This window comes from Bacillus sp. RO2 (assembly GCF_012911845.1).
In the GTDB taxonomy this organism is placed as follows: Bacteria; Bacillota; Bacilli; order Bacillales; family Bacillaceae_I; genus Sutcliffiella_A.
Map to the genome: position 1 here is coordinate 57,672 of NZ_JAAXCU010000030.1, position 57,671 is coordinate 115,342.

Below are 57,671 nucleotides of genomic sequence, written 5' to 3' on the forward strand. Positions count from 1 at the left end.
AATGGGAACTGCAACGCTCGAGAGGCAAGAAGTGAAACAGGCCTCACCAAACAAAACGAAAAAGCCATTTGTGCTAGCAGCTATTATGCTTGCAATGTTCATGGCAGCCATCGAAGCGACCATTGTGTCCACAGCCATGCCTGCCATCGCTGCAGATCTTGGGGGATTCTCTTTATACAGTTGGGTATTCTCTTCCTATCTATTAATGAATGCAGTAACCGTCTTGATATACGGTAAACTATCGGACTTGTTTGGTAGAAAGCCAATACTTACATTTGGAATCATCGTCTTTTTAGTTGGGTCTTTATTGTGTGGAATGGCTACTTCCATTGAAATGTTAATCATTTTCCGATTTATTCAAGGTTTCGGAGCAGGAGCCGTTATGCCGATTGCATCGACTATTGTGGGGGATATGTACACAAAAGAGGAAAGGGCAAAAATTCAAGGGTATTTATCGAGTGTATGGGGTATATCAGCAATCTTAGGACCTGCTATTGGCGGGTTGCTTGTTCAGTATGTTAGCTGGAGATTTGTATTTTGGGTAAATATCCCTTTAGGAATTTTAGCCATTATCGGTCTTTATCTCTTTCTTCATGAAGGAGTGGAAAAGAAGAAACACTCGATTGATTATGCAGGAGCAGGATTGTTATTTGTATCTGTGAGTTCATTCATGCTTGTCATGGTGGAAGGTGGTGTAAGATGGGAGTGGATGTCGGCTCCTGTATTTAGTCTTATAGCCGTCTCAGCAATAGCCTTTATATTCTTTATTCTTCAAGAAAAGAGAGCGAAGGATCCGATGATGCCGTTTGATATTTGGCAGGAACGGTCCATCCTAATAGCCAATACTACATCGTTGACCACTGGAGTCATGTTAATAGGTATTTCTAGCTTTTTACCAGCCTTTGTTCAAGGTGTTATGGAGAGGCCGCCGATTGTTGCTGGTTTCACCTTGACTACCATGTCCATTGGATGGCCGATTGCAGCAATGATAGCTGGAAGGCTTTTGTTGAAAATTGGATTTCGGACCACTTCCATTATTGGTGGAGTTGCCTTGATACTGGGGAGCATCATTTTCATGACATTAAGCCCTGATGATGGACCAGTCTGGGCCGCTTTTGGTTCCTTCATGATCGGTGTGGGGATGGGCTTTTCGACAACTGCCTTCATTGTCTCTATCCAAAGCACAGTTCCTTGGCAAAAACGAGGAGTAGCAACCGCATCCAATATGTTTATGAGAACACTTGGAAGTACTATTGGAGCTGCACTGTTAGGTGGAGTATTGAATTCCAGAATACAGGAGCATTTAAAGAAAAATGGAGCTTTGAGTGAGTTTTCTTTAGATTCTACGACACTACTTCTAAATGAGGATCAGCGCAATCAACTTTCAGAATCCATGAGAGCGTTGCTTCAGGATGGATTAACATCCGCACTTCAGACAGTTTATCTTGTTGTTGCAGGATTTGCTGTCATCAGCTTCATCTTAATATTGCTATTACCAAAGAAAAGTTAAGAAAAGCGCCAGCTCTTAAGTAAATATATTTTAGAGCTGGCGCTTTTTCGTTGCTAATATATAATTTTCAAGAATAAATAGACGATGAGACAAATAGAAAAAGCGCTAAGTATCTTCTGCCACGGAAGAAAAGCCAGCCTGTTGGCCAGTTTTATTGCAGTTTGTGCACCTAAAAAAGAGCCTAATCCAAGCGACACCCCAACCTTCCAATCAAAATACCCCATGGAGAAGTATACAATAAATGACACAAAACAGCTGGCGAAAGTTTGTAGCCTTGTGAGTCCAATACTGGTTAGGAAAGAATGTCCTGCAGTTAAAAAAGAATGCATAAGCAGCGTGGCTTGACCTGGACCGAATAGTCCGTCGAAGGCACCAATACCTATATAAGTTGGATAAAACAGCGGGGACGGCGTGCCATTGTTATCATTTCGCTTTATTTTGGATTTTACGATATTAAGGATGGTGGCAATGACCAACAAACCCAAAGCTACCTTAAGTAAAATTTCCTCTGTAAGAAAGGATGCTAATAGTGCACCAGCAATGCCTCCAGTGATGGTAAATGGAACAATGGATAATCCTAGTTTCAAATTTACTTGTTTCTTTTTCCAAATCGTATAAAAGCTGGTAAACGAACTGAAAGAATTAGAAAATTTATTGGATGCGATAGCAGTGTGAATAGGCACTCCCAATAGCAGCATAGAAGGCAAATTGATCAAGCCTCCTCCACCACCGAGGGTGCCTATGAATGTGGCGATAAAGCCGATTAATGTAAGATAGTAGTATGGTGTTTCCATGTTGTCACCTTCTTTCAACAATACTTTGTCTTTCTACTTCATTTTATGCGCTTAAAAGTCATAATGAAATGACATTAAAATTAAGATATACTATAAGAAAAACTTATATTGAGGGTAGTGTATGAATACATCAGAATTTCAAATTTTATCGGTAATGGCAAAAGAAAAAAATATGAGAAAAGCTTCTGAACGATTGTTTGTTTCCCAGCCGGCTTTGTCCCAGCGCTTACAATCCATTGAAAAAAATTGGAATACCAAAATATTTATCAGAACGCAAAAAGGGTTACTGATTACACCTGCTGGTGAAAAAATTGTGGAATTTGCTGAAGAGGTATTGGCAAAAGAAGCAAAAGTAAGAGAAGAAATTACTTCACTCGATAAAGAAATCTACGGTACTTTAAAGATTGCTGTGGCTACCATTATCGGTCAATATTGGCTTCCAAAAGTATTAAAAAGGTTTATTCAAAAATATCCTAATGCCAAAGTCTCTCTTGTGACAGGGTGGAGCAGTGATATTGTAAAAAGTTTGTATGAAGATGAAGTGCACTTGGGGATTATCCGTGGAAACCCGGAATGGAAAGGGGTAAAGAAACACCTGCTTAGAGACAAGCTTTACCTAGTGGATACAGAAATAAAAGAGCTTTCTGAACTGGAACTTACGGAACGACCTTTTATTCAATTTAAGAGCGATTCCACCTATTATCAAGAAATTCAAGTTTGGTGGCACAAAAAATTTCAGGCTCCACCAAAGCGGACCATTGTGGTAGATCAAATTGAGACATGTAAACAAATGGCGCTGAATGGAATTGGTTATGCCATCCTGCCTTCCATCACATTACAGGATGATTATGATAACATCAAAAAAATTCCGCTAGAAGAGGATGAAGTATCCAACCTACACCGAGATACATGGTTAATTGGTTATGAGTCCTCCTTTAATTTAAAGCAGGTGGAAGCATTTCTAGAAGTATTAGAGGAATATCATCACGGAGGAAATTAAAAAACTTGTTGAGATAATATTGGATTATATATAAAAGAAATAGTAATATAAAACTTTGAGATACTAGACTTAATAATAAGGTGGAGCACTTTTATGGAATGGAAAAATATTTTTCGCGGAATGTTAATGGGCATCAGTGATGTTATACCTGGTGTAAGCGGTGGAACGATTGCTTTTATTCTGGGGATTTATGACCGTCTTATTGAATCGATAAGCGGAATTTTCAGCAGAGAATGGTTAAAACACCTTAAGTTTCTTATTCCGCTAGGTATCGGTATTGTGGGTGCATTACTTATTTTCAGTCATCTACTCGATTACTTGTTACATACCTACCCACAACCGACTATGTTTTTATTTTTAGGATTAATCATTGGAGTTCTTCCATTACTAGCCAAAGAATCTAACATGTTTCATACATTTACGAAACGTCACTATCTGGCTCTGATTCTCTCATTCGCATTAGTTGGTTCCATGGCATTTTTGCAGGAATCTACAAGACCTGTGATTGAGACACTTACTGTAGGTTCAGCAATCAGTCTATTTTTTGCTGGTTGGATTGCTAGTATGACGATGCTGCTGCCTGGTATCAGCGGCTCAATGGTTTTATTGATTCTGGGCTTCTATACTACAGCTATTGCGGCACTGAAAGATATCAACATCCCGATTATTCTCACTATCGGTGCAGGAGTTGCTGTTGGTTTTATCATTTCCAGTAAACTAATCAAATACGTGTTAGAGCATTTTCCGAAAATAACATTTGCCGCGATCATTGGCCTTGTGATGGGGTCGACTTTAATTGTCTTCCCGGGATTTTCACAAAGCATGCTTACAAACGTGATTAGCATCATCACCTTCATCATTGGATTAATAGTTGTTCAATTCATCGCACGAACAAACGATAAAATGGTTGCCAAAAGAGAGACTGAATAGGTCTCTTTTTTTCATAAGGATTAGAGTATATATAGTACTGTTGATTTCCGTTCCAGGCGCTTCGCTTGCCTGCGGGCGGTCCGTGAGCCTACTCGGAGCGGCGTTAAACTAATGACTAAAGTTTTCTTTTTTATTGAGCCGGGCTGTTTTGTCCGGATATTCTTTATTTATCAAAAATGTATAATTTTTTTACTTGTCACACTTTTCGTTGTTTGATAGAGTAAAGGGATAAAGACTTATTGTTTTAGGAGGAATTACATAATGAAAATGATGGACGCAAACGAGATTATTTCTTTTATTCAAAACAGTACAAAATCCACACCTGTAAAGGTTTATGTGAAAGGTGATGTAGAAGGTATCAACTTTGGTGCTTCTTCAAAAACTTTCTTAAATGGCAATAGCGGAGTCGTATTCGGCGAGTGGGCTGAAATTGAAGTGGCTCTTAAAGAAAACGAAGCAAAAATTGAAGACTATGTGGTAGAAAACGATCGACGCAACTCTGCCATTCCTCTTCTTGATATGAAGGGTGTCAAAGCACGTATTGAGCCAGGAGCAATCATCCGTGACCAAGTGGAAATCGGAGACAATGCTGTTATCATGATGGGTGCTTCCATCAATATCGGTTCCGTAATTGGGGAAGGTACAATGATTGATATGAACGTAGTACTTGGTGGACGAGCAACAGTCGGGAAGAACTGCCACATTGGTGCGGGAACTGTTCTTGCTGGTGTGATTGAGCCACCATCTGCTAAGCCTGTTGTCATTGAAGACGATGTTGTAATTGGAGCAAATGCAGTAGTATTAGAAGGTGTAACAGTAGGAAAAGGTGCAGTTGTAGCTGCGGGAGCCATTGTAATTGATGACGTGGCACCATATACAGTGGTTGCTGGAACACCTGCAAGAAAAATTAAAGATATTGATGAAAAAACGAAGTCTAAAACGGAAATTAAACAAGAACTTCGTCAGTTATAATATAGAAGAAATGAAAAAGGCGTGGGTGCTTAACTCCACGTCTTTTTCTTAGAAAGAGAGGAATCGTCGTGTCGAATCTAATCAATCCCTTTATACAAATAAGAAGAGACCTACATCAAATTCCAGAAAAGGGATTCCAAGAAACAAAAACACAAGGATATTTGCTTCATTATATACAAAACCTCCCACAGGGCCATATAGAAGTAAAAACATGGGAAACTGGAATATTTGTAAGAGTACAAGGAACTAATCCCTCTAAAACAATTGGTTACAGAGCGGACATTGATGGCTTGCCAATCGAAGAAGAAACAGATTTATCCTTTCCTTCTCTTCATGAGGGAATGATGCATGCATGCGGTCATGATATGCATATGAGTATTGCCCTTGGAATCCTGACTCATTTTTCTCAAAATCCTGCATCTGATAACCTCCTGTTTATGTTTCAACCAGCAGAAGAGGGACCCGGTGGTGCTTTGCCAATGATACAATCGGAAATCTTCAAGGCTTGGAAACCGGATATGATTGTAGCTCTCCATATCGCACCAGAATATCCAGTCGGTACTATTGCTACGAAGCAGGGACTTCTTTTTGCTAATACATCCGAACTTTTTGTTGACTTAAAGGGCAGGGGTGGACATGCAGCATATCCTCACCAAACAAACGACATGGTGGTTGCGGCGTGTTCACTTGTTACACAATTACAGACAGTCATTGCCCGGAATGTTGATCCACTCGACAGTGCGGTTATTACAGTTGGAAAAATAACTGGCGGAACGGTTCAAAACATCATTGCGGAGCGCGCCAGACTTGAAGGAACGATACGTACCCTGTCAGTTGAAAGTATGAAAAAAGTAAAAGAGCGGATTGAAGCTCTCGTTCACGGGGTCGAAGTGGGGTATAACTGCCAAACAACCATTGATTACGGAAGCATGTACCATCAGGTGGACAATGATCCGGCTCTTACAGAAGAGTTTATGCAGTACGTATCGGAAAACACCAATGTTCGCGTCGTGGAATGCAAAGAGGCGATGACCGGAGAAGACTATGGATACATGATTGAGAACATCCCTGGGTTCATGTTCTGGTTAGGAGCAGAATCCCCATATGGCCTTCATCATTCAAAATTGAATCCTAATGAAGATGCAATTGGTGTAGCTATTAGCACCATCATTTCATATTTCAATTTTAAAGGAAACTGACATTTTATTTTCCTCATTGTATAATTTGGCGTTTGCAAGCCAAATTAACAAAGAGGAGGTGGATTACATATGCCAAAAATCGGTGTAGAACAATCCTTAACAGATGTTCAACAAGCGTTGCAACAAAAAGGATACGATGTTGTTCAATTAACGAATGAAAACGACGCAAAAGGTTGTGACTGCTGCGTTGTAACGGGAATCGACAATAATGTAATGGGTATCTCCAATAGTGTCACTGCTGGTTCTGTAATTGAAGCAAGCGGACTGACAGCTGATCAGATTTGCCAACAGGTGGAAAGCAGAATAAACCACTAAAAAAGGAGCCGAGATGGCTCTTTTTTTAGTGGTGAGATGAGGTATGTGGCGACGGTCTAGTTAAGTGCCTACGGTGGATGTCTTGGAGTTTTAAGGGCTGAAAAGTGAAAAAAAGTTTATTTATGAAGGAAAATGACTTTATTTTCGTTGGGAAAATTTAGTTCGGACATTACCCAGCGGTCTTCGGACATTTAATGGGGGACGATTGATGGGCTTCGGTCAATATTTCATTAGAGTTCGGTCAACTTTTACATATGGTTCGGTCAAACAGTTTTGAGGTTCGGTCATTTTTGGCAAAACTTTGGACAAATTCGCAAAATCTTTGGTCAATTTTTGTTAAATCTTCGGTCAATTTCGCAATATCTTTGGACATATAGCATTACCACCCACACAAAAAGCAACCAAGCAACCAAGCAACAGACCAGACACAAACGTATCACAAATCCACCCATCACATTTCAACATCAGAACAAAAAGAAAGTCCAGAGTATCCACTCTAGACTTCCCAAAAAACTATTCCTTCTTTTCAATATAAACTTGATGTGGAAACGGAATTTCAATGCCATTTGCATCAAGTGCCTCTTTAAGTGTCTTGCGTAATTTACGCTCGACTGCCCATTGTTGCATGTTTTCCGTTTTTGCGATGATTCGGATGACAACATCTGAAGCTCCTAGACCTTGCACACCCACTACATTAGGGCCCTCAATAATTGTTTCATCTTCAGAAGCAACCTGTTCACATACACGCTGCAACACTTCGATTGCTTGATCAATATTATCATCATAGGAGATGCCGATATCAACAAGTGCTCTCATATTTCCGCGAGAATGGTTAGTCAAATTAGAAATCTCACGGTTTGGTACATAATGCAAAGAACCATCAAAATCCCTAATTTTTGTTGTGCGTAGACCAACTTCTTCTACAATGCCTGAAAAACCAGCAGTTGTAACATAATCGTCTACATCCACTTGTTTTTCTAGTAAAAGGAAGAAGCCTGTTACAACGTCACTGACAATTCCTTGCGCCCCAAAACCAATAGCAAGACCTACAACTCCTGCCCCTGCTAAAATAGCGGTTGTTTCCACGGCAAATACATTTTCAAGTACCATTATGACAAGGAAAAAGATTAATGCATATGTAAAAATGTTAACTGTCAGCTTTTCCAGTGTTTTTGCCCTTCCAGGTGAAATACCCTGTTTTTCTGAAGCTCTAGCAAATGCACGTGTGATAATCTTTGTCCCAATTGATTTTACAATCGCATATACGATAAGGATAACAATTAGTTTCAAAACAAGAATTCCTAAAGCAGTTAATATTGCGTAGAAATCAATGTCAGATAAGTCAAATACCATTTGAATAATACTCCCTTCCTATTAATTATGTATGCCCTAATATCGCATTATAAAGTATTCGTTTGTGAAAACCAAATGATTTACAGAAAACGAATGGCATAAGCTTATTATTTTGTTCTTATAGGAAAGAATGGTAGTATAAGATGTGTGAAAAAATTCCCATTTATCAACACGGTTCATAAAGGGAATACCAACAAGGTGAATTTGGATCTCAATATTTACATCTAATTCCTTATTTAAATTAATTATCATTTAATATTGACTAAAAATAAAGAGTGTTTTATAATAGTTGATGTTGATTAAATATCTAAATGAGAATCTTTTATTAATATTCTCATTTGAAATTACAACTTGGAGGGATTTACAAATGGCAGAACGCATGGTAGGTAAACAAGCTCCACGTTTTGAAATGGACGCTGTATTACCAAACAAAGAATTTGGAAAAGTAAGCTTAGAAGAGAACATGAAAAACGATAAGTGGACAGTACTTTTCTTCTACCCAATGGATTTCACGTTCGTTTGCCCGACTGAAATCACTGCAATGTCTGATCGTTACGAAGAGTTCGAAGACTTAGATGCAGAAATCATTGGAGTATCCACTGATACTATCCACACTCACTTAGCATGGATCAACACAGATCGCAAAGATAACGGTCTTGGTGAATTAAGATATCCTTTAGCTGCTGACACAAACCACGTTGTATCTCGTGACTACGGCGTTCTTATTGAAGACGAAGGTATCGCGCTACGTGGATTATACATCATCAGCCCAGAAGGCGAACTTCAATACCAAACAGTATTCCATAACAACATCGGCCGTGATGTAGAAGAAACATTACGTGTTCTTCAAGCATTACAAACTGGTGGTCTTTGCCCAGCTAACTGGAAGCCTGGACAAGCTACATTATAATTTGATCCAACCTAGAATAAGGTCTAACGGTTTTCGTTAGGCCTTTTCTTTGCACTACATAGTAATCTAATAGGAGGTTTTTAGTATGAAATTACGATCCCCGATGCCTGAGTTGACAGGTGCGACGGAATGGTTGAACGGTCAAGTAACAAAAGAAGAGCTAATTGGTGAAAAGCCAACGCTTATCCATTTCTGGTCTGTTAGCTGCCATTTATGTAAAGAAGCAATGCCGCAAGTAAATGAGTTTCGCGATAACTACAAGGATAAGCTAAATGTAATTGCTGTACACATGCCACGCTCTGAGGACGACTTGAACTTAGATTCCATTAAAAAGACGGCAAGCGAGCATGATATTACGCAGCCGATTTTCGTGGACAGTGAACATAAATTGACGGATGCCTTTGAAAATCAATATGTTCCTGCTTATTATGTATTTGATGCAGAAGGCAATCTTCGTCATTTCCAAGCTGGAGGCAGCGGAATGAAGATGTTAGAAAAACGGGTAAACCGCGTTTTAGGTGAAATGGAAAAATAGGATATTGATACAAAAAGGATTACCATCATTGGTGGTCCTTTTTTTGTACAAAAATTCTACTCGAGGCTCCTCTTTCATATACTCTAAAGTTGTTCATTTTTCTCCGACTAAAGATGTAGAAAACATCCGTCTTCATGACTCTTACCATGTCTTAAGTAACCTAATAAAATAATAGTATAAATAATTTAAATTTTTCCAAAAAAGACTGGATAAATATTTCGAAACTCGATATATTAGATACTATCTTATATTTTCCAGCATGAGTTAACAAAGGGAGGGAATACATGTGGAGACTTTTAAGAAGCTTAAAGAGTTTTATTGGCCTTATCGCAAAAATTTCTATATTTCATTGATATTTTTGCTTTTAGTAACGGTCATCACTGTCATTTATCCTGTGATCTTACAGGTTACCATTGATGAAGTTATTGAAAAACAACAATTCGAATACGTACCATATATTGCACTGGGATTCATTGGACTCATGGCCTTAAAGGGGTTATTTACGTATTTCAATCAATTTTTAGGCGACCTATTTGGAATACGTTCCGTGTATCGCTTAAGAAATGAGCTGTATGAAAAACTGCAATTCTTACCGTTTCGTTATTATGATAATGCCAAGACAGGAGACTTAATGTCCAGGCTGACAGCGGATGTTGAGGGATTCAGGTTTTTCCTATCATTTGGTTTTGCCGAATTGATTAGGTTTGTCCTGCTAGTAACTATAAGTTTAGGTTTGATGTTTTATTACTCGGTGGCCTTAACTTTTGTCACGCTGTTGGCTATGCCTTTTCTCGCGTTTGTCACGTATCGCTTTGATAAAAGAGTTCACCCGGCATTCCGTGGAATTCGTAAATCATTCGGAAAATTGAATACGAATGTACAAGAGAATATCAGCGGTATCAACACGGTAAAATCTTTATCACGTGAAGATTATCAAATCAATAAGTTTAATAATTCCAATGTAGACTACAAAGAAAAATATATTACCACTTCTAATGTATGGGCTAAGTTTTTCCCGCTGATGGAGTTCATCGGGAATGCCTGTGTGGTAGGTCTTCTTGGATTCGGAGGTTATTTAGTAATTACAGGCCAATTATCAGAAGGAAAACTAGTGGCATTCTTCAGCTTGGTTTGGTACATTGTCTGGCCGATTGCCAACTTAGGCTTTGTAATCAATCAGTTTTCACAAGCAAAGGCTTCCGGGGAGCGATTATTGGAGATTTTAGAAGCAGAAGAAGATATCCAAGATGCACCGGATGCAAAAGATGCACCAAATCTAAATGGGCATGTGACGTTTGAAGATGTCACCTTCCGTTATCCAAACGAAGATAAAACGGCGCTTGAAAATGTATCCTTTGATGCGCTTCCTGGTAAGCAGATTGGGTTGATCGGTGCGACAGGTTCAGGAAAAACAAGTATCACTCAACTTATCACAAGGTTCTATGAGCCGCAGTCTGGCCGTATTTTAATTGATGGAGAAGAAGTCAATAAATACTCGTTGTATTCACTGAGAAATCAAATTGGATTTGTGTTGCAGGAGTCCTTTTTATTTTCTTCCACTATTAAGTCAAATATCGCTTACGGCCGACCGAATGCTTCCATGGAAGAAATCGTTCGCGCAGCAAAGATGGCACAGGCGCATGATTTTATCATGGAACTTCCTGACGGCTACGACACAATGCTTGGAGAGCGTGGAATGGGACTTTCTGGCGGTCAGAAACAACGTATCGCCATCGCTCGTGCATTGATTCTAGATCCTAGTATTTTAGTGTTGGATGACGCAACAAGTGCAGTGGATATGCAGACAGAGTTTAATATACAAAGAGAATTAAAGGCTGCATTGGCAGGCAGAACAACTTTTATCATCGCACACCGTATTTCCTCACTAAAACACGCCGATGAGATTCTCGTGTTAGAAGAAGGAAAAGTAGTGGAGCGCGGTACACATGACGAGCTTGTCCAAAAGAATGGGGCATATCGAAGAATATATGATATCCAGTACAAGGACCAAAAAACGGTTTTGGAAGCTCAGACTAACTGAAGGCAGGTGAAACAGAATGCGTAAAAAACTGAAAATAGAATTGAACGATAATGTGAAAAAGAGATTCTACTATTCTACTGATAATGCAATTGAAAAGCCCTTTAACTGGCAACAGATGTGGCGACTGTTTTCTTATATGAAACCATATTCGAAAACTTTGCTCCCATTAGCTGTTATTACGATGTTAATTGCAACAGCTGTAAGGTTAGCAATTCCAATCATCATTGGTAAATACTTATATGATGTTGCCATCAAGCAAAAAGATATGGATATGCTTATCCAACTAGCTCTGATTGTTTCCGTGTTATATGTCATATCCTATGGGGCGAATGCATTGAGGATACGTTGGATGAATATGCTCGGTCAAAACGTCATTTATGATTTAAGGAAACATTTGTTCACACATGTTCAAGGACTTTCCCATCGCTTTTTCGATAAACGTTCCGCTGGGTCCATCCTTGTTCGGATCATGAATGATATTAATTCCTTGCAAGAATTGTTCACTAACGGCGTAATCAATTTGCTTATGGACTTTATTTTACTAATTGGTATCGTGGTGATTCTATTTACACTAAGTCCTGAATTGGCAACAGCAATATTAATTATTTTGCCTATCATGTTCTTCATTTCCACAAGCTTGCGTAGGAAAATCAGGAGGGCGTGGCAGGATGTCCGTATCAAGCAAGCGATGCTTAACTCTCATTTAAATGAGAGTATACAAGGGGTCCGTGTTACACAATCCTTCACGCAAGAAAGAGAGAACATGGGCTTCTTTGACCGTATTAATACCGAAAACTTTGAGTCTTGGAAAAATGCAACGAAACAGAATGCCATTTTCCGTCCGTTCGTTGAAATGACAAATGCAGTTGGTACCGCCATCCTTATTTGGTACGGAGCCTACTTGATTCAACAAAGTTTAACAGGTGGCACAAGCACGTTAACTGTCGGTGTATTCATTTCCTTTGCTTTTTACTTAGGGATGTTCTGGGAGCCGATCTCACGATTAGGTCAGCTTTATAACATGTTGCTTGTCGGGATGGCTTCTTCTGAACGTATTTTTGAATTCCTCGATGAAAAACCAATTGTAGATGAGAAAGACAACGCAGTTCAGTTGGATTCCATTAACGGGGAGATAGAATTTAAGAATGTAGAATTTTCCTATGACAGTAAACGTACCGCTTTGAACCGCATTTCATTGAAAATGGAAGCAGGCCAAACGGTGGCATTGGTTGGTCATACCGGATCTGGGAAAACAACGATTGCCAACTTGATATCACGTTTCTATGATGCAACTGGTGGAGAAGTGAAGATTGACGGACATAATATCCGTGACATCTCTCTTCAAAGCCTGCGTTCTCAAATCAGTGTAGTATTGCAGGATACCTTTATTTTCTCTGGAACCATCAATGATAATATCCGCTTTGGCAGACCTACTGCAACTGACGCAGAAGTAAGAGCCGCTGCCGAGGCAGTTGGCGCGAATGAATTTATCGAGCGTCTGAAAAATGGGTATGAAACAGAAGTGGAGGAGAGAGGAAATGTCCTCTCAGTCGGGGAAAGACAATTGATCTCCTTTGCCCGCGCTTTGTTAGCAGATCCTAGCATCATTATTTTAGATGAAGCGACTGCTAGTATTGATACGGAAACGGAAGTGAAGATCCAGACGGCTCTTAAACAGCTTTTGAAAGGCCGTACCGCTATCATTATTGCTCACCGTCTCTCTACTATTCGGGAAGCGGATAACATCATCGTTCTTGATCATGGGAATATCATGGAGCAGGGGAATCATGATAAGCTGATGGAACACGGCGGCATCTATTATCACTTGGTTAAAGCGCAGTTTACGATGCAGGACGTGAGCTGAGAATAAAAAATTAGAAAAGACATCGGTTTTTGGACCGATGTCTTTTTTGTGGACGCAATTACTTAATGTTGAATGTCGGAATGCACATAGAGGGAATTAATCAAAAAACGAGGGAGATTATTCAAAAAAATGGTTGAATCAGTCAAAAAACCTCTCCAATTATTCAAAAAAACAGTTCAATTTATCAAGAATCCATATATTCCCATCGTTTAAACTTCGTTTGTGGAATAATATGTAAAAAATCTCAATAACTCCAACTAGTGCCCACTACCATACTATAATGTGATCACCGATACTCAAGTTTTTCAGTAATATAGCAGACAAACAGAAAAATTGGGGCAAGGACAGCAATCAAATCGATAATATTGACATCCATTCACTCATTCTCCTTTCTGTTGCGTTGATATTTCATTTAATCTCTCTAACGCATCCTCTTTTTCAAAAGAGCTGTACCACCGGAAATCCATTTCATCAAGAATTCTATAATGCTGACTGATGACGTTTTGCTGAAGACGAAACGCCCCTTGCATTTTTATTTCTTTCCACCATACTTTTCCGCCCATTGTCTTATCCTTTGGTGCCTCTATTTTCTCGTGTGCTATCGTTTCGATAACTTCTAATGGATCAGCACCTAGAACGGAGGATAATACTTGGCTTTCCCGGAATAAGGCACATGTAGCTGCGCAAACGGTCCAGCCTGCTGTGGTTCGGCCTTTTTCGATTTGTACTAAGGTCTTTTTGGAGATTCCCAACACTTCCGCCATCCTGTCTTGTGTATAGTTATGTTCCGTTCGTATAAGCTTAAGTTTATTTGATATTAAAGAGATAGCTTCGTCTTGATTCATCATTGGGTGCAAATGCTCCTTTTTTATAATATATGTGTAATTTTACACTTTATTAGGAGGGAGTTCAATAATTTTCTGAAAACTTTTCTTATAGAAAATCATATTCAACTTAAGAAAAGGTAGGATTATGGTACAATAGTATTTATATATACCAAAGTAAATGGGGGAAACAAGGTTGAAAAGAAAAGAGTTTGCCGTTATTGGTTTAGGTCGTTTTGGGGGAAGTATGGTTCAGGCATTGAGTGACGAAGGAGTAGAGGTCCTTGCGATTGATAATGACGAAGAGAAAGTGAACCAGTTTGCTAATATAGCTTCACATGCAGTGGTTGGCGATACAACGGATGAGGCAGTGCTCAAGAGTATCGGTATCCGTAATTTTGATCATGTAATCGTTGCCATTGGTGACAATATTCAAGCAAGTATCTTAACCACTCTGATCTTAAAGGAACTGGGAGTAAAGCATATTACGGTCAAAGCGACCAATGATTATCATGAAAAGGTATTAAGCCGTATAGGAGCAGATCAGGTTGTTCATCCGGAGCGTGATATGGGAAGACGTATTGCCCACAACATTGTATCAAATAACGTTCTAGATTATCTGGAGCTTTCTGATGAGCATAGTATCGTAGAGATCGTTGCTAGCAGACGTTTGGATGGAAACACGCTGATTGATTTGGATATTCGTGCTAAATACGGAATTAACATTGTTGCAATCAAGCGGGGGAGGGATATCATAGTCTCGCCTCAGGCCACTGATCCTATTAAACAAGGGGATATTTTGATTGTTATTGGAGCTGATACGGATATTACGCGTTTTGAGAAAAATGTGGTGGAAGATTAAAAGTAGTTTAGTGTGGACCAGTGAGGGGGAGACCTTGCTGGTTTTTTTTAATGGAGAATATATTTCGATTTCCGAAAAGTTACAATAACCTTTAAAAAAGTCACAATGATGCTCAAAAATGTCACAATCACCATGTGAAAAGTTACAATAAACCTCCGAAAAGTTACAATAATCTCATTTGTACCATAAAAGCCCGCCATCAGGGTGCAGAGAACACCGAACTGGGACCTCATACCTTCCCAAATTACCATATCAAACGAAAAAACTCCCCCAAACCAAAAGTCTGGGGGAGTTCCTTTAACTGTTTCACCGAAAAATCAAACTTCCATAATAATAGGAAGGATCATTGGACGGCGTTTCGTCTTCTCGTATAAGAACGGAGCAAGCGTATCCGTTATTTCATTCTTGATTTCAGACCATTGTGTTGTACGGCGTTCCATGATCTTATTCAGGTGCTTGGAAATCAAAGATTGCGCGTCATTGATTAAGTCACCGGACTCTCTCATGTATACAAATCCACGTGAGATGATGTCTGGACCGGAAGCTATGCGGAAATCCTTCATGTTAATGCTTACTACAACAACCACTAGACCTTCTTCAGAAAGGATGCGGCGGTCACGAAGAACGATGTTTCCGATATCACCAATACCATTACCATCAATGTAAACATTACCGGATGGTATTTTACCTGCTACAGAAGCTTCATCTTCGCTAAGTGCTAGAACTTCACCGTTGTCCATGATAAAGCAGTTCTCTTCAGGTACTCCACAATCAATTGCAAGCTGTTTATGCGTAATCTGCATGCGGTATTCACCGTGAATTGGCATGAAATATTTTGGCTTGATCAAGCGAAGCATTAGCTTTTGTTCTTGCTGTCCACCATGACCGGAAGTATGGATGTCACTTAATGAACCGTGGATGACATCAGCTCCTGCGCGGAATAACATGTTGATGGTACGGTTTACACTTAGTGTGTTTCCTGGGATTGGGGAAGAAGAAAATACAACCGTGTCACCAGGAATGATTTGAATCTGACGGTGGGTCCCGTTGGCAATTCTGGAAAGAGCGGCCATAGGTTCACCTTGGCTTCCGGTACAAAGGATAGTGACTTTGTTTGCCGGCATGCGGTTAATTTGATTGGTTTCGATAAATGTATCTTTAGGTGCTTGGATATATCCGAGCTCTTGACCGATATTAATTGCTGCTTCCATGCTGCGTCCGAAGACTGCGACTTTTCTGCCGTGAGCTACAGCAGCTTCCACAACTTGTTGCAGACGGTGAATGTTGGATGCGAATGTAGCGAAAATCACACGACCATCCACTTTGCGGAAGATGTCTTGGATGCTTTCTCCTACACGGCGTTCTGACATGGTGAAGTCAGGGATTTCACTGTTAGTGCTATCAGATAATAGGCAAAGGACGCCTTCTTTTCCGATTTCGGCCATTTTTGTTAAGTTTGCAGGCTCTCCAACTGGAGTAAAGTCAAACTTGAAGTCACCAGTGTGAACAATATTCCCTTGAGGTGTTTTGACAACAACACCGTAAGAATCTGGGATACTGTGAGTGGTACGGAAGAATGTCACGGAAGTTTTACGGAACTTGATGATATCATCTTCCTGGATTTCGATTAGTTTTGCTTTGCGCAGAAGACCATGTTCTTCTAGTTTGTTTTTGATCAGACCAAGTGCAAGCTTGCCGCCATATACCGGAATGTCTACTTCACGAAGAAGGTAAGGAATTCCGCCAATGTGGTCTTCGTGACCGTGAGTAACGAAAAGGCCTTTAATTTTTTCTTGGTTCTTTACTAAATACGTATAATCTGGAATAACATAATCGATTCCTAGTAGTTCGTCTTCAGGAAATTTGATTCCGGCATCAATTAAGATAATTTCATCTTGAAATTGGACAGCATAGGTGTTTTTCCCGATCTCACCCAGCCCGCCTAAAGCGAAGACTGCTGCTTGATTGTTTTTAACAAATTTCATTGTCTATCATATCTCCAATACTTTAAAGTTTTCTGATTGCTTTTCATACTCATAGAAATCCCCGGATACGGGCTGGATAAATTCTATGTTATATGGCTTGTCCTTTAATTTTCTGCGGACTTCAAATACTGCAGATGCTTCCACATAAAGAGATTCCGTTTTTTCTCTAACAGGTGCTTCAGCTACATCTTCTTGATAATACACTTTAAATAACATTGCTATCTCTCCTTAAAAAAATCTGTCTGGTCCTTCGCCTCTCCTTAGGCAGTAAGGGAAAGAGCCAGTATATATAGTTATTTTATGTAAGGGAAAAAGGCGGAAGTGTCCGTCGACCCACTATCTTGCGTCAAGCTCCAATGCTTTTTTCCTTTACAAAAAGACAACGCGAATTTTAATAATGCTTCCTAGTAATATCCTTATAGCATAACCGGTCATTGGCTAAAAAGCCATTATTACCCTATATTATATACGATACATCATGAAATTTCATGTTTTTCCCGAAAAGAAGTGCTTTTCTATTTTCTCCAATTGAAAGGGATTAGAAACAGAGGGAGAACAAATTCATGGATAAATAATATGTAAGAGTCCTCCAGTTAAAGAGGACTCATTAAAGGCAAGGACTAGGCGATTGTTTTTCGTTTAAGAATGTTGTTCATTCTACGCAGTATTTTTTTTCTAAGCCTTCTTAGCATAAGCGTTTCACTCCTTGTACTTTAGGTACGATCTGTTTGTTAATAGTTAATATGCGTCAAACAGAATAAATAGTTGCTGGTAAATATACGAAATTTCAGTACATGAGGAAATGGCTTTCACATCAAAACAATATACGTAGAATTTAGTATGGTTAACCTCAGAGTAACATATAAATGGTCTATTGGGAATAAGGCCTTTTGCTGACTGTCGTAACAACCGATGCAAAGGATAAATTTTCATTGACAGTAAACGTTTTCTTCGTGTAGGTTAAAATAAATATTTATTTCGTTACCCTAAAATTAAGGTGGTAAGTTGGATGAAGCGACTGTATGCAGCATTATTTACGTTAAGTTTGATTTGGGGCATGTCTTTTCTATTTATAAAATTACTTGTAGTGGATTTAGGGGTTTGGGGAGTTGTGTTTTGGAGGTGCATGTTTGGGGCGGGAACGCTTTTTATTTTACTTCTAATACAGAATAAATTAAAACTACTGCGTAACCTTCCAATACTGCCCATTATTTTTATTGCACTATTAAACAATGCTCTTCCTTGGGCACTTATTGCTGTTAGTGAAACATCTATAAGTAGCAGTCTGGCTTCGGTTGTAAATGCTACGACACCAATTTGGACGATTCTGATCGGCTTTTCCATCTTTTCTAGCAAAATGGAAAAAATGCAATGGATTGGTGTTAGCGTAGGTTTTATGGGAATTGTTGTTTTATTGGAGTTAAATATTCTTCAATTGTTTCATGATAATCTCCTAGGGGTAGGAACGATGTTGGGTGCTACCATTTGCTATGGTTTTGGTGCACACCTTAGTAAAAAACATTTGAAAAACACACCTATCACAATTATTTCATTTAGTACGCTAGCAGTCGCTGGGATCTTGTCGGGGATTATGATGGCATTGCTACAACCATCCGGTTTTATAGCAATAGGAAGCACGTCTATTATCGTATCTTTGATCGGTTTAGGGGTTTTCGGATCAGGTATAGCATATCTACTATATTATTACATGGTAAAGGAAGGCAGTGCAGAGTTTGCATCCCTTGTCACGTATATTGTGCCAATAACAGCCATGCTATGGGGTAGCCTATTATTAGGTGAAAAAATAACCCCTCATATGCTTTTTGGTTTGATTCTGATCTTTAGTGGTGTATATTTATCTTCGTATAAAACGAAAGCTAAAAAACAAAAAGTGATAAAAAATGTCACAGTCTAAAGAAGTAAGGTGATGAAAATGGAAAAGAAAATAGTGTTTTTTGATATAGACGGTACCCTGCTGAACCATCAAAAAGAATTACCTGCCTCTACTAAAAAGGCAATAAAAGAACTGAAGGAACAAGGAGTGTATGTGGCAATCGCAACAGGAAGGGCTCCATTTATGTTTGCGGACCTTCGCAAAGAATTGGATATTGATACTTTTGTCAGCTTTAACGGCCAATATGTGGTGTTTGAAGGAGAAGTTATTTATAAAAACCCTTTAAATATAGAGAAATTACATTTGTTACGTCAAAATTCCGAAAAAGTGTCACATCCACTAGTGTATTTAAATCATGAAATGATGAAGGCAAATGTAGAAAATCATCCGTTTATTAATGAAAGCATGGGAAGCTTAAAGTTTGTTCACCCGGAATATGGTCCAAGCTTCCTCGATGAAACGGAGATCTATCAGGCATTATTGTTCATTGAAGATGAGCATCAGCAAAGTTATGTGGATGCTTATAAGGATTTTGATTTCATCCGCTGGCATCAATTCTCCACTGACATCCTCCCAAAAGGCGGATCGAAAGCAATCGGGATCCAAAAGATGCTGGAGAGATTGCCGTTTAAGAAAGAAAATGTCTATGCTTTTGGAGATGGATTAAATGATGTCGAAATGATTGATTACGTAGGAACAGGGGTTGCAATGGGCAATGCGCATCCTGAATTAGTGAAAGTAGCAAACCATGTTACAAAAGATGTGGGGGAAGACGGAATTCTTCACGGTCTTGAGCTAGTTGGCTTACTCAAACAAAAAATACGTTAACAAAAAGAAGCAAGCCTGATCAACATACGATCAGGCTTGCTTTGTTATTAAAGAAAAAAATATAAAATATCTGTTGTAGGAATCGTTTTTTTTAAGTGATTTCCAGCTGTGGGTTGGAGCAAAAGGCGAAGACTCCTGAGGGAGATAGCGGTAGCTTGAGACCCCGCAGCAGAGCGAGGAGGCTCAAGCACCGCCCCTAGGAAAGTAAAGCCATTTGCGGAAATCCACAGCGGTGGTTTACCAAACTACTTACGTTTTTCTTTTCTAACAATTATCTTTCTACAGGAATGGCTCCTTCTGGAGGTTGGAAAGGATTCTCTTGGTTTATATGATCATAGAACATAACACCATTCAAATGATCTATTTCGTGTTGAAAAACAATCGCCACTAATCCCTTTAAGCGGAGTTTAAGCTCTTCGCCTTGCAGGTTGGTAGCCTTAACGGTTACTCGGGCATATCTCGGTACAAGCCCTGGTACGTCTCTATCTACAGAGAGACAACCTTCGCCTGATGTTAAGTAACTTTTTTCAATAGAATGGCTAACTATCCTTGGATTAAATAGTGCATAGCTATGTAATGTCCCACTTTCATCTCTGATATGAACGGCAATCATCTTTTTCGGAATATTGATTTGGGGAGCTGCCAATCCGACTCCAGGGCGCAAATTGTATTGTTGAGACATTTCTGGATTTTGACTGTTTTGAAGGTATTCCATCATGTTGTGTAGAATAGTGGAATCTTCCTGAGATGGGGGAAGGGTTACGTCACTAGCTACGGCGCGTAATGTAGGATGTCCTTCCTTTATGATGTCTTTCGCTGTAATCATGGTTTCACTCCTATCTTTTATAGTTATACTATACTCCATTTAATCGTATATATGGTAGCGACAAAGTATCTCATTATATATTATCAAAAGCAAGAAGCTACTTGAAACAATTCGTTTTGATTATTTAATTTTATGCTTATCGTATGAATTTAATATTGTAAAAATTAGCAATAAAATTTATAGTTAAATAGAAGATATGTTAGGGGGATTTAAATTGCGTTTTTGGAAAAGGACTTTATATACGGGAACTCTGGCTTTTTCCCTATTACTGACAGGATGTGTGAATGGAGAATCACCAGAACAGGAGATATTTCAGACATTAGAGGAAGTAGTGGAACTTGAAGCCAGCTTTGAAGAACAACAAGGACCATTATTGGAATTAGAAAAAAAAGAATCTGCTATTTATGAAGAAATCTTGACACTTGGGATGAAAGAGTTTGATCAGATAGTTAAACTTTCTCAAGAAGGGCTTGCTTTGGTCGAACAAAAGGAAGCGGCGATGGAAAATGAAAAAAAGAGCATAGTGGCAGCACGTGAACAATTTGAGGAAGTAAAAACTTCGATTGATACATTAGAAGATGAAGAACTAAAAAAAGAGGCACAATCGTTATACCAACTAATGGAACAACGTTATGAAGCTTACATGACATTATCTGATCATTACATGAAGTCTATGGAAGTAGAAAAAGAAATGTATGAGCTTTTCCAGACAGAGGATTTAACATTGGAGCAACTCCAAGTACAAATAAATGATCTAAATGAAAAGTACGAGAAAATCAATGAAGCTAACAAGTCTTTTAATGACTTTACAGACCAATATAATAAAGCAAAATTGGATTTTTATAAAAAAGCGGGACTTAACGTCACCTATGATAATTAAGTGAAATGACACGTTGGAGCTAGGCTCTACGTGTCTTTTTTGATGTTTAAAAGTGTTTTTTCTTATTTTGAAATAATCATTGTTTGGTTAATGATTAAGATTGAGACATATCGGGAATGGAATACATAGTGTTTTTTATTATTACGAGATAACATGAAGTTGTCCTGTTCTGCATTGTAATACAGATTATGTCGTTGTATTAGTACAGATGAGGATTCAGAATATACTTTTTACTTTTTTTGGTTTAAAAAGTCAATATAAGCAAAGAGATTGACGGGATTAAGTAGTGTGTTGTAAACTTGACCTTGGTGAAAAGTTGTATTAATATTTTCTTCGGAAAGATTAATACAGTATAAATTTATGTGTCTATCATGCATATTGCTGAAGACAGTTAAAGAGGAAAGATACGTTTTTGCATCACAAACAGAAAAATGTCTTTTAAAACCCGTTTTTGGGTAACCTAATTTTGTATGTAATCATGTATTAAATAGTTCTCTTAATAGAAAGGAAGAGGTGACGTAGATGGCTGCAAAAACTAAAAATGCTAAATTTGATCCAAAGCAGCAGAAAGCGAAAGTGGAAGAACAATTCCAAACGTTCCAAATCTTAAATGAAGAAGGCGAAGTAGTAAATGAAGCTGCAATGCCTGAGCTTAGTGATGACCAATTAAAAGAATTAATGCGCCGTATGGTATATACTCGCGTACTTGATCAACGTTCCATCAGCTTAAACAGACAAGGACGCTTAGGTTTCTACGCTCCAACAGCAGGTCAGGAAGCTTCCCAATTGGCTTCTCAATTTGCACTTGAAGCAGACGATTTCATTTTACCAGGATACCGTGATGTGCCACAGATGATCTGGCATGGTCTTCCTTTATATCAAGCATTCCTATTCTCTCGTGGTCACTTCCACGGCAACCAGATGCCAGAGGGTGTTAACTTATTGCCACCTCAAATCATCATTGGTGCACAAATCATCCAAACTGCAGGTGTTGCACTTGGATTGAAGAAAAAAGGGAAAAAGACAGTAGCAATTACATACACAGGAGACGGTGGAGCTTCTCAAGGTGATTTCTACGAAGGTATCAACTTCGCTGGGGCTTACCAAGCACCGGCAATATTTGTTGTCCAAAACAACCGTTTTGCAATTTCAACACCTGTTGAAAAGCAATCTGCAGCAGGTACAATTGCTCAAAAAGCAGTAGCAGCTGGTATTCCTGGTATTCAGGTAGACGGAATGGACGCGCTTGCAGTTTACGCTGCAACTCGTGATGCTCGTGAGCGTGCTGTAAATGGTGAAGGTCCTACTTTGATTGAGACATTAACTTACCGTTATGGTCCACATACAATGGCTGGAGATGACCCAACTCGTTACCGTACTTCTGAACTTGATGATGAGTGGGAAAAGAAAGATCCTTTAGTACGTTTCCGCAAATTCCTAGAAAACAAAGGAATCTGGAGCGAAGACGAAGAGAACAAAGTTATCGAAGAAGCGAAAGAAGATATCAAGGTTGCTATCAAGAAAGCAGATGACCAACCTAAACAGAAAGTCACAGACTTAATCTCTTTCATGTACGAAGAGCTTCCTAATAACCTAAAAGAGCAAAATGAAATCTACAAAGAGAAGGAGTCGAAGTAAGCCATGGCGCAAATGACAATGATTCAAGCAATCACTGATGCGTTACGCACAGAATTGAAAAATGACGAAAACGTCTTACTTTTCGGTGAAGACGTTGGTCAAAACGGTGGGGTTTTCCGTGCAACCGAAGGCCTTCAAGCTGAGTTCGGGGAAGACCGCGTGTTTGATACACCACTTGCAGAATCAGGAATCGGTGGACTTGCTGTCGGCTTCGGTGTAACCGGCTTCCGTCCTGTAATGGAAATCCAATTCTTCGGTTTCGTATACGAAGTAATGGACTCTGTTAGTGGACAACTTGCTCGTATGCGTTATCGTACTGGTGGGCGTTGGAACGCTCCTGTAACAATTCGTTCCCCGTTTGGTGGAGGAGTTCATACTCCAGAACTTCATGCAGATAGCCTTGAAGGTCTTGTAGCGCAACAACCAGGTCTAAAAGTAGTTATTCCTGCAACACCTTATGATGCAAAAGGACTTTTAATTTCTGCAATCCGTGATAACGACCCAGTTATCTTCTTGGAGCACATGAAATTATACCGTTCTTTCCGTCAAGAGGTACCTGAAGAAGAGTACACAATTGAGATCGGTAAAGCAGATGTTAAACGTGAAGGTTCTGACATCACGATGATAACTTACGGAGCAATGGTACATGAGTGCTTAAAAGCAGCTGACCAACTTGAAAAAGACGGTGTATCTGCTGAAGTAATCGACTTACGTACAATTAGTCCATTGGATATCGAAACAATCATTGCATCTGTTGAGAAAACAGGCCGTGCGATTGTTGTCCAAGAAGCACAAAAACAAGCTGGTATCGGCGCTAACATCGTAGCAGAAATCAACGACCGTGCAATTCTTAGCCTAGAAGCACCGGTATTGCGTGTAGCTGCACCTGATACGGTATTCCCATTCTCTCAAGCAGAGAGCGTATGGTTGCCAAATCATAAAGATGTTCTAGAAACAGCGAAAAAAGTTCTGAACTTCTAATATAAATAGTTCTTCAATAGAACTACCATACGGAAGTCCATTCTTCGCCTAGCCAAGAGTGGGCTCTCCATTTTATACAAAAGTAAGCAAAAGTAGGCTATCTCGTTTTACTTATCTCTCTGTAGATTGTAGTGCAAGGTGTGAGACTCCTGCGGGAAGTACCGGTAGGTTGAGACCCCTGAAGCGTTGTGAGGAGGCTCAAGCACCGACCAAGGATAAGCGAACACCTGGAACGGAAATCTACAGACGTAAACAGATTCCTTATAAAGCTATCTATCATAGGAGGTTGAATACTGTGGCATTCGAATTTAAACTGCCAGATATCGGTGAAGGTATCCATGAAGGTGAAATCGTAAAATGGTTCGTAAAACCAGGTGACGAAATCGAAGAAGATGACGTACTTTGTGAAGTACAAAACGATAAAGCAGTCGTAGAAATTCCATCTCCTGTTAAAGGGAAAGTTACGGAATTGAAAGTGGAAGAAGGTACTGTCTGTACTGTTGGACAAACCATCATCACACTAGACGCACCAGGTTATGAAGACCTTAAATTTAAAGGTGACGACCACGGAAGCGACGATGCAAAAGCAGAAGAAAAAACAGAAGGACAAGTTCAAGCAACAGCTGAAGCTGGTCTAGATGTTAAAAAAGAAGAAGCTCCAAAAGAAGAGCCAAAAGCTGAAACAGGCGCTGGCACACAAGAGCAAGCAGAAGTAGATCCAAACAGACGCGTAATTGCAATGCCTTCCGTACGTAAATATGCTCGTGAAAAAGGCGTTGAAATCCGTCAAGTTGCTGGATCCGGCGACAACGGACGTGTCCTTAAGAGCGATATCGATGCATTCTTAAGCGGAGGAAGCGCTAAAGCAGAACAAACTACTACTGAAGCAGCTCCGGCAGCTAAAGAAGAAACAAAAACAGAAACAAAACAAGAAAAACAAGCAATTCCTGCTGGTCAATACCCAGAGACTCGTGAGAAAATGAGTGGTATGCGCCGTGCGATCGCAAAAGCGATGGTTAACTCTAAGCATACTGCACCTCACGTAACATTGATGGATGAAATCGATGTGACAGAGCTTGTTGCACACCGTAAGAAATTCAAATCAGTTGCAGCAGACAAAGGTATTAAGTTAACATTCTTACCATACGTAGTTAAAGCACTTACATCTGCGTTACGTGAGTATCCTGTACTTAACACATCTCTTGATGATGCAACAGATGAGATTGTTCACAAGCATTATTACAATATCGGAATCGCTGCTGATACAGAAAAAGGCTTACTAGTTCCTGTTGTGAAAGATGCGGACAGAAAGTCTATCTTCTCCATTTCCAATGAGATCAACGAACTTGCTGGAAAAGCACGTGACGGTAAATTGGCTTCTGATGAAATGAAAGGTGCTTCTTGCACAATTACAAACATCGGATCTGCTGGTGGACAATGGTTCACACCGGTTATTAACCATCCAGAGGTTGCGATTCTAGGTATCGGCCGTATCGCAGAAAAACCTGTAGTGAAAGACGGAGAAATTGTAGTGGCTCCAGTTCTTGCATTATCACTAAGCTTTGACCATCGTATGATTGATGGCGCTACTGCTCAAAATGCGCTTAACCATATCAAGCGCCTATTGAACGATCCACAATTATTGTTAATGGAGGGTTAATAAATGGTAGTAGGAGATTTCGCAATTGATGTAGATACGCTTGTCATCGGTTCGGGCCCTGGCGGATATGTTGCTGCAATCCGCGCGGCTCAACTGGGACAAAAGGTAACAATCGTAGAAAAGAACACACTTGGTGGAGTATGTCTAAACGTTGGATGTATCCCTTCCAAAGCGTTAATTTCTGCAGGTCACCGCTATGAAACAGCACAACATTCTGAAGACATGGGAATCAAAGCTGAGAACGTAACAGTTGATTTCACTAAAGTTCAAGAATGGAAAGCTGGAGTAGTAAAAAAATTAACTGGCGGAGTGGAAGGTCTACTTAAGGGGAATAAAGTAGACATCGTTTCAGGGGAAGCATACTTCGTAGACGGCAACACAGTTCGTATCATGGACGATAACTCTGCGCAAACATACAAGTTCAATAACTGTATCATTGCAACAGGTTCTCGCCCAATTGAAATCCCGACTTTCAAGTATTCCAAGCGTGTTCTTGACTCTACAGGCGCATTGGCACTTAAAGAAATTCCAAAGAAATTAGTTGTTATCGGTGGAGGTTACATCGGTACGGAGCTAGGTACAGCATATGCTAACTTTGGAACAGAAGTTGTTATTGTGGAAGCTGCAGATGAGATCTTGGCTGGTTTCGAAAAGCAAATGAGCTCACTTGTTAAGCGTAACCTGAAGAAAAAAGGTAACGTAGAAATCTTCACAAAAGCAATGGCTAAAGGTGTAGAAGAAACGGAAGATGGCGTAAAAGTAACGATTGAAGTAAAGGGCGAAGAGCAAACTATCGACGCTGATTATGTACTAGTTACTGTAGGCCGCCGTCCTAACACAGATGAGCTTGGCCTTGAGCAGGTTGGCGTAGAAATGACAGACCGTGGCGTTGTCAAAATTGACAAGCAGTGCCGCACTAGCGTTTCTAACATCTATGCTATTGGTGATATCGTAGATGGACCACCACTTGCACATAAAGCTTCTTACGAAGGTAAGATCGCTGCAGAAGCAATTGCTGGTGAGCCTGCTGAGATTGACTACTTAGGTATTCCTGCGGTAGTATTCTCTGAGCCAGAACTTGCATCTGTAGGTTACACAGAAGCTCAAGCAAAAGAAGAAGGAATCGAAGTAACAGCTGCTAAGTTCCCATTTGCTGCAAACGGCCGTGCATTGGCATTGAACGCAACAGACGGATTCTTAAAGCTTGTAACTCGTAAAGAAGATGGATTAATTATCGGTGCTCAAATTGCCGGTTCTAGTGCATCCGACATGATTGCTGAACTTGGTCTTGCTATCGAAGCTGGTATGACAGCTGAAGATATCGCCATGACGATCCACGCGCACCCAACATTGGGAGAAATCACAATGGAAGCTGCGGAAGTGGCAATGGGAAGCCCGATTCATATCGTTAAGTAAAACTTTTGGCGAAGAGCCTCCAATGTATGTGGAGGCTCTTCTTTTTTTTGTACAAAAAAAGGGATTCTACCGTCTAATAGGTAGAATTCCCTGCTTGGTTTAACGCCTGTTCAATGGAAACGACGATATCTTTTTTAGGTTTAGAACCTTCTATTTGCGTAACTACTTCATTGTCATGAACGACAATTAATGAAGGGGTCTCCTTCACATTGAACTGCTTATATAGAATTTTTTCATCTTCAGAATGAACTACTTTTAAATTAGCTACTTCATCTGGAAATGAACTTTTCAAATCAATGATCGCATCATAATATGTACTCTCATCCTGTAAATTAGTTTCGTCCGTAAAGAATACGAGCGTGCGAGAATCATCAGGAAATTGAATGTGAGTTATCGATTGATTTTCTTGACAGGAAGATAAAATGAAAAAAGACAAAGTGAAAAAGATAACAGCGCCTCTAATCATGGCAATCCTCACTTTCTATTAACAACGTATATAAAAAATAGTTACTTTTGTTCTGCTATTTGGTGCTATTCTACCATTAAATTATATGTAATCAGGCCTTGTCATCTAAATGTTACATAATTGAAAAATAGATAGCTCCTTTCTGGCATATTAATTATTAAGGTTTTCGATCATGGAAAATCGGTTACATAAATAGAAATATGCAGTAAGGAGCTGCTTTTATGAAAAATTATGTGGTGTTTTTAATACAAAATATTTTCTGGGGGACATATAGTATCATAGAATGGTTTTCGGTCAGGGATAAAATGCAGGCCAAAATTATTCTATTAGGTATATTTATCTATCTCTGTTATACCCTCGCCATGTCAATCATTCATAAAAAGAAGCATGCCGCGATAACAACTGCCATAAGTTTTATATTTTATTTTAGTTTTCAGAGCCTATTTTACTATTTTGTTTTTGGAGGATAAATTGCCTTTCAAAGTTTAAATATCTGGAAAAACATTGCCTTCATATAGTAAATGCTAGTATGATTAAAGGTGAAACTTACGTATGGAGGAAAGAATATGAAAAAATGGATACTATCAGCATCATTATTGCTCCTCCTTGTAGCTTGCGGGCAAAATGGACAAGTTGAAAAAGAGCAAGACTCCTCTGCAACAGATGCTCATACGGAAGAAAATGATTCTGTAGTGAAAGAGGAAGAAAAAGATGTCCCTGTGTCAAAAACTGAAGATCCGATTGAAGAACCAGAACAAGAAACAGTGAGCTCCGATGAGGAAGAAGAAGAACAAGACTCAGGTAAAGAAGACCAAGTACAAGAAAATCAGCCTCAAGAACCCCAATATGTAGTAAACCCCATCACTTCTGCAATAGAATCTTTGGGTGGTGCAAACTCCGAAGTGGTTCTATTAACAATAGATGATGCTCCAGATAGGTACGCATTAGAAATGGCTACGATCCTGAAAGAGCTAGGAGTTAAAGCTATCTTCTTTGTTAATGGTCACTTCCTAGAAACGAAAGAAGAGCAAGAAGTATTAAAAACCATCTATGAGATGGGTTTCCCAATTGGAAATCATACAATGACGCATAAGTCCTTAAGACAGCTAACAGAAGAAGAGCAGTACGAAGAAATTGTAATGCTTAGCGACCGGATAGAAGAAATCACTGGTGAACGTCCCCGTTTCTTCCGAGCTCCATTTGGCACTAATACAGACTATGCGATAGATTTGGTAAAGCAAGAAGGAATGATTCCTATGAATTGGACGTATGGTTATGATTGGGAAGCAGATTACATGGATGCTGAGGCATTAGCAGATATTATGGTTAACACTGAATTTCTGAACAGCGGGGCCAATCTGTTAATGCATGACCGTGAATGGACGAAAGATGCGTTAGCGGAAATTGTAAAAGGGCTTCAAGCAAAAGAATACGAAATTCTTGACCCGGACTTGATAGGAACTGATAATGCAAATACAGAAACTGATTAAATAAAGAAATCCCGCTCATATGAGAGCGGGATTTTTTTATTCAACGCTTATAATAGTACATGATACTGCCTGTGAATAATTTAAGCTCAGCCTCTAGCTTTTTTGCAAGAAACTTACATAGCTCATTTGCCTTTGCTTTATCTCCGTGCGTACTCTGATCGTGCAAAGTAACTTGTATGTAGGACAAGGGCATGGTCTCTTCTGATTTGGCAATTTGTGTACCCACACCGATAAGGATCATCTTGTATCGGTCCTCTGTTCCTTTTAGATAAAACCACTGACCCTTACCGTCAGGCTTTTCTTTTAACTCATAGGGAAACGCTGCCTGGCTGTATTCCCATCCTAATTGTTTTCCAGTCTTGGAGGTGATTTCTCTATAGTAGTTTAATAACTCTTTTACATCTTCAACGGTAAGCGTTTTCTCTTTTGAATTGGGAACTAAATTAATGTAAGCGCTGCTGGCCATGGTATTCACTCCTAATCTGACAATTCCATTATTTCTATTCTAGCATTATCAGAAATCTGCTGACAATCACTAAGTGAAAATTCTTGCAAATCAGGCATTTTTTAAGTTATAATAAAATTCTGAATAACCAAAAAATAAAAAGGAGGTACCTTATGAACTTATTTGACAAGCTTTATGATAACAATGAGAATGTTCCTGTTCGCTTTGTTGGTTTTACGACTAAAGATGTTAGATATGATTTTGGTATCGTGTACACGAATATGTTTTTTGGTAAGCCCCTTGTCATCTGTATGCAAACCGGCCGTTCTACCCTCCTCGACCCTAAAGACATTACCGACCTTAACCACCTTCAACATGTATTCCGAATTGATTCACAAGAACAAGCAGAAGATCTTGCAGAGTTTTTTTCTGAGGCAATTCCTGCAAGTCCGTTTCAAGAACAATATGAATAAAAGATGATTTCTTTCGAGGCCAATGTCCTGTTAGTGGGGGTATTGGCCTTTTGGGTTGGGAAAATGGGTTTCTATATGCATGAACAGCGGAGAAGAACTAGGGACCTGTCTAAAAGGAGGGAAAAAGTGGATTCTCAACACCCGAACAAGCAGCAAATTGATAAGAACGGTCAAATAGAAGCGTTCTCTAGGCCCGAATAGCGGGGAAATTCGTGCGAACTGTCCAATAGGAGGTAATAAATGGAATATCAACACCCAAACAGACCATTAATTAGCCAAAACGGTCAAATAGAAGCGTTCTCTATGCCCGAACAGTGGAGAAATCCGCTTCAACTGTCCAATAGAAGGAAATAAGTGGAATATCAATACCCAAACAGACCGCTAATCAGCAAGAACGGTCTAATAGAAGCAATCTATACGCCCGAACGGAGATGAAATCCTTGATAATAGTCCAATAACCGGAAACAAAGCGAAACAACCTATAAACTCAATTTTTAAATGTGTTATACAATTTAGTTATTGACATAACACATTTTAGGCTTTATGATAGAAGTAACACATCATAAAGCGCTTTCATTAAAAGGCGACTTTGCAAAAAATTTCTTTTAGGAAAGAGGTTGAAGGGTATGGGTACAATCATTTGTCAAACTTGTAACAGCGCAGTAGATCACTTTGAGGATGAAAAAGTTACGACTTATTATGCAAAATGTGCAGATTGTCAGTGCTCTGAAAAAAGCGAAGACCTAGCCTAGAATCATATATTAATAGAAAGAGCAGGTCCCCGGTAAGTGAGGGGACCTGCTCTTTGTTCATTTTATCGAATTGCTTTATGTTCTTTTATAACTCTTAATGTTTTTAATTCATAATCTTCCGGACCTTGTACAGGGAGTCCTACTTCAAGTGTTTTTGTAATGTAGGATAGGTTTTCTTCCGTAATAATCTCACCAGGGGTAAAAATAGGAATACCTGGAGGATACACCATGATAAACTCTGCAATAATTCGACCGGCAGATTTTTCGAATGGAACAACTTCCGTCTCAGAGTAGAAGGCATCCCTTGGTGCAATAGCCAACACTGGGATGTCTGGAAGAAGTACCTTTACTTTTTCGCCGGATTCACCAGCCTGGTGCTTAAACTCTTCGGACAAGTCTTTAAGCGCTTCTAGCAGCATTCCTGTCTCTACCTCAGAGTCTCCAGGTGTGATAATACAAAGAATGTTATAGAGATCGGAAAGTTCCACTTCAATGTTATATTTTTGACGAAGCCATTTCTCAACATCATATCCTGTAAGGTTTAGGTTTTTCACAGAAATAATCAGCTTTGTCGGGTCATAGTCAAAGGTTGCTTTTCTGCCTAAAATTTCAGGCCCTACACAATGTAAATGCTCAATTTCATTAATGGCATCCCGTGTTTTATTAGCAAGTTGGATCGTCTTTTCTATTAGCAAGTGTCCTTCGGTGGCAAGGCGTTTTCTGGCAACATCCAATGAAGCTAATAACAGGTAAGAAGTGGATGTAGTGGTTAACATACTTAATATGCTTTGAATGCGATTTACATTCACCAATCCTTCTCGTACATTCAATATAGAACTTTGTGTCATAGAACCTCCAAGCTTATGGACACTCGTTGCAGCCATGTCAGCTCCGGCTTGCATAGCTGATAAAGGAAGTTCTTCATGGAAATGGATATGAACCCCGTGCGCTTCATCTACAAGTACAGGCACGTTAAATGAATGAGCAATTTCAACAATCTGACTTAAATCAGCTGAAACACCAAAATAAGTAGGGTTGATGACAAGTACACCTTTTGCATCAGGATGTTGCTGAAGCGCCTTTTCAACAGAGTCTGTCGTGATGCCGTGAGAGATTCCTAGGTCTTTGTCCACTTCTGGGTGAATAAAGATTGGTACAGCTCCTGAAAAAACAATGGCAGACATGACAGATTTATGAACATTCCTAGGTACGATGATTTTTTCTCCAGGCCCGCAAACCGCCATCACCATTGTCATGATGGCTCCACTTGTACCTTGTACAGAGAAAAACGTGTGGTCAGCTCCAAAAGCTTTTGCTGCAAGGTCTTGAGCTTCTTTAATCATTCCCTTTGGCTGATGAAGATCATCAAGGGGCCCAATGTTAATTAGATCTATGGAAAGAGCATTTTCGCCGATAAATTCTCGGAATTCAGGGTCAATGCCGGCTCCTTTTTTATGTCCGGGAATATGGAACTGAACCGGATTCCCTTTGGCGTGATTTAAAAGTCCAGTAAATAATGGCGTGTCGTTTTGAGAATATGTCAACTTACTTATGCACCTCTTTAATTTAGCTTAGTTTCGGTTTCGTTTATCTTAACGCATCTAATTACGCAGAACAAACATTCACATAAAACAAATGAAATTATAGCATTTATCCTACTCATTGCATAGCAGGAATTTGTCATATTTTAAAGAAACATATAAAGAGACATAGAAAGGAGAAGTTGATTATGAAATGGGAGACAAGAGTAACCAAACTTTTAGATATTAAATATCCAATAATACAAGGTGGACTTGCTTATTTAGCATACGCAGACTTGGCTGCCGCCGTTTCCAATGCAGGAGGTCTTGGGCAAATAACGGCCATGAGTTTGGAAAGTCCAGATTTATTAAGAGAAGAAATTAGAAAGGTTAGAAGGATGACAGATAAACCATTTGGTGTGAACTATGCAATAGGCCAACATGGAAGACCATTTGAACATATGTTGGATATTGCTTTAGAAGAAGAGGTCCCAGTCATCTCTATGACAGGAGGAAACCCTTCTCCGATCTTCAAAAGGCTGGAAGGCTCCAATTGCAAAAAATTAGTTCTCGTTGCAGCTCGAAGACAAGCAGAAAAAGCGGAAGAACTAGGCGCTGATGCGGTCATGGTCGTGGGACAAGAAGGAGGAGGCCACCTAGGCAAAAACGACTTAGGAACCATGGTATTAGTCCCGAAAGTAGTAGACGCCTTAAAGATACCTGTCATCGCTTCAGGAGGCATTGGTGACGGTCGCGGGTTGATGGCTGCTTTGGCACTTGGTGCGGATGGGATAGAAATGGGGACGAGATTTATCGCAACCAAGGAATGTATGCATGCTCATCCAATATACAAAGAAAGGCTAGTAAGCGGAACCGAGAACGATACGGTGGTCATTAAAAGAAGTCTTGGGGCACCTGCAAGAGCCATTCAAAATACTTGGACTGACCAGATTTTAAATATTGAACAGGAAGCAAAAGGCTATGAAGGGTTAAAAGACTTTATTAGTGGGACTGCAAACAAACGTTATATCTATGATGGCAAAACGGATTCGGGTTATGCTTGGGCTGGTCAGGTAATGGGATTGATAGAGGATGTGCCAAGTGTGGAACAACTTCTGTCGAGAATGGTGAAGGAAGCGGAAAATATTCGGGAGAAGTGGACAAACTAAAGAAGGAAGATGATATACTTTACTTTTCCACTATACATATAATGAGGTGAAGTTATGGATTTCTCTTATCCCATTTCTTATGACTGGTCTACAGATGAAATTGTAGACGTTATTGCACTATATGAAGCGGTCGAGCTTACTTACAGCAAAGGTGTGGAGCGTGATCAGCTTTTATCCTTATACCGCAGGTTCAAAGAAATCGTACCAGGCAAGGCGGAAGAACGAAATCTCGCAAATGAATATGAGGAATTGAGTGGTTTTTCTGTTTACCGTACGATAAAAAAAGCAAAAGACATGAACCCTGGTGAACAGGTGAAGATGTCAAAATGATTAATAAGAAAATCTCAGAACCGCAATGGTTCTGAGATCTTTTTGAGTCCAAACTATTTTAGGCTTCCACTGTCTGCTTCGTTAGGTTATATAACCCTTTGACTGTTTGGATAGCTTCCTCTATGCGCGCTATCGTTTCGTCTCCAGAAAGCTTGATTGCCTCTTCTTTTGGTATTTGAATGCCACAAAGTATTTCTGCTTTCTTCACGTTAATCAATCGCTCAAATAGCTCTTTATGGGCGTCTTCTGTCAAATCAGATTGACTGATAACTTCCGGCTTAGTGTGATCTTTGGACCAGACAAAATCCGAAGGGATCTGCTCACGGATAGTTGACAGATTTTCAACCAATATCTCGCCAAATGCTTCTTTCATTGGTGCTTCATAGATAACAGCAAACCAGACAAACACATGTGTTTCCCATAAGCCAATCTGGAAATGCGGCAACATCTTATATCCACGTGCATTATTTGCAAAGGCAACCCAGGAATCTTTTGGAGGGTTCTTGGTTCTCCTTGCATGCTTGGCAACATGATAGTGCATTTCATCACCAGTCATGGCAGTTAGAGAGGGAGAGAAATATTGGCCGAGTAACTCAAACTTCGGCTGTATTTGAGACTTTAAAACTTCCATTCTTTCTTCTAATCCATCTATAGTAAATACATTGAAATCTTTTTTCTTAAAACCGTTAAATTTTTTGTTTTTCATGTAGTCGCCCCATTTCTGAACATAGCTTTTTATATTTCTCATTTTAGCATAGCCATTTTTCTCTGCCAAAAGATTAGGTTTTCCCCCATTTTAGTTTCTTTTTAGGTAACTGCACATTTTAGTTACCATCTTTCATTCCCTTCATATGATATAGCAACCATTAGAAAATTGAATCCTTTGGAACCGAGAAACTTTATAGAGGGAGGGAATTATAATGAAACAAGTGGCGACACCTTGGAAAAAGAAAAAAGAGGAAAATCAGCGCGCGGTATTGCGGATGGAAATCGACTATGAACTGGCAGTTTTGTTTGAAGCAATACAAGAGAGTGATAAGGAAAAAATGAAGAAAACGAAATCTAAATTAGAGCAACTTAGAAAAGAAATGTTAAGTCTAGGGGTTTAGTGGCATCAGCTACTTAGACGAACCTGTATGAGGTTCGTTTTTCTGTGTGACCTATTACTTGATTTTACCCTTTTGTTTCAGTAAGCTAAAACATACATAATTTGATTATACATATTTTATCAGTTGCACTGAATTTCGTAGCAGAAGGGCAGGAGAATACATGAATTGGACAGAAATTGATGATAATGCAAAAAAATGGACGAGAGAAGCGGGAGAACGTATTCGAACTTCTTTCAGCAAGGAATTGATGATACATACTAAATCCTCTCCTGATGATCTTGTAACTAATATTGACCGGGAAACGGAACAATTTTTTATAGAACAAATTAGAAAAACCTATCCAGAACACCAAATCCTCGGAGAAGAGGGATTTGGAGATAATTTGGATAAACTCGATGGGACGGTGTGGATCATTGATCCTATTGATGGAACCATGAATTTTGTCCATCAGCAACGTAATTTTGCCATATCAGTTGCCGTCTATGAGGATGGTGTTGGGAAGATTGGTCTAATTTATGATGTGGTTCATGATGAGCTATACCATGCAAAAGCAGGGGAAGGTGCTTATTTGAACGATATTAAACTTCCACCATTGGAAGAGGTGGCAGTAGAGAGAGCTGTTATCGGTTTAAATGCCACATGGATTACGGAAAATAAACGAATTGATCCCACTATTTTGGCTCCTCTTGTGAAGAAAGTTAGAGGTACTAGATCTTACGGATCAGCAGCACTTGAAATGGCGTATGTAGCAACAGGCCGAATTGATGCATATATTACTTTGAGACTTTCCCCTTGGGATTTTGCAGCGGGACTAATACTTGTAAACGAGCTCGGTGGAAAAGTGACCACACTTCACGGTGAACCTCTAAACTTGCTTGGGCAGAACAGTGTCTTTGTATGTAAGCCAGGGTTGCATGAAGTGATTAGCAAGGATTACTTGTATAAATTGAAGAAATAAATGAAACCCACGACCGTGAATAAGGCCGTGGGTTTTCATTATTTTGAATAAGTTATTGTAGGAACATATTGTCAATTTTATAATTGGCCATTTTCACGCATTTTTCTTTTTGTTTTGAATCCAAGTCCCATCACCACACCAAACAATACAAACGCACCAACGATCCCAAGCGTGTTTCTTTCACCAATCGCGATGCCTACCATGCCTAAAGAAACCGCTGCCAAAACAGCGTAAAGCATAAAGATCCATTTAATATCCTTCATAAAATCAACTCCTTTGGATAACGCTAAATACATATAACATATATTTTACATAAGTCTCTTTCTCTTTTCTACCATGTTTGTGGTATAATACTAAAGTTATTAAGTTGTATAATTAGGGAGATGAAATAGTGAACATCCGCAATGATATTAGAAACATCGCAATTATCGCTCACGTAGACCATGGTAAAACAACGTTAGTGGACAAATTGCTACATCAAGCTGGTACGTTTAGAACGAACGAGCAGGTAGCAGAACGTGCCATGGATTCCAATGATTTAGAAAGAGAACGTGGGATTACTATATTAGCTAAAAATACGGCAATTAACTATAAAGATACGCGCATTAACATCATGGACACACCAGGACATGCCGACTTTGGTGGAGAAGTGGAACGTATTATGAAAATGGTTGATGGAGTACTTTTAGTAGTAGACGCTTATGAAGGCTGTATGCCTCAAACGCGCTTTGTTTTGAAAAAAGCGTTAGAGCAAAAATTAACACCTATCGTGGTTGTTAACAAAATTGACCGTGACTTTGCTCGTCCAACTGAAGTGGTCGATGAAGTAATCGATTTATTCATTGAATTAGGTGCCAACGAAGAACAACTAGAATTCCCAGTTGTTTATGCATCTGCGATCAACGGTACAGCAAGTATGGATCCTGAAAAACAAGATGAAAACATGGAAGCAATCTATGAGTCCATTCTTGAGCATATTCCAGCTCCAGTTGATAACAGCAACGAGCCGCTTCAATTCCAAGTAGCGCTACTTGACTACAATGACTATGTGGGACGTATCGGTGTTGGACGTATTTTCCGTGGAACGATGAAAGTTGGCCAACAAGTTGCACTAATGAAGCTTGACGGTTCTGTTAAACAATTCCGTGTAACGAAGTTATTTGGTTTCATCGGTCTTAAACGTGTGGAAATTGAAGAAGCAAAAGCTGGCGATCTTGTTGCCGTTTCCGGAATGGAAGACATTAACGTAGGGGAAACTGTTTGTCCTGTTGATCAACAAGATGCACTTCCTGTTCTTCGTATTGACGAGCCGACTCTACAAATGACTTTCTTGGTAAACAACAGTCCGTTTGCTGGTAAAGAAGGAAAGTTTGTAACTTCTCGTAAAATTGAAGAGCGTTTAGAAGCTCAGTTGGAGACAGATGTAAGTTTGCGTGTTGATCCTACTGATTCTCCGGATGCATGGGTTGTTTCAGGTCGTGGAGAGCTTCACCTTTCCATCCTGATTGAGAACATGCGTCGTGAAGGCTTTGAACTTCAAGTATCTAAACCTGAAGTTATCATCAAAAATATTGATGGTGTTAAATCTGAGCCAGTTGAACGTGTACAAATCGATGTACCGGAAGATTATACTGGTTCTATCATGGAATCCATTGGTGCCCGTAAAGGTGAAATGGTAGACATGATCAACAACGGTAACGGTCAAGTTCGTCTAATCTTCATGGTGCCTTCTCGTGGATTGATTGGGTATACGACGGAATTCCTTTCCCTAACTCGTGGTTACGGAATCATCAACCACACATTTGACAGCTACCAGCCTATGGCAGCAGGTCAAGTAGGTGGACGTCGACAAGGTGTTCTTGTTTCTATGGAAAGTGGTAAAGCATCTACTTATGGTATCATGGGTATTGAAGACCGCGGAGTGATCTTTGTTGAGCCTGGAACTGAGGTTTACGAAGGAATGATCGTGGGAGAGCATAACCGTGAAAATGACCTTGTCGTGAACGTTTGTAAGATGAAGCAAGCGACTAACGTTCGTTCTGCAACAAAAGATCAAACGGTAAGTATGAAAAAACCTCGTCTTATGACATTAGAGGAGTCTTTAGAATACTTGAACGATGATGAGTACTGTGAGATTACTCCACAATCCATCCGTTTACGTAAAAAACTTCTTGATAAAAACGAACGTGAAAGAGCAGCGAAAAAGAAAAAGTACGCTGAAGCATAAAAATTAGAAGCAGGGATGCAGGGGAGCTGAAAGAGGACCTTTGTCATCCCTTTTTCTAAATAATATCTATTCAATAAAGTTAGAAATGGGGAAAAGGCAATGGATGTAACACAAAGATTATCCTTTTTTGCTAGTCTATACCGTGTTGATGAAAACGCGGATTTAGGCATGTGGCTGTTGTATTTTACCATTTTAGGGTTGTCTATTTTAGTTTATAAGCTTGGATTCGCCTTGAAACTGCCAGTATTAAAGTCAGTAGTTATTTATTTGTTTCTGGCTTTAGGAAGTACAGTGCTTACGTTTCTAGGAATCTTTCTTCCTGTTGGAGAAGGTTTGGTAGTGGCAGCTTTAATATTGATCATCTATAAAATACGACTTCATCGTTCCAAGCAAACAGAAAGTTCGGAATCATAGGGGGCGGTATTAATGAGGTCTCTACAAGACACGCTCTATAATTGGCTGACCATTAAAGTGGTAGCAGATGCTAGGCCGGAGGATAAATCAGCACAAGATACCAAGGCACTGTTTGAAGGGATTCTCCTAGATGATCATAAGCTCACAAACATCATAGTCTCTAAAGAAGAGCCTATGTATTACGTGGAATACGATCAAGGTGAAGAACGGCATAAAGTAAGATTTCCAATCGAACTGATTGACGTGATGCTTGAGCAAATAGAAAATGAACCTGATAAGTACCATAATTATGAATAAAAAAGGATAGCTCCTTCCCTAGTGATTGTCACTTGTGAGGGATCTATCCTTTTTGGGTTGTAGTTTTATAAAAAATAGGAAGAAATACTGCAAACGCCAAATGTCCGATGGACCAAAGAAGTATTGAAACGGCATCTGTAGGTGCAGGGGTTTCTTTTATAGCCAATATCGTTAATGGAAAATACAGCAGGATGGTAGGAAAAGTAATAGCGATAGCGACAAGGTACTGCCTTCTTTTATCTACCAAATGGAAGTGTTCAATGATAAAAGCAAACATAATCCCAATAAGAACAGCAACAATCAGGTGAAGGGAGAATTCGGTCAGTTCCGAAAGATTTGCTTCTTTGAAACCGGGAATGAAATCTACGTTTAACAAAAGTACATATACCTTTTTTCCGGATAGAGCTTCAAGTGCTTTAATAAACACTCCCATCAGTATCCCGCTTATTAAACCTGTAAAAGCGCCTCTTCGTATCAAAGTCTACCACTCATCCTGATTTTGTTTTTGCTCATACAGTTTGAAATTACCTGTAGCTTTTCTCTCATTTGTTCTTTTTTCAATTCTTTCACTGCATTCATCGCACATATATGTATGTATTGGTCGATTGCGAAGTCTTTTCGCAACTAACGTTTCGTCATTGATACTTTCAATTTTATCACAAATCACACACTTGACTCTCATGGTTCACCTCTTTATTCAATCTTACTCTTTAGTATAGCATAAAGGGTGAAAATTAAGAATTAATAGCTAACAGGAGCATTATCGCGAGTATCGTCAACTTACTGATTCTTTCTATGGAAATGGCGATATGGTAAGATAAATAAAAATACACTGGGGGGTTGGACAATGCCTAACCTTGTAGAAAACGTTCTTGTGGAACCACTTAAAAAAGCACTGCAAAAAGAAACCTTGGTAACAATCAGTACTGTTGACCATGATACAGGGGGACCGAATGTCAGTGCAATTTCTTGGCTTTATGCTCCTGATGAAAAGTCTATTTTACTTGCTGTTAAATCGGAGTCACGTATCGTGAAGAATGTGTTACATAATAGCGAACTTGTAGTAAACCTGATGGCCAACGATTCCGTTTATGCCATTCATACGAAAGCAACAGTTAAAGTAGAGAGAATGGAAGATGTTCCATTAAAATTGGCTTTATTGTCTCTTGATGTAAAAACAGTAAGGGATGTTATGTTCTACGGCGCTAAAATAAGTGTGGAGCCCAAATTCGAGAAGACCTACGACGTGGAAGCAGCTAAGAAATTAGATCATCAGGTGATGTCAGCGTTACGAAAGTATGAATAAGTTTGGATGATTGGATTAACCAGGTGGAAGCCTGGTTTTTTATGTGGGGAGAAAGGGGTAGATTTTGTTGTTGTCGAATTATATGGGCCGGTGTCGGTTTCTTGATATATTCCGGTTTTTCTTGATATATCTTAAGAATTATTGATATATCTCAAAAATTATTGATAAATCCCAGAATATATTGATATATTGATTTTTTTCTTGATATCCCATGCAACCTGGAACTTGCAATGCATTTAAAAAACTGCCCCGAAGCGGATTTTAACCCCTTGGGACAGTTACCAAAGTAATTTTATTGCAAATGCATAGTCCTAGTCCTGCTTTACTTCCTTGTATCGTTCTTCGTCCTTTTGGTTATTGGATTGTTTTTGTTGTTTCTGTTCAAGCTGCTTTTCTTGATCTTTTGGAAGTTTGGAGTTATTTTGCTCCGTAGGATTTGGAGCTACTGGTTCTTTAAGGTCAATCGGGATTTCCGGCATAACCCTGCCAACAATCTCTGCCAACTCTTCCATCACACCTGTAATAGGACGCCCGTTCTGAATATCTCGTCCCATTTCCTGCAAGCGAACAAAGGAGTCTGCATCTGCAAGGATGACAGCTGTAGCCCCATAAGGATCGTTCTTTAAGCTCTCTGCTACAGAATATTTAATAGTGCTTACTCTTTCGCGGTCCAAATCGGAGTTTACGTCGATGCCCACTACTGCATATGGACCAAGTACAACAGCCGTAGCATCATTTACATTTGGCACTCTTGTTGCAAGCTCCACCAGATGAGCAGACACTTCCTGTCCAGTTTTTCTATCCACCTGCACATCTGCAGAATCTTTGACATGAATAATTCGAGAGTTTTCATCTTCGCTGGAAATATTTCTGGGTTGATTATTCATACAACCTGTAAGAGACAATGTAACGATTGCGGTCACTAATAAATATCTTTTCACCTATTTCACTCCTTCTTTAGGATGATTCCATTTTCATCTGTCTTGATTTTATTGTTTATTTGTTCTTCTATCTTTATTCATTCCGACATATATTTTAACAACGGTCCGTCCCTCTTTTATGGTCAAGTAGTAACACACTAATTGTATTGGGGCCATATAATGAAAGGGAGGATGCCTTGATTCACTCCAGAAAGACAAAAGAAGGGCTGAGAGTAGGAGGCGGCAGGTTGGGTAAAATTTATGTGTTGGATACAAATGTATTGTTACAGGATCCATATGCAATCTATTCCTTTGCGGATAATGAAGTAGTGATACCGGCGGTGGTATTGGAAGAAGTGGATTCGAAAAAAAGATATATGGATGAAATAGGAAGGAATGCCAGGCAAGTATCAAAGATAATCGATTCTTTGAGAGCTACAGGAAAACTTCATGAAAAAATCCCTTTGCACAACGGTGGAGCACTTCGGATTGAATTGAACCATAGAAGTTTTCATCAGCTGCAGGAAATATTTGTAGAAAAGACAAATGATAATAGGATTCTTGCGGTGGCGAAAAATCTTTCGTTGGAAGAACAGACAAAAGAGGATGGGCGTACCGTCATACTGGTGAGTAAAGATGCCTTGGTGCGCGTGAAGGCCGATGCAATCGGGTTGATTTCTGAAGACTTTTTAAATGATCGTGTAGTAGAAGTGGACCATATTTACAAAGGGTTCCTTGAGATTTATGTTCCAACAGATACCCTAAATACGTTTTATGTAAAAGGAGAAATTAGTGCCGCGGAATTAGCCAATCACCCATTTTATGCCAATCAATTCATTATAATGAAAGATGCATTGGGAGGTTCGGCTTCCGCGGTAGGTATTATTGATTCCACAGGTAAAAAAGTCAAAAAACTTGTATTTGATCAAGACCACATTTGGGGGATCCGACCACGAAATGTACAACAAACGATGGCGTTTGAAATGCTATTGCGGTCAGACATTCCTCTAGTTACGTTGACGGGTAAGGCAGGAACGGGGAAAACTCTCTTGGCGTTAGCTGCAGGACTAATGCAGACGGAGGATTTGAACCGTTATAAAAAACTGCTAGTGGCACGACCAATTGTACCTGTTGGCAAAGATATCGGCTTTTTACCTGGTGAAAAAGAGGAAAAATTAAGGCCGTGGATGCAACCAATCTATGACAACTTGGAATATTTATTTAATACTAAAAAACCTGGAGAACTTGACGCGATACTGGCTGGTATGGGATCCATTGAAGTGGAAGCATTGACTTATATCAGGGGCAGAAGCATTCCGGAACAGTTCATTATTATTGATGAAGCGCAGAACCTTACGAAACATGAGGTAAAAACTATTTTAACGAGGGTAGGAGAGCGGAGTAAAATTGTTCTGATGGGGGATCCCGAGCAAATTGATCATCCTTATCTGGATGAGTATAACAACGGGTTAACTTATGTGGTGGAGCGCTTTAAGGATCAGAAGTTGGCTGGGCATGTGAAGCTTGTAAAAGGGGAGCGTTCCATGCTTGCAAAGCTTGCCGCAGACCTATTATAGAATATATGGGTTTGTTAAACAACGCTGTGAATTTCCGCAAATGGCTTTTGCTTTCCTAGGGGCACTACTGGAGCCTCCTCGGCAAGCCTGAGGGGTCTCCACCTTGCGCTTCTCTCCCGCTGGAGTCTTCGCCTTTTGCTCCAATCCACAGCTCGAGATCCTGAAAATGCACATTTCACTTTAACAGACCAAAAAAGTGCCGCCGTAACTTTTGTCACGGCGGCACTTTGGGGAAATCCCATCTTATTTTACGATGATTTTGTGTACACCTGTAAGTGGTTCTGCATGGTTGGAACCATCCTCTAAATAAATGTGGACAGGTCCGTTCTCTTTTAAAGGTTTGCCGTTTTTAGAAAAGGCAAGAATGATCTCCTGAGCAGTAGGGATGTCTACCTCGAGCTCACTATCTTCTCCAACAAAAACGACTTTTGATGAATCCGGTTGTGGCTCTGCATTGTGGAGAAATGGACCGAACTTGATACCAAATGTACCGTTCAGCAGTTTTTCCTTTTCGAATTTACGTTCTGATTTTAAGGTTGGAGGGTAAATCGCACCTTCCCTGATTTCGCGTTCCCAATGTTTCGAAACTGCTTTTGTGTACTCTTCAAGCTCATTTGTTTTCTCTCGTTTTTCTTCTATGAAATATGTATCCAAATCTATTCTGCGATCGTCGAAAATCCAGACACCCGGATCAAGCGTAATTGAAAAATTGACTTTACCTTCTATTCTGATGATATTTTCCATGTTGTCCCCCTCATTTGTAATCCTTTACATTATTATATAACTTGAATGTTTTTTTGTCATGTTATCGGGGAATCTAATGGTAGACTATCATGAAGGATAGAAGGGAGAGGTGCACTTGGCATGCAGGAGTGAGGAAGATCTTCAGTCATTAGTGGAAAAAGCCAAGAAGGTAGCATTTGAAGGGAAAGTGGCAAACTACATACCGGCATTACAAAAGGAAAATCCAGAGCATCTATCATGTGCTATTGTATATCCCGATGGAAACTGCATATCCGCAGGTGATATTGATAAACGATTTACGTTACAAAGTATATCAAAAATTATTACCCTTGCACTTGTTTTAATGGATTATGGACCTGAACATGTTTTCCATAGAGTAGGAATGGAGCCAACAGGTGATCCCTTCAACTCAATTATCAAATTAGAAACTTCCTCAAAAGCTAAACCACTGAACCCGATGATTAATGCAGGTGCCCTAGCCGTCACTTCCATGATGAAAGGCAGTAAAGCAGAAGATAAAGTAGAATATATATTGGATTTTGTCCGGAAGCTTACGAATGAACCGGATATTGATTTTTGTGAAGAAGTAGCCATTTCAGAATTTACTACATCTTTTCTGAACAGGTCCCTTTGTTTTTACATGAAGAATGATAGGGTCATACATGGCAATGTAGAGGAGATTATGGAAGTATATACGAAACATTGTGCCATCAGGTTAAATTGCCTTCAGTTGGCAAGGATGGGTGCTGTTTTTGCAATGGATGGAATAAATCCGTTAACGAGTGAACGTGTGATGCCTAAAGAAGTGGCGAGGATCTGTAAAACATTTATGGTGACTTGCGGTATGTATAACGCGTCAGGCGAGTTTGCCATTAAAATTGGTATTCCGGCAAAGAGTGGCGTATCAGGAGGAATTATGGGAGCTGTACCTGGACGGATGGGGATTGGAATTTTTGGCCCCCCATTAAATGAAGTCGGTAACAGCCACACAGGCCTAAAATTACTAGAATTACTACAAGATCAATATGATTTAAGCATGTTTTAATATTCAGTTATAGTAAATACACGTATCCTCCTTGCAATTTTTTAAAAATAACGATAAAATTTATAGATAAGATAGGTAATTGTACGTAAACGGAGGGATCGATATTGGCATCAGATATCGTGGTCGATCATCGTGATAAAGCTATTACGCTTTTAAAAGCTGATTCAGATAAAATTTTAAAGCTGATTCAAGTCCAAATGGACAACTTAACCATGCCCCAATGCCCGCTCTACGAAGAAGTGTTGGACACGCAAATGTTCGGACTTTCTCGAGAAATGGATTTTGCTGTTAGGCTTGGATTGATTTCTGAAAAAGAGGGGAAAGATATCCTGTCTAAATTGGAAAAGGAGCTTTCCGCACTTTACGAAGCATGGGAAAGAAATTAATACTAGTAACGCTCAATCATGCGATTAAAGCTGATTGAGCGTTTTTATTAAATTACAAATAAAAATGTCCTGAAAATCAGCATTAATCTCATTTTTTCTACATAATTAGTAAGGATTGTATCGAAAAAGAGGAAAGTTATCGAAAAATAATGTATAATGGCTTTTATAATTGAAAAAATATTCTAAACTTTTCTACGCGAGAAGTAGCTACTAGGGGGAGACAATATGACGAGAAAAATAAACAAGGTTCTTGTTGCGAACCGCGGCGAGATTGCAATTCGTGTTTTTCGAGCTTGTACAGAACTGAACATTCGCACAGTTGCTATTTACTCAAATGAGGATATAGGCTCATTCCATCGCTATAAAGCAGATGAAGCATATCTTGTAGGAGAAGGTAAAAAACCGATTGATGCTTACCTTGATATCGATGGAATCATTGAAATTGCAAAAGCGAATGACGTAGATGCGATTCATCCTGGTTATGGTTTTCTTTCTGAGAACATTCATTTTGCTAGAAAATGTGAAGAAGAAGGCATTATTTTTATTGGGCCAACATCCAAGCATCTGGATATGTTCGGAGACAAAGTAAAAGCAAGAACACAAGCCCAACTGGCCAATATTCCTGTCATTCCGGGTACAGATGGTCCCGTCCACTCGTTGGATGAAGTGATGGACTTTGCTGCAACGTACGGCTACCCGTTGATGATCAAGGCTGCACTTGGTGGCGGCGGTCGTGGCATGCGTATCGTCCGCAGTAAATCTGAATTGCGTGAGTCGTTTGATCGTGCAAAATCAGAGGCAAAAGCGGCATTTGGAAATGATGATGTGTATGTAGAAAAACTAATTGAAAACCCAAAACATATTGAAGTCCAAATCCTTGGTGATCAGCATGGAGAAATCATTCATTTGTTTGAGCGTGATTGTTCCATTCAGCGACGTCATCAGAAAGTCGTAGAGATTGCACCGAGTGTTTCTCTATCTGAGGACTTGCGTCAACGAATTTGTAACGCTGCAGTAGAATTGATGGAAAATGTAGATTACATTAATGCGGGTACAGTAGAGTTTTTGGTAGCAGGTGAGGAATTCTATTTCATTGAAGTTAACCCTCGTGTGCAAGTTGAGCACACCATCACTGAAATGGTAACGGGTGTTGACATTGTACAGTCCCAAATCCTAATTGCAGAAGGACATGCCTTACATAGCAGTAAACTTGGTATTCCAAAGCAGGAAGACATCCGAGTTCACGGGTTTGCCATTCAGTCCCGTGTAACAACGGAAGATCCATTAAATGGTTTCATGCCGGACACAGGTAAGATCATGGCATACCGTTCCGGTGGAGGATTTGGAGTTCGTTTGGATGCAGGGAATGGCTATCAAGGAGCAGTCATTACGCCGTATTATGACTCCTTACTTGTTAAGTTGTCCACATGGGCTTTGACATTTGAACATGCAGCTTCCAAAATGGAGCGAAACCTGAAAGAATTCCGTATTCGTGGAATCAAAACAAATATTCCATTCTTAGAAAACGTGGTAAAGCATCCAAAATTCATGAATGGGGAATATGATACATCATTTATTGATACAACACCTGAGCTTTTTGTTTTCCCAAAACGTAAAGACCGTGGTACCAAAATGCTCACCTATATCGGAAATGTAACCGTCAACGGATTCCCAGGTGTGGAAAAAAGGAAAAAACCAATCTTTACTAATCCTAGAATGCCGGAAGTCAGCCATGTTGGTGAAGTACCAAGCGGTACAAAGCAAATTTTGGATGAGCGTGGAGCAGATGGATTGGTTAAGTGGGTGACAGATCAGAAGGAAGTCTTATTGACAGATACCACATTTAGAGATGCGCATCAGTCTTTATTGGCAACAAGAGTCCGTACAAATGATTTAAAGCAGATTGCTGAGCCAACAGCTAAGTTGCTGCCAAATCTTTTCTCGATGGAAATGTGGGGGGGAGCAACGTTTGATGTGGCATACAGATTCTTAAGTGAAAATCCTTGGGACCGTCTGTTGACATTACGCGAAAAGGCGCCGAATATTCTTTTCCAAATGTTACTTAGAGCATCCAATGCGGTAGGGTATAAGAACTATCCAGACAACCTGATTAAGGAATTCGTCGAGAAATCTGCTTATGCTGGAATTGATGTATTCCGGATCTTTGATAGCTTGAACTGGGTCAAGGGGATGACCTTGGCAATTGATGCAGTTCGAGACTCTGGAAAATTGGCAGAGGCAGCTATCTGTTACACAGGAGATATCAATGACCCAAGCAGAACGAAATATGATCTGCAATATTATAGTGATATGGCAAAAGAATTGGAAAGAAGCGGAGCTCATATTCTTGCTATCAAGGATATGGCGGGCCTATTAAAGCCGCAATCAGCTTATCGTTTAATATCCACATTGAAGGAAACAGTGGACATTCCGATTCACCTTCATACACATGATACTAGCGGAAACGGAATCTATATGTATGCAAAAGCAATTGAAGCAGGCGTTGATATTGTGGACGTGGCCATTAGTTCCATGGCAGGGCTGACTTCACAGCCAAGTGCCAATTCCCTATATTATGCTCTAGAAGAGACAGACCGTAAACCGGATGTATCCGTTAAAGCGTTAGAACAGCTATCTCATTACTGGGAAGATGTACGTAAATATTACAGTGATTTTGAAAGTGGTATGAACAGCCCGCATTCCGAGGTATATATGCACGAAATGCCTGGAGGACAATATAGTAATCTTCAACAACAAGCAAAAGCTGTAGGACTTGGAGCTCGATGGGAAGAAGTAAAACAAATGTACCGTCGTGTTAACGATATGTTTGGTGATATTGTCAAAGTAACACCTTCTTCTAAGGTAGTCGGCGATATGGCGTTATTCATGGTTCAAAACAACCTATCTGAACAAGATGTACTAGAAAAAGGAGAAACAATTGATTTTCCGGATTCTGTTATCGAATTGTTTGAAGGATATTTGGGACAACCGCATGGAGGATTCCCAGAAGATCTGCAAAGAGTTATCCTAAAAGGAAAATCGCCTATTACGGTTCGTCCAGGCGAGCTATTGGATGATGTCGACTTTGAGGAGATTCGCAAAAAATTGTTTGAAACATTGAATCGCCAAGTAACAAGTCATGAGATGATTGCTTATGCACTTTATCCAAAAGTGTTCTTAGATTACCAAAAGAAGTATGAACAGTATGGGAATGTATCCGTTCTCGATACACCTACATTTTTCTTCGGCATGAGGCTCGGAGAAGAAATCCAAGTGGAAATCGAGCAAGGAAAAACATTAATGGTCAAGCTGGTTTCCATTGGGGAACCACAAAGGGACGGAAATAGGGTTGTGTACTTTGAATTAAACGGACAACCTCGTGAAGTATACATTAAAGATGAAAATGTTAAATCCGAAGTGGTAACAAAACCTAAAATGGATGCAACTAATCCTACCCATATTGGAGCTACTATGCCTGGGACAGTTATCAAGGTATTGGTGGAAAAAGGGGAGAAGGTTTCCAAAGGAGATCACCTGATGATTACGGAAGCCATGAAAATGGAAACTACCGTACAAGCACCATTCAGCGGTACTGTTAAACAGATACATGTAGCAGCTGGAGAGGGAATTGCAACTGGAGACTTATTGATTGAAGTGGATAAAGTATAATTATATTTTCCTATTAAAAGAAACTGAGAGTGATGGTCCATCATTCTCAGTTTCTTTTTTTAATAGATAAGAAAGTATATAATCCAGTTGATTTCCGTTCCAGGCGGTTCGCTTGCCTGCGGGCGGTCCGTGAGCCTCCTCAGGCTTGCGCCTTCCGGGGCTTCACCTGTCCCTTCCTCCCGCGGGCGTCTGCGCGCCTTCCACTCCAATCAACAAGGTGACCTCATTAACCTTTAGGATTTTTGAAGAGGTAAGGTATATGGCTGAGTTAATTGTAAAAGTAATAACGTTTCGTTCTAGTAATCTTGAGCTGTTGATTGGAGCAAAAGGCGAAGACTCCTGAGGTAGATAGTGCTAGGTGGAGACCCCGAAGGCGAAGCTGAAGGAGGCTCACGTCAGCCCCTAGGAAAGCGAAGCCATTTGCGGAAATCAACAGCGGAGTGTATCCAAGTAACTAAAAATGGCCGGTCGGTTTTTCCACTAATATATGAATGTAACCCATCCAAACTTTTATTAGGTTAGCTATGTACCTATAATGGAGAGTGAGGTGACTAACTTATGACTTTATCAGTAATGTGGTTTCGCAGAGATTTTCGTTTGCAAGACAACACTGCTTTATACCACGCGGTAAAGGAAGCACAACAAAGAAAAGAGCCTTTACTGTTCATCTACCATCTAGATCCGGTATTCACTAAAATTGATACACCCAATCACCGCTATTTCTTTGATGTATTGGAACGGTTTGTTAAACGGTGTGAAAAGCTGGGAATATACATTCATATAATAGAGGGGACATGGCAGGAAGCCTTCTCTCAGATTTTAGAACACTTTCCTGAAATGTCATCATTATACTACAACCAGGATGAAGTTGGTGCTGGTCAAAAACGGGATGAAGAAATAGACAAGTTCTTTTTACAAAGGGGAATTAAGGTTTCTTCCTATATCGACTACACTATTCACGGTGCTATTGAAGTGAAAAAAGCGGACGATTCTATTTACAAAGTTTTTACGCCATATTTCAAGAAGTGGATTGCTCTCCCAAAAAGAGATCCATACATCTTAACAGAGGAAGACCTAACGCTAAATAGTGTCAGAAATGATTCATTGTACTCTAAAGGTCAAGAAGCGTTATCGAACCTACCAATGTTCTCAGATCAAAACTCTGTTGCGCATGAAGAAGCAGCAAGGGATTTGCTAAACGTGTTCTTACAAAAGAAAATAGATGAATATGATCGTTTCAGGGACGTACCCTCTGCAGAAGCGACATCAAGGTTATCTGTCCATCTGAGGACAGGAACTATTTCCGCTAGGACAGTTCTGTATCACATTCAAGAAAAACAACAATCATCCTATAGCACAGGGATGGATACATTTATAAAAGAATTGGCCTGGAGAGACTTTTACAATATGATCTATCATCACTACCCGGAAAGTAAATCAAAAGAAATAGATGATAAATATCGGGAACTAAAGTGGGATGACAATACAAATCTATTGAAGAAATGGAAAGACGGAAAAACAGGATTTCCAATTGTCGATGCGGGCATGAGACAATTGAAAGAAGAAGGATGGATACATAACCGTATTAGAATGATCACAGCTTCTTTTCTCACTAAGGACCTGTTAATGGATTGGAGATTTGGAGAAAGGTACTTTGAGGAGATGTTGCACGATTATGATGAGGCGTCCAATATTGGGGGCTGGCAATGGGCATCGTCAGTAGGAACAGATGCAGTACCATATTTCCGTGTTTTTAATCCAATGACACAATCGAACCGGTTTGATTCTAATGGGGAGTATATAAAAAAATACCTTCCTGAGCTTGCAGGGGTTTCGGAAAAGTTCATTCATGAGCCATGGAAAATGAGTGAAAATGATCAAAAGAAAGCAGGTTGTGTGATTGGCAATGATTATCCTAGCCCTGTGGTAGACCATGCCCTCCAAAGAAAAAAGGCAATTCAAATGTTTCAAGAATTAAAGTGATTACCTATTAAAAACGAGTGGGCTATATTAAGCCCACTCGTTTTTACATAGATTTAGTTGTTTGGTTGCTTAGTTTAACCTTATTGGTTTTATTCCGCGTTACTAGCATTAAGAAATAGCTTAATACCCCGAATAAACAAGAGATAATTAAAGCGTGTAATAAAGCTACAAAGATATTTAGCTTGGTAACCACAATTAAGGCTCCGGTCGTAGCTTGAGAAAGTACCAGAATGGAGCATATGATCCAGCCGATTTTTATGACAGGCTGGTGTTTGTATTTCTTAATGGCAAGGACTGTAACATAAAGAATCCAAACAACAATAAGTCCGGCCGCCGCTCGGTGTCCCATTTGAATCCATTCATGCATCTGGGTGGGAAGCCCCAGTCCGTTCCGTGTACAGCTAGGCCAACTTGGGCATGCTAAGCTTGCGCCAACATGTCGCACTAATGCACCGCTATACACAACTAGATAGCAGTAAACAATAATACCGATAATATGAAACGACATCTTTCGATCCACTATCAACGTTGCAGCATCAAACTTCTTATCTACTTCAAAAATAAGTAAAGTTAGAAGGAAGACGGACGCAAATGAGATGAGGGAAATTCCAAAGTGGAGTGCCAGTACTGCAGAAGATTGTCCCCACATTACAGCTGCTGCTCCAATTAGAGCTTGTAAGATTAATACCAGAAAGGATAAAAGTGCTAAAAATTTTGTCTCTCGTTTATGGCCAATTGCCCTCCAAGCCCATATTGCCAGAGTCAAAACCATAAGAGCGGCTAACCCTGAAACAACGCGATGACTAAGCTCTACAATGAGGGCGAAGTCAATATTACTTGGTATAAGCTCGCCGTGACAGAGAGGCCAAGATTTTCCGCATCCCATACCAGATCCAGTTTTAGTAACAAGAGCTCCCCCGATCAGAACAAAAAGCATGACAATAGACGTGCAAACGGCGAACCATTTTAACAATTTATTCACTAGATTCACCTTCTCAGAAAGAATTTGTATCTCCCTTATATTAAAAAAGAAACAGAAATGGTAAAATAATAAACGTCCTCCCAATACTACACAATCTTACGGTAATTGACAATATCCTCATACAGTGATCAATCAGGAAATTATTATCGTGAAAAAGGTTGAATAATGGTGTGGAGTTTGCTAGTAATATATAAGGGAAGTTTGTAATAAGCTTCTTCACTTTTGTGAAAAGCTTCGACAAGTCCTATTATATACCGTTTTATCAAGCACGGGTCGGATTCTCTTTAGGTGACACAAATTAGTCATATTTTCTTCAAATATAATTCACAAAGTATTTAGCAAATATGATTTAATATACAGAGAGAATGTTGATGAGCACATGCTGCTCATTTTGTGCATGAAAACCGCATAATACTGCGGTAGTGAAAACGCATTCACATGCTCTTTTGTTTTACAAATGATTGCATGAAAGGTTCAAAGGAGGAATATAAATGGCAAATTTGAGGACTTTGGACCAAGCGCCTGCTTCATTATCAGATGAACGTCCTCAAGGTATAGAAGTTGCTCCTTCTAAATGGAAAGACTTCTTAGCGCTAATTAAAATTGGAATAGTGAATTCCAATTTCATCACTACGTTTACCGGCCTCTGGTTAGCTATATATTTTACCCAGACTGATGGTTTTATTGCTAATTTGGAAATCGTACTTCTGACTATGATAGGATCTTCATTGGTTGTTGCAGGTTCTTGCAGTTTAAATAACTATATTGACAGAGATATTGATCATCTCATGTCTAGAACCAAGAATCGTCCTACCGTAACCGGAAGAATGAATCCTAAAGGTGCTCTATATCTTGGGTTGTTTCTTACTGCAGTAGGAACCATCATCTTAGGTTTTACAACGATTACAGCAGCTGTAATCGGACTTATCGGGGCTTTCACCTATGTGGTTTTATATACAATGTGGTCAAAAAGAAAAAATACGCTTAACACTGTAATAGGAAGTGTGTCAGGTGCTGTGCCGCCGCTTATCGGATGGGCTGCAGTTGACCCGGGACTATCGTTGATTGCGTGGATATTATTTTTCATCATGTTTGTATGGCAAATTCCACACTTCCTTGCCATTGCCATCCGAAGATGCGAGGAATACCGAAATGCCGGCATTCCAATGCTTCCTGTCGTTCATGGCTTTGATATAACAAGAAGACAAATGCTTGTATGGGTTGCCTGTTTGTTGCCGCTGCCTTTCTGGTTGTTTGACCTTGGGATAGGATTAATCGTATTGGCTACACTCCTGAATCTAGGCTGGCTTGCTCTAAGTATTGCTGGTTTCAAGATGAAGGATGGAATGAAGTGGGCAACATTGATGTTTGTCTACTCATTAAATTATTTAACTATCTTATTTGTTTCCATGATCATCGTTACTATTTTTTAAGATCAAGGTATAAGAGTGCATGACAGCTATTGCTTATAGAGGGTAGCTGTCTGTTTTCACGCGAAACACCTCAAAATTAAAGGGTGAAATTACATAACCTGTGGTATAGTAAACAATGGGTGCAAAATTTGTCCTTTTGAGGTAAATCGTGTATAGCTGATATGGTGAAAGCCATTTGGCTCTATAATTTGTGATTAGATTCTTTCTCAAAGCTTTGAAGGAATTTATCAATACATTCTACTTCACTCACTAAATATGAAAGAGGGGTTTGATTAGGCTATGAAGAAATGGCTACCTAATTGGCGTATAGTATCACTTTTCAGTGTAATGGCGCTATTCTTAGCAGGCTGTGGTAAACCATTCTTATCTACACTTCAGCCAGTTGGTGAAGTGGCAGATATGCAAAAATCACTGATTTTGTTAAGCTCAGCAATTATGATTCTTGTAGTAGTTGTGGTTTCTATTATCTTCGTTTACGTTGTAGTGAAATTCCGTCAGCGTAAAGGCGATAAAGAAATTATTCCAAAGCAAGTGGAAGGAAGCCACAAGCTTGAAATCACCTGGACTGTTATTCCGATTTTATTACTTTTAATCCTAGCAGTTCCAACTGTATCTTACACTTTCAACCTTGCTGATGTCAGCGAAATGGACAAGGAAGAGACTGATGCGCTTGTAGTAAATGTTACTGCACACTTGTACTGGTGGGAGTTTGAATACCCAGAGTATGGAGTAGTAACGAGTCAAGACCTATATGTACCTACAGATGAAAATGTTTACTTCAACTTGGAAGCAAGTCAAGTAAAACACTCCTTCTGGATTCCTTCTGCGGGAGGAAAAATGGATACAAACACCGACAACACGAATCGTTTCTGGTTAAACTTTGATTCAAAGCGTGTTGGCCAAGCTGAAAATTTATTCCACGGTAAATGTGCCGAGCTATGCGGACCTTCACATGCATTGATGGATTTCAAGGTAAAAACGATGCCTCGTGAAGAGTTTGACCAGTGGATTGAAACAATGCAAGGAAAAGAGCATGCTGCAGATACTGATCTTGCGCAAGCAGGTGAAGAAATCTTCAACCAAAGCTGTATCACATGTCACGCGGTTGGTGCGGATGCACAAAGTGACGCTGGGGTTGCACCTAACTTAACAAACTTCGGGGACCGCACTAAGATTGCTGGTATTTTAGAACATACTCCAGGAAACTTGGAAAAATGGTTGAAAAACCCTGAAGAAGTAAAACCGGCTAACTTGATGACAGGTACTTACGGTAACTTGAAACAAGAAGAGGTTGACGCTCTTGTTGAATACTTAATGTCATTAAAAGTGGACGAAGAATAGATTTTACAGAAAGGGAGGTTACATTGTGAGTACGTTAGCACAGAAAAAAGGCTTTGGCGCAACGGTATGGGATTATCTAACAACGGTAGACCATAAGAAAATCGCCATCCTTTACCTTATTGCCGGCGGTTTCTTCTTTATCGTCGGTGGCTTGGAAGCGATGTTTATTCGTATCCAACTGGCAGTACCAAATAATGATTTTTTAGCTGCAGGCCTTTATAATGAAATACTTACTATGCACGGAACAACAATGATTTTCTTGGCAGCGATGCCATTATTGTTTGCGTTTATGAACGCAGCTGTTCCTTTACAAATCGGTGCACGTGACGTTGCATTCCCATTTATCAACGCTTTAGGTTTTTGGTTATTCTTCTTTGGAGGAGTATTCCTGAACATGAGTTGGTTCTTAGGTGGAGCACCTGATGCTGGGTGGACTTCTTATGCATCACTGTCACTGGCATCTGAAGGTCATGGTATTGACTTTTATGCGTTAGGACTTCAAATATCGGGTATTGGTACACTAATTGGTGGTATTAACTTCCTTGTTACGATCATCAACATGCGAGCTCCTGGTATGACTTATATGCGTATGCCATTGTTTACATGGTCTACGTTTGTAGCATCTGCACTAATTCTTTTTGCTTTCCCTCCATTAACTGTTGGGCTGGCATTAATGATGTTCGACCGCCTTTTCGGAACAGCTTTCTTTGATCCGAACCTTGGTGGTAACACAGTAATCTGGGAGCATTTATTCTGGATTTTCGGACATCCTGAAGTTTACATTTTAATCTTACCGGCATTCGGTATTTTCTCTGATGTATTCTCTACTTTCTCTAAGAAACGCCTTTTCGGATATTCTTCCATGGTATTCGCGACAGTATTAATCGGTTTCTTAGGATTCATGGTGTGGGCTCACCACATGTTCACAACTGGTCTTGGACCGATTGCGAATGCAATCTTTGCGGTTGCAACAATGGCAATTGCCGTACCAACTGGTATTAAAATCTTTAACTGGATGTTCACGATGTGGGGCGGACAGTTACAAATCAATACTGCAATGCTATGGTCAGTAGCATTCATTCCTACTTTCGTACTTGGTGGGGTAACAGGGGTAATGCTAGCTTCAGCTGCTGCTGACTATCAATACCACGATTCTTATTTTGTAGTAGCCCATTTCCACTACGTAATCGTAGGTGGGGTAGTGTTTGGTCTTTTCGCTGGACTTCACTACTGGTGGCCGAAGATTTTTGGTAAAATTTTAGATGAAACTTTAGGAAAGATTACTTTCTGGTTATTCTTCATAGGTTTCCATTTAACGTTCTTCATCCAACATTTCCTTGGTCTAATGGGGATGCCACGTCGTGTATTCACATTCGGTAAAGATCTAGGATGGGAACTAGGAAACTTAGTTAGCTCCATCGGTGCTATTTTCATGGCACTTGCAACAGTTGTATTATTCATCAATATCGTAAAAACTGCTATTAGCAAGCAGACAGTTGCTGGCGATGCTTGGGGCTATGGCCGTACGTTAGAATGGTCCATTCCTTCACCACCACCAGAGCACAACTTTACGCAAACTCCACTTGTTCGTGGACTTGATCCGTTATGGGTAGAGAAAATGGAAGGTAAAAAAGGCATGACGCCTGCAGAACCAATTGGAGACATTCATATGCCAAACGGTTCCATTCTACCGTTTATTATTTCTATCGGGTTGTTTATTGCAGCATTCGGTGTGATGTATAGAACTGATTACACTTGGGGTCTTCCGGTAATGATTATTGGATTACTAGTTACATTTGGTGCCATGTTCTTCCGTTCTATAATTGACGATCATGGATATCATATTCATAAAGAAGATCTTCTTGCTGAAGATGATGACAAGGGGGCGAAGTTATAATGCATACTGAAGAAAAATTCACAGCAGAAACTTTTCCCGCTTCGCCTGAAAAGGCGACCCTTGAAGGTAAAAACAAGTTTTTAGGCTTCTGGCTTTTCCTAGGTGGAGAGACTGTACTTTTTGCTTCTTTGTTTGCAACATATTTAGCTTTAAGTGGACCTGATTCCATTGTTTCTGGTCCTGATCAAAAAGAATTATTTGATCTAGCACTAGTTTTTGCTGCAACAATGATTCTTTTAACAAGTTCTTTAACAAGTGTGTACGCTATGTACCACATGAAAAACTTTAACTTTAAAAAGATGCAATTGTGGATGGGTATCACATGGCTTCTAGGATTATCATTCTTAATCCTAGAGATCTATGAGTTCAATCATTATATCCATTTAGGCCATACAATTACTAGCAGTGCGTTTGGTTCTGCATTCTACGTATTAGTTGGTACTCACGGTGCCCACGTATTCTTCGGTTTACTTTGGATTGGAACTCTTTTAATCCGTAACATGAGACGTGGTTTGGATCTATACAATGCCCCTAAGTTCTATGTAGCATCACTATACTGGCACTTTATCGACGTTGTATGGTTATTCATCTTTACTGTTGTATATTTAATGGGATTGGTGTGATGACTGATGGCAAATACTCAATCAAATACAGGTAACCCAAAAGTAGACTTAGCATATCGTCGCAAAAAGAATAAGGAAGAAATGAGATACCAAGTTGTATCCTTCGTATTAATGATCTTCCTTACTCTACTTGCATTCCTTGCAGTAGGAGCAGAGATGTCCAAGTACTTTATCGTACCTTTCATCATCTTGCTTGCAATTGTACAGTGTATTTTCCAACTATATTATTTCATGCACATGAACCATAAAGGACATGAAACTCCAGCATTATTCTTATATTCTGGATTGGCAGTTGGCTTAATCACAATCTTGGCATTTACTACTATCATCTGGTGGTAAAAACCAAACAAAAAAGGCAGCCCATAGTGGCTGTCTTTTTTTGTTTGTATAACAGCGTAGAACTGTTGATTTGCGTTCCAGGCGCTTCGCTTGCCTGCGGGCGGTTCGTAAGCCTGCTCACACAGCATGAAAGCCACTGAAAAAGTCTTTGAATATAGATGTTGTTAAGACACCGCTGTGGACTTCCGCAAATGGCTTCGCTTTCCTAGGGGCGCTGCTGGAGCCTCCTCGGCAAGCCTGCGGGGTCTCCACCTAGCGCGATCTCCCTCAGGAGTCTTCGCCTTTTGCTCCAATCCACAGCTTAATATTCACTAGCACATGATTTTTCAGTTTTACAGTGGCTTTCTCCGCCTGAAGGGTCTCACCTGTCCCTTCATCCCACGGGCGTCTAGGCGTTCTTCCACTCCAATCAACAAGGTTATTTCATTCACCTGAGGTTCTATGTAAAGGCAATTACCAGAACTGAAAGTGTGATAACACTATTTTTTGCGTAATTTCTAGCTGTGGATTGGAGCAAATGGCGGAGTCTCCAGCGGGGTAGTAACGGTAGCTTGAGACC

Annotated in this window: 55 protein-coding genes; 39 read left to right on the plus strand and 16 right to left on the minus strand. The window is 39.7% G+C overall.

Annotation, left to right across the window (positions count from 1 at the left end; translation table 11 throughout):
• The first annotated feature begins 1 nt into the window (after position 1).
• Positions 2 to 1,510 (plus strand): MDR family MFS transporter, encoded by a 1,509-nt coding sequence (locus HF078_RS06160; protein WP_169290342.1) that lies wholly within the window; start codon positions 2 to 4, stop codon positions 1,508 to 1,510.
• 53 nt (positions 1,511 to 1,563) lie between these two features.
• Here the strand turns inward: HF078_RS06160 and HF078_RS06165 are convergent, their stop codons facing one another.
• Positions 1,564 to 2,304 carry a sulfite exporter TauE/SafE family protein gene (locus HF078_RS06165; RefSeq protein WP_169290343.1) on the minus strand — a complete coding sequence of 247 codons (741 nt, stop codon included), beginning with the start codon at positions 2,302 to 2,304 and terminating at the stop codon, positions 1,564 to 1,566.
• 121 nt (positions 2,305 to 2,425) lie between these two features.
• On the opposite strand from HF078_RS06165, the gene HF078_RS06170 reads away from it, so the two are divergent.
• The 5 genes from HF078_RS06170 to HF078_RS06190 all read left to right on the plus strand — a co-directional run bounded on the left by HF078_RS06170 (position 2,426) and on the right by HF078_RS06190 (position 6,720).
• Positions 2,426 to 3,304 carry a LysR family transcriptional regulator gene (locus HF078_RS06170; RefSeq protein WP_169290344.1) on the plus strand — a complete coding sequence of 293 codons (879 nt, stop codon included), beginning with the start codon at positions 2,426 to 2,428 and terminating at the stop codon, positions 3,302 to 3,304.
• Between the two features lie 93 nt (positions 3,305 to 3,397).
• Positions 3,398 to 4,234, plus strand: a complete 837-nt coding sequence (locus HF078_RS06175) for a DUF368 domain-containing protein (RefSeq protein ID WP_169290345.1) — start codon at positions 3,398 to 3,400, stop codon at positions 4,232 to 4,234.
• Between the two features lie 261 nt (positions 4,235 to 4,495).
• Positions 4,496 to 5,206, plus strand: a complete 711-nt coding sequence (gene dapD / locus HF078_RS06180) for a 2,3,4,5-tetrahydropyridine-2,6-dicarboxylate N-acetyltransferase (RefSeq protein WP_169290346.1) — start codon at positions 4,496 to 4,498, stop codon at positions 5,204 to 5,206.
• A gap of 68 nt (positions 5,207 to 5,274) precedes the next feature.
• On the plus strand, positions 5,275 to 6,405 hold the full coding sequence (locus HF078_RS06185; protein ID WP_169290347.1) for an amidohydrolase: 1,131 nt from the start codon (positions 5,275 to 5,277) through the stop codon (positions 6,403 to 6,405).
• Between the two features lie 69 nt (positions 6,406 to 6,474).
• Entirely contained in the window at positions 6,475 to 6,720 is a 246-nt protein-coding gene (locus HF078_RS06190; RefSeq protein WP_060666077.1) for a YkuS family protein, read from the plus strand.
• A gap of 513 nt (positions 6,721 to 7,233) precedes the next feature.
• Here HF078_RS06190 and HF078_RS06195 read toward each other — a convergent pair.
• The gene (locus tag HF078_RS06195; RefSeq protein ID WP_169290348.1) at positions 7,234 to 8,073 is read right to left on the minus strand and encodes a mechanosensitive ion channel family protein; all 840 of its coding nucleotides are present in this window, start codon (positions 8,071 to 8,073) and stop codon (positions 7,234 to 7,236) included.
• Positions 8,074 to 8,440: 367 nt separating this feature from the next.
• Between HF078_RS06195 and HF078_RS06200 the strand changes: the two genes are divergently transcribed.
• From HF078_RS06200 to HF078_RS06215, 4 genes are all read left to right on the plus strand, one after another.
• A complete protein-coding gene (locus HF078_RS06200; protein ID WP_010192747.1) occupies positions 8,441 to 8,983 on the plus strand; it encodes a peroxiredoxin in 543 nt (180 codons plus the stop codon).
• Positions 8,984 to 9,068: 85 nt separating this feature from the next.
• Positions 9,069 to 9,518 carry a TlpA family protein disulfide reductase gene (locus HF078_RS06205; RefSeq protein WP_168863724.1) on the plus strand — a complete coding sequence of 150 codons (450 nt, stop codon included), beginning with the start codon at positions 9,069 to 9,071 and terminating at the stop codon, positions 9,516 to 9,518.
• A gap of 286 nt (positions 9,519 to 9,804) precedes the next feature.
• Positions 9,805 to 11,559, plus strand: coding sequence for an ABC transporter transmembrane domain-containing protein (locus tag HF078_RS06210; protein WP_169290349.1), 1,755 nt, complete (start codon positions 9,805 to 9,807; stop codon positions 11,557 to 11,559).
• A gap of 16 nt (positions 11,560 to 11,575) precedes the next feature.
• On the plus strand, positions 11,576 to 13,423 hold the full coding sequence (locus tag HF078_RS06215) for an ABC transporter ATP-binding protein (RefSeq protein WP_169290350.1): 1,848 nt from the start codon (positions 11,576 to 11,578) through the stop codon (positions 13,421 to 13,423).
• Positions 13,424 to 13,803: 380 nt separating this feature from the next.
• Here HF078_RS06215 and HF078_RS06220 read toward each other — a convergent pair whose 3' ends face one another.
• Positions 13,804 to 14,268 carry a helix-turn-helix transcriptional regulator gene (locus HF078_RS06220; protein WP_169290400.1) on the minus strand — a complete coding sequence of 155 codons (465 nt, stop codon included), beginning with the start codon at positions 14,266 to 14,268 and terminating at the stop codon, positions 13,804 to 13,806.
• A gap of 160 nt (positions 14,269 to 14,428) precedes the next feature.
• On the opposite strand from HF078_RS06220, the gene HF078_RS06225 reads away from it, so the two are divergent.
• Positions 14,429 to 15,109, plus strand: a complete 681-nt coding sequence (locus tag HF078_RS06225) for a potassium channel family protein (RefSeq protein WP_148986677.1) — start codon at positions 14,429 to 14,431, stop codon at positions 15,107 to 15,109.
• Positions 15,110 to 15,426: 317 nt separating this feature from the next.
• Here the strand turns inward: HF078_RS06225 and rnjA are convergent, their stop codons facing one another.
• Together rnjA and HF078_RS06235 are read right to left on the minus strand one after the other, a co-directional pair.
• The gene (gene rnjA, locus HF078_RS06230) at positions 15,427 to 17,094 is read right to left on the minus strand and encodes a ribonuclease J1 (protein ID WP_010192757.1); all 1,668 of its coding nucleotides are present in this window, start codon (positions 17,092 to 17,094) and stop codon (positions 15,427 to 15,429) included.
• Between the two features lie 6 nt (positions 17,095 to 17,100).
• The gene (locus HF078_RS06235; RefSeq protein ID WP_148986676.1) at positions 17,101 to 17,310 is read right to left on the minus strand and encodes a DNA-dependent RNA polymerase subunit epsilon; all 210 of its coding nucleotides are present in this window, start codon (positions 17,308 to 17,310) and stop codon (positions 17,101 to 17,103) included.
• Between the two features lie 793 nt (positions 17,311 to 18,103).
• On the opposite strand from HF078_RS06235, the gene HF078_RS06240 reads away from it, so the two are divergent.
• Positions 18,104 to 19,009 carry a DMT family transporter gene (locus tag HF078_RS06240; RefSeq protein ID WP_169290351.1) on the plus strand — a complete coding sequence of 302 codons (906 nt, stop codon included), beginning with the start codon at positions 18,104 to 18,106 and terminating at the stop codon, positions 19,007 to 19,009.
• Between the two features lie 18 nt (positions 19,010 to 19,027).
• Complete coding sequence (locus HF078_RS06245) at positions 19,028 to 19,816, plus strand: Cof-type HAD-IIB family hydrolase (protein WP_169290352.1); 789 nt, start codon at positions 19,028 to 19,030, stop codon at positions 19,814 to 19,816.
• 271 nt (positions 19,817 to 20,087) lie between these two features.
• Here HF078_RS06245 and def read toward each other — a convergent pair whose 3' ends face one another.
• Entirely contained in the window at positions 20,088 to 20,642 is a 555-nt protein-coding gene (gene def / locus HF078_RS06250; RefSeq protein ID WP_169290353.1) for a peptide deformylase, read from the minus strand.
• Between the two features lie 214 nt (positions 20,643 to 20,856).
• Here def and HF078_RS06255 point away from each other — a divergent pair, with 214 nt between their 5' ends.
• The 5 genes from HF078_RS06255 (at position 20,857) to lpdA (ending at position 27,217) form a co-directional block, all read left to right on the plus strand.
• On the plus strand, positions 20,857 to 21,522 hold the full coding sequence (locus HF078_RS06255; RefSeq protein WP_169290354.1) for a YkyA family protein: 666 nt from the start codon (positions 20,857 to 20,859) through the stop codon (positions 21,520 to 21,522).
• A 522-nt stretch (positions 21,523 to 22,044) separates the two neighbouring features.
• On the plus strand, positions 22,045 to 23,160 hold the full coding sequence (gene pdhA / locus HF078_RS06260; protein WP_060667189.1) for a pyruvate dehydrogenase (acetyl-transferring) E1 component subunit alpha: 1,116 nt from the start codon (positions 22,045 to 22,047) through the stop codon (positions 23,158 to 23,160).
• 3 nt (positions 23,161 to 23,163) lie between these two features.
• Positions 23,164 to 24,141, plus strand: a complete 978-nt coding sequence (locus HF078_RS06265; RefSeq protein ID WP_148986670.1) for an alpha-ketoacid dehydrogenase subunit beta — start codon at positions 23,164 to 23,166, stop codon at positions 24,139 to 24,141.
• A gap of 295 nt (positions 24,142 to 24,436) precedes the next feature.
• Positions 24,437 to 25,801, plus strand: a complete 1,365-nt coding sequence (locus HF078_RS06270; RefSeq protein WP_169290355.1) for a 2-oxo acid dehydrogenase subunit E2 — start codon at positions 24,437 to 24,439, stop codon at positions 25,799 to 25,801.
• A gap of 3 nt (positions 25,802 to 25,804) precedes the next feature.
• Positions 25,805 to 27,217: a dihydrolipoyl dehydrogenase gene (lpdA, locus tag HF078_RS06275; protein WP_169290356.1), complete on the plus strand. Its 1,413-nt coding sequence runs from the start codon at positions 25,805 to 25,807 to the stop codon at positions 27,215 to 27,217.
• Between the two features lie 73 nt (positions 27,218 to 27,290).
• Here the strand turns inward: lpdA and HF078_RS06280 are convergent, their stop codons facing one another.
• The gene (locus HF078_RS06280) at positions 27,291 to 27,683 is read right to left on the minus strand and encodes a hypothetical protein (RefSeq protein ID WP_169290357.1); all 393 of its coding nucleotides are present in this window, start codon (positions 27,681 to 27,683) and stop codon (positions 27,291 to 27,293) included.
• 566 nt (positions 27,684 to 28,249) lie between these two features.
• On the opposite strand from HF078_RS06280, the gene HF078_RS06285 reads away from it, so the two are divergent.
• Positions 28,250 to 29,173: a polysaccharide deacetylase family protein gene (locus HF078_RS06285; protein WP_169290358.1), complete on the plus strand. Its 924-nt coding sequence runs from the start codon at positions 28,250 to 28,252 to the stop codon at positions 29,171 to 29,173.
• Positions 29,174 to 29,213: 40 nt separating this feature from the next.
• Here HF078_RS06285 and HF078_RS06290 read toward each other — a convergent pair whose 3' ends face one another.
• On the minus strand, positions 29,214 to 29,639 hold the full coding sequence (locus tag HF078_RS06290; RefSeq protein WP_169290359.1) for a DUF1885 family protein: 426 nt from the start codon (positions 29,637 to 29,639) through the stop codon (positions 29,214 to 29,216).
• A gap of 152 nt (positions 29,640 to 29,791) precedes the next feature.
• Between HF078_RS06290 and HF078_RS06295 the strand changes: the two genes are divergently transcribed.
• Both HF078_RS06295 and HF078_RS06300 read left to right on the plus strand, forming a co-directional pair.
• Positions 29,792 to 30,091 (plus strand): DUF3055 domain-containing protein, encoded by a 300-nt coding sequence (locus HF078_RS06295; RefSeq protein WP_148986664.1) that lies wholly within the window; start codon positions 29,792 to 29,794, stop codon positions 30,089 to 30,091.
• A gap of 626 nt (positions 30,092 to 30,717) precedes the next feature.
• Positions 30,718 to 30,843, plus strand: a complete 126-nt coding sequence (locus HF078_RS06300) for a GapA-binding peptide SR1P (RefSeq protein WP_082380950.1) — start codon at positions 30,718 to 30,720, stop codon at positions 30,841 to 30,843.
• A gap of 62 nt (positions 30,844 to 30,905) precedes the next feature.
• Here HF078_RS06300 and HF078_RS06305 read toward each other — a convergent pair whose 3' ends face one another.
• Positions 30,906 to 32,387 (minus strand): aminotransferase class I/II-fold pyridoxal phosphate-dependent enzyme, encoded by a 1,482-nt coding sequence (locus HF078_RS06305; protein WP_169290360.1) that lies wholly within the window; start codon positions 32,385 to 32,387, stop codon positions 30,906 to 30,908.
• A 185-nt stretch (positions 32,388 to 32,572) separates the two neighbouring features.
• On the opposite strand from HF078_RS06305, the gene HF078_RS06310 reads away from it, so the two are divergent.
• Both HF078_RS06310 and HF078_RS06315 read left to right on the plus strand, forming a co-directional pair.
• Positions 32,573 to 33,532, plus strand: a complete 960-nt coding sequence (locus HF078_RS06310; RefSeq protein WP_169290361.1) for an NAD(P)H-dependent flavin oxidoreductase — start codon at positions 32,573 to 32,575, stop codon at positions 33,530 to 33,532.
• Between the two features lie 54 nt (positions 33,533 to 33,586).
• Positions 33,587 to 33,862 (plus strand): UPF0223 family protein, encoded by a 276-nt coding sequence (locus HF078_RS06315; RefSeq protein WP_088017986.1) that lies wholly within the window; start codon positions 33,587 to 33,589, stop codon positions 33,860 to 33,862.
• A 58-nt stretch (positions 33,863 to 33,920) separates the two neighbouring features.
• Here HF078_RS06315 and HF078_RS06320 read toward each other — a convergent pair whose 3' ends face one another.
• Positions 33,921 to 34,568 carry a YktB family protein gene (locus tag HF078_RS06320; protein ID WP_169290362.1) on the minus strand — a complete coding sequence of 216 codons (648 nt, stop codon included), beginning with the start codon at positions 34,566 to 34,568 and terminating at the stop codon, positions 33,921 to 33,923.
• Between the two features lie 214 nt (positions 34,569 to 34,782).
• Here HF078_RS06320 and HF078_RS06325 point away from each other — a divergent pair, with 214 nt between their 5' ends.
• Together HF078_RS06325 and HF078_RS06330 are read left to right on the plus strand one after the other, a co-directional pair.
• Complete coding sequence (locus tag HF078_RS06325; RefSeq protein ID WP_169290363.1) at positions 34,783 to 34,971, plus strand: hypothetical protein; 189 nt, start codon at positions 34,783 to 34,785, stop codon at positions 34,969 to 34,971.
• Between the two features lie 160 nt (positions 34,972 to 35,131).
• A complete protein-coding gene (locus tag HF078_RS06330) occupies positions 35,132 to 35,929 on the plus strand; it encodes an inositol monophosphatase family protein (RefSeq protein WP_169290364.1) in 798 nt (265 codons plus the stop codon).
• Between the two features lie 77 nt (positions 35,930 to 36,006).
• Here the strand turns inward: HF078_RS06330 and HF078_RS06335 are convergent, their stop codons facing one another.
• Complete coding sequence (locus tag HF078_RS06335) at positions 36,007 to 36,192, minus strand: YlaF family protein (RefSeq protein ID WP_010192789.1); 186 nt, start codon at positions 36,190 to 36,192, stop codon at positions 36,007 to 36,009.
• 128 nt (positions 36,193 to 36,320) lie between these two features.
• Between HF078_RS06335 and typA the strand changes: the two genes are divergently transcribed.
• From typA to HF078_RS06350, 3 genes are all read left to right on the plus strand, one after another.
• Positions 36,321 to 38,156, plus strand: coding sequence for a translational GTPase TypA (typA, locus tag HF078_RS06340; protein ID WP_060666871.1), 1,836 nt, complete (start codon positions 36,321 to 36,323; stop codon positions 38,154 to 38,156).
• 99 nt (positions 38,157 to 38,255) lie between these two features.
• Positions 38,256 to 38,570, plus strand: a complete 315-nt coding sequence (locus HF078_RS06345) for a YlaH-like family protein (protein ID WP_169290365.1) — start codon at positions 38,256 to 38,258, stop codon at positions 38,568 to 38,570.
• Positions 38,571 to 38,582: 12 nt separating this feature from the next.
• A complete protein-coding gene (locus HF078_RS06350) occupies positions 38,583 to 38,867 on the plus strand; it encodes a hypothetical protein (RefSeq protein WP_169290366.1) in 285 nt (94 codons plus the stop codon).
• 43 nt (positions 38,868 to 38,910) lie between these two features.
• On the opposite strand, the gene HF078_RS06355 is transcribed toward HF078_RS06350, so the two are convergent.
• Together HF078_RS06355 and HF078_RS06360 are read right to left on the minus strand one after the other, a co-directional pair.
• The gene (locus HF078_RS06355) at positions 38,911 to 39,345 is read right to left on the minus strand and encodes a hypothetical protein (RefSeq protein ID WP_169290367.1); all 435 of its coding nucleotides are present in this window, start codon (positions 39,343 to 39,345) and stop codon (positions 38,911 to 38,913) included.
• 3 nt (positions 39,346 to 39,348) lie between these two features.
• Positions 39,349 to 39,549: a YlaI family protein gene (locus tag HF078_RS06360; RefSeq protein WP_064101248.1), complete on the minus strand. Its 201-nt coding sequence runs from the start codon at positions 39,547 to 39,549 to the stop codon at positions 39,349 to 39,351.
• A gap of 165 nt (positions 39,550 to 39,714) precedes the next feature.
• On the opposite strand from HF078_RS06360, the gene HF078_RS06365 reads away from it, so the two are divergent.
• The gene (locus HF078_RS06365; RefSeq protein WP_169290368.1) at positions 39,715 to 40,173 is read left to right on the plus strand and encodes a pyridoxamine 5'-phosphate oxidase family protein; all 459 of its coding nucleotides are present in this window, start codon (positions 39,715 to 39,717) and stop codon (positions 40,171 to 40,173) included.
• Between the two features lie 311 nt (positions 40,174 to 40,484).
• On the opposite strand, the gene HF078_RS06370 is transcribed toward HF078_RS06365, so the two are convergent.
• Positions 40,485 to 41,114: a YhcN/YlaJ family sporulation lipoprotein gene (locus tag HF078_RS06370; RefSeq protein WP_169290369.1), complete on the minus strand. Its 630-nt coding sequence runs from the start codon at positions 41,112 to 41,114 to the stop codon at positions 40,485 to 40,487.
• Positions 41,115 to 41,341: 227 nt separating this feature from the next.
• On the opposite strand from HF078_RS06370, the gene HF078_RS06375 reads away from it, so the two are divergent.
• Positions 41,342 to 42,670, plus strand: a complete 1,329-nt coding sequence (locus HF078_RS06375; protein ID WP_169290370.1) for a PhoH family protein — start codon at positions 41,342 to 41,344, stop codon at positions 42,668 to 42,670.
• A 243-nt stretch (positions 42,671 to 42,913) separates the two neighbouring features.
• Here the strand turns inward: HF078_RS06375 and HF078_RS06380 are convergent, their stop codons facing one another.
• Positions 42,914 to 43,414 carry a peptidyl-prolyl cis-trans isomerase gene (locus HF078_RS06380; RefSeq protein ID WP_169290371.1) on the minus strand — a complete coding sequence of 167 codons (501 nt, stop codon included), beginning with the start codon at positions 43,412 to 43,414 and terminating at the stop codon, positions 42,914 to 42,916.
• 115 nt (positions 43,415 to 43,529) lie between these two features.
• Here HF078_RS06380 and glsA point away from each other — a divergent pair, with 115 nt between their 5' ends.
• The 4 genes from glsA (at position 43,530) to HF078_RS06400 (ending at position 50,497) form a co-directional block, all read left to right on the plus strand.
• Positions 43,530 to 44,459: a glutaminase A gene (glsA, locus tag HF078_RS06385; protein WP_169290372.1), complete on the plus strand. Its 930-nt coding sequence runs from the start codon at positions 43,530 to 43,532 to the stop codon at positions 44,457 to 44,459.
• 104 nt (positions 44,460 to 44,563) lie between these two features.
• Positions 44,564 to 44,845, plus strand: coding sequence for an Fpa/YlaN family protein (locus tag HF078_RS06390; RefSeq protein WP_010192813.1), 282 nt, complete (start codon positions 44,564 to 44,566; stop codon positions 44,843 to 44,845).
• A gap of 225 nt (positions 44,846 to 45,070) precedes the next feature.
• The gene (gene pyc / locus HF078_RS06395; protein WP_169290373.1) at positions 45,071 to 48,514 is read left to right on the plus strand and encodes a pyruvate carboxylase; all 3,444 of its coding nucleotides are present in this window, start codon (positions 45,071 to 45,073) and stop codon (positions 48,512 to 48,514) included.
• 558 nt (positions 48,515 to 49,072) lie between these two features.
• The gene (locus HF078_RS06400; RefSeq protein ID WP_169290374.1) at positions 49,073 to 50,497 is read left to right on the plus strand and encodes a cryptochrome/photolyase family protein; all 1,425 of its coding nucleotides are present in this window, start codon (positions 49,073 to 49,075) and stop codon (positions 50,495 to 50,497) included.
• Positions 50,498 to 50,540: 43 nt separating this feature from the next.
• On the opposite strand, the gene HF078_RS06405 is transcribed toward HF078_RS06400, so the two are convergent.
• Complete coding sequence (locus HF078_RS06405) at positions 50,541 to 51,479, minus strand: COX15/CtaA family protein (protein WP_169290375.1); 939 nt, start codon at positions 51,477 to 51,479, stop codon at positions 50,541 to 50,543.
• Between the two features lie 491 nt (positions 51,480 to 51,970).
• Here HF078_RS06405 and cyoE point away from each other — a divergent pair, with 491 nt between their 5' ends.
• From cyoE to ctaF, 5 genes are all read left to right on the plus strand, one after another.
• Positions 51,971 to 52,912, plus strand: a complete 942-nt coding sequence (cyoE, locus tag HF078_RS06410; protein ID WP_205831537.1) for a heme o synthase — start codon at positions 51,971 to 51,973, stop codon at positions 52,910 to 52,912.
• A 279-nt stretch (positions 52,913 to 53,191) separates the two neighbouring features.
• Positions 53,192 to 54,253, plus strand: a complete 1,062-nt coding sequence (gene coxB / locus HF078_RS06415; protein ID WP_169290376.1) for a cytochrome c oxidase subunit II — start codon at positions 53,192 to 53,194, stop codon at positions 54,251 to 54,253.
• 25 nt (positions 54,254 to 54,278) lie between these two features.
• Complete coding sequence (gene ctaD, locus HF078_RS06420) at positions 54,279 to 56,150, plus strand: cytochrome c oxidase subunit I (RefSeq protein WP_481748000.1); 1,872 nt, start codon at positions 54,279 to 54,281, stop codon at positions 56,148 to 56,150.
• Positions 56,150 to 56,773, plus strand: a complete 624-nt coding sequence (locus HF078_RS06425; protein ID WP_010193000.1) for a cytochrome (ubi)quinol oxidase subunit III — start codon at positions 56,150 to 56,152, stop codon at positions 56,771 to 56,773. Before ctaD ends, HF078_RS06425 begins: the two co-directional genes overlap by 1 nt.
• A 6-nt stretch (positions 56,774 to 56,779) precedes the next feature.
• Complete coding sequence (ctaF, locus tag HF078_RS06430) at positions 56,780 to 57,112, plus strand: cytochrome c oxidase subunit IVB (RefSeq protein ID WP_169290377.1); 333 nt, start codon at positions 56,780 to 56,782, stop codon at positions 57,110 to 57,112.
• Positions 57,113 to 57,671: the final 559 nt, after the last annotated feature.

Coding starts and splice junctions, on each gene's coding strand:
- cyoE (WP_205831537.1), top strand. CDS start 51,971: ATGGCAAATTTGAGGACTTTGGACCAAGCGCCTGCTTCATTATCAGAT.
- HF078_RS06365 (WP_169290368.1), top strand. CDS start 39,715: ATGCCTAACCTTGTAGAAAACGTTCTTGTGGAACCACTTAAAAAAGCA.
- HF078_RS06265 (WP_148986670.1), top strand. CDS start 23,164: ATGGCGCAAATGACAATGATTCAAGCAATCACTGATGCGTTACGCACA.
- HF078_RS06200 (WP_010192747.1), top strand. CDS start 8,441: ATGGCAGAACGCATGGTAGGTAAACAAGCTCCACGTTTTGAAATGGAC.
- HF078_RS06330 (WP_169290364.1), top strand. CDS start 35,132: ATGAATTGGACAGAAATTGATGATAATGCAAAAAAATGGACGAGAGAA.
- coxB (WP_169290376.1), top strand. CDS start 53,192: ATGAAGAAATGGCTACCTAATTGGCGTATAGTATCACTTTTCAGTGTA.
- HF078_RS06195 (WP_169290348.1), bottom strand. CDS start 8,073: ATGGTATTTGACTTATCTGACATTGATTTCTACGCAATATTAACTGCT.
- HF078_RS06335 (WP_010192789.1), bottom strand. CDS start 36,192: ATGAAGGATATTAAATGGATCTTTATGCTTTACGCTGTTTTGGCAGCG.
- HF078_RS06165 (WP_169290343.1), bottom strand. CDS start 2,304: ATGGAAACACCATACTACTATCTTACATTAATCGGCTTTATCGCCACA.
- HF078_RS06220 (WP_169290400.1), bottom strand. CDS start 14,268: ATGAATCAAGACGAAGCTATCTCTTTAATATCAAATAAACTTAAGCTT.
- HF078_RS06315 (WP_088017986.1), top strand. CDS start 33,587: ATGGATTTCTCTTATCCCATTTCTTATGACTGGTCTACAGATGAAATT.
- HF078_RS06350 (WP_169290366.1), top strand. CDS start 38,583: ATGAGGTCTCTACAAGACACGCTCTATAATTGGCTGACCATTAAAGTG.
- HF078_RS06170 (WP_169290344.1), top strand. CDS start 2,426: ATGAATACATCAGAATTTCAAATTTTATCGGTAATGGCAAAAGAAAAA.
- HF078_RS06190 (WP_060666077.1), top strand. CDS start 6,475: ATGCCAAAAATCGGTGTAGAACAATCCTTAACAGATGTTCAACAAGCG.
- HF078_RS06225 (WP_148986677.1), top strand. CDS start 14,429: ATGGGGGAAACAAGGTTGAAAAGAAAAGAGTTTGCCGTTATTGGTTTA.
- rnjA (WP_010192757.1), bottom strand. CDS start 17,094: ATGAAATTTGTTAAAAACAATCAAGCAGCAGTCTTCGCTTTAGGCGGG.
- HF078_RS06380 (WP_169290371.1), bottom strand. CDS start 43,414: ATGGAAAATATCATCAGAATAGAAGGTAAAGTCAATTTTTCAATTACG.
- HF078_RS06285 (WP_169290358.1), top strand. CDS start 28,250: ATGAAAAAATGGATACTATCAGCATCATTATTGCTCCTCCTTGTAGCT.
- HF078_RS06215 (WP_169290350.1), top strand. CDS start 11,576: ATGCGTAAAAAACTGAAAATAGAATTGAACGATAATGTGAAAAAGAGA.
- HF078_RS06240 (WP_169290351.1), top strand. CDS start 18,104: ATGAAGCGACTGTATGCAGCATTATTTACGTTAAGTTTGATTTGGGGC.
- lpdA (WP_169290356.1), top strand. CDS start 25,805: ATGGTAGTAGGAGATTTCGCAATTGATGTAGATACGCTTGTCATCGGT.
- HF078_RS06245 (WP_169290352.1), top strand. CDS start 19,028: ATGGAAAAGAAAATAGTGTTTTTTGATATAGACGGTACCCTGCTGAAC.
- HF078_RS06280 (WP_169290357.1), bottom strand. CDS start 27,683: ATGATTAGAGGCGCTGTTATCTTTTTCACTTTGTCTTTTTTCATTTTA.
- def (WP_169290353.1), bottom strand. CDS start 20,642: ATGATTACAGCGAAAGACATCATAAAGGAAGGACATCCTACATTACGC.
- HF078_RS06205 (WP_168863724.1), top strand. CDS start 9,069: ATGAAATTACGATCCCCGATGCCTGAGTTGACAGGTGCGACGGAATGG.
- dapD (WP_169290346.1), top strand. CDS start 4,496: ATGAAAATGATGGACGCAAACGAGATTATTTCTTTTATTCAAAACAGT.
- HF078_RS06400 (WP_169290374.1), top strand. CDS start 49,073: ATGACTTTATCAGTAATGTGGTTTCGCAGAGATTTTCGTTTGCAAGAC.
- HF078_RS06360 (WP_064101248.1), bottom strand. CDS start 39,549: ATGAGAGTCAAGTGTGTGATTTGTGATAAAATTGAAAGTATCAATGAC.
- pdhA (WP_060667189.1), top strand. CDS start 22,045: ATGGCTGCAAAAACTAAAAATGCTAAATTTGATCCAAAGCAGCAGAAA.
- HF078_RS06290 (WP_169290359.1), bottom strand. CDS start 29,639: ATGGCCAGCAGCGCTTACATTAATTTAGTTCCCAATTCAAAAGAGAAA.
- HF078_RS06320 (WP_169290362.1), bottom strand. CDS start 34,568: ATGAAAAACAAAAAATTTAACGGTTTTAAGAAAAAAGATTTCAATGTA.
- HF078_RS06160 (WP_169290342.1), top strand. CDS start 2: ATGGGAACTGCAACGCTCGAGAGGCAAGAAGTGAAACAGGCCTCACCA.
- HF078_RS06325 (WP_169290363.1), top strand. CDS start 34,783: ATGAAACAAGTGGCGACACCTTGGAAAAAGAAAAAAGAGGAAAATCAG.
- ctaF (WP_169290377.1), top strand. CDS start 56,780: ATGGCAAATACTCAATCAAATACAGGTAACCCAAAAGTAGACTTAGCA.
- HF078_RS06295 (WP_148986664.1), top strand. CDS start 29,792: ATGAACTTATTTGACAAGCTTTATGATAACAATGAGAATGTTCCTGTT.
- HF078_RS06345 (WP_169290365.1), top strand. CDS start 38,256: ATGGATGTAACACAAAGATTATCCTTTTTTGCTAGTCTATACCGTGTT.
- HF078_RS06235 (WP_148986676.1), bottom strand. CDS start 17,310: ATGTTATTTAAAGTGTATTATCAAGAAGATGTAGCTGAAGCACCTGTT.
- pyc (WP_169290373.1), top strand. CDS start 45,071: ATGACGAGAAAAATAAACAAGGTTCTTGTTGCGAACCGCGGCGAGATT.
- HF078_RS06310 (WP_169290361.1), top strand. CDS start 32,573: ATGAAATGGGAGACAAGAGTAACCAAACTTTTAGATATTAAATATCCA.
- HF078_RS06425 (WP_010193000.1), top strand. CDS start 56,150: ATGCATACTGAAGAAAAATTCACAGCAGAAACTTTTCCCGCTTCGCCT.
- HF078_RS06300 (WP_082380950.1), top strand. CDS start 30,718: ATGGGTACAATCATTTGTCAAACTTGTAACAGCGCAGTAGATCACTTT.
- HF078_RS06175 (WP_169290345.1), top strand. CDS start 3,398: ATGGAATGGAAAAATATTTTTCGCGGAATGTTAATGGGCATCAGTGAT.